Here is a 53,044-nt window from a genome sequence, read left to right as displayed (position 1 = left end):
TTTTTCTCGCCGACTTACTTAGCCCTCTTCTGTCACTCTCCGAAAACATTTGCCATTTCTGAATTCTAGAGCTTTTGTATAGCAAGCGATCGCGCGATTCTTTTCTAATAACAAATACAAGACTCATTTTTTCTAATAGTATATATAGCTTGTATTGATTGCCTCATAAGGCTTATAGCGATCGCCCTCCCGGTAAGTGACAGAAGAGGGTTAGTGCTGTATGTTGATGTCTCGGCCATGCCCAATAACAATATTTTGATTGCCAGATTGGGTTATCTTCTTTTGATTGACTTCAATCGCTCTTTCCTGCTCAGGATTCAACTCACCAGGCTCAGATTCAATGTCAGGTTCACTCTCAAATGGCAGTCCCTTCGGTTCAAACTCACCACCTGCATAGTATGCCAGGATAAAGTTGTCAGCTTTCTCAAAGTTCAAAATAGGATGCTGAGGATGCTTGCAATTCTTTGTTCGTCTAGGCACTACCTCACGAGCGTGCAGAGCTAAATTTACTACCCGCACATAACCATCCTTTTGCGAAGCTCCTTTACCTGCAAGTGCTTCAATCAATGCCAGTGTAAATTCACTGTAGGGTCTTCCTTTGAGTATGATAGATCTTTCATCAGCTTGGGAAGAAGCAATCACTACTCGTCCTTTCCCTTCACCAAACAAAGCTTGAGCCTCTGGGGGAAGTGGTGCTTTTTCCACTTCATAACCCAAGCTTTTCGTATCTGCCAATCCCCCAGCATGGCAACAATCCAGCAAGACCAAAAGCTTTTTGGCTGGAATTGCCCGTAGTTTGTCAGCAAACTCTTCACCACTAATTGCAGTTTTGTATAATTTATTTTTGTCATATCCAAAGCACATCAGGAAATACTTTTCTCCCGTCGTACTAACTACCTGATAGCCATGCCCAGAAAAGTAGACGATTACCGTAGAATCAGGTTTAGCAGATTGAGCTAATCGGTCTAGAGCGGCCAGAACGTCCTCTCGCTTTGCTTGTTCTTTTGTCAATACATGTACCTGCTCAGGGGGATAAGCACAGCGTTCTGGGTCTTTCAGAATATCAGCTATACCTACAGCATCCTTTACGGTAATAGGTAAGTCACCGCCAACTCCAACAATACAGGCGTGACCTTGGCTAAAAAGTTGATTCACTGCATTAAACTCCAAATTTTTCGACTGTAAATTAAGCGATCGCCTGAGCCAAAATCCCAAAATTGGGTTAAAAACATCATTTATTTTCTAGTACAAACGTTCATCTAGAAATGGCTAAACTTAGTCCTTATGTACTTGACAAATATACTAAAATACGATGGTGAAATAAAGGCAAAGTACAACTTGACATAAATAGATGTCTTACAATAGATGCTCAAGTTGTAAAAGGAAAAATCGCGCTTGTAAGTCAAAGTCTTTAGTGGAATTTCATAATATACCTCAATCAATGTTTGCACTGATATTTTTGATAACCTTCTAGGTACTTCAAATAATTTTTAGCAGATTCCGTAAAAATATCTATAAAAAATTCTATGTTTCAACTGAGACCAAATTTCACAAATTATGTGCATTGTCAACCAGAAGAATTATAAATAATACTTATTAAAAAATAATTGAGTCAAAATTCTCTGTAAAACTGATAAATAGACTTCTTACCAATTACATAGTAAAGTAAATTCACATAAGTAAGTAGACATGATTAAATGTAAGACGTCATTGCGAGGAAGAACGAAGCAATCTCAGTCTTTGCGATTGGTACTCTTCGAAAACGCCAAGGGCGAATGTTCCTCTCTACGAGACGCACTTTCGTTCGTAATGACAGAACATTTGTATTTATTTACACCTATCTACTTAATGTTTTATTCATAATCTAAATTTGTTCTAAATTTACTATCTGTCTTAACTATGAATAGAATTTATATGAAAATTATTAATGTATTCTTTATTACCATAGCTATTTTCATAGAATCTTCTGCCTTTGCTCAAGCAGAGGTCGTAATTACCCCCAAAACAATCACACTCAATACAACTAGGGGAGAGAAAATAACTCGGATAGTCGCACTGCGTACAAATGAGAAAATTAGCAATTTAAAAGCAGTGGCTCTAGATTCTTTTAGTGCAGACAACAGTGTGGTTTTACCAGCAGCAGCAATCCGAATCCCTTCACCTCCTACTCCAGTCAATACCCAAGAACTGATTAGCTTTCCAGTCGAGTTTAATTTGCAATCCGTTCCTAGTGGAGAATTTACCGGTGAAATCGTCCTGCTTTATGAGCAGGCTGAAAAAGTCATTCCAGTCATTGTTAGGGTTAAAGATTCATGGCCTTTACCTCTGATTACACTGCTACTCGGAACAGCAATTGGTATGGCGGTTTCTGCTTACAGTAGCCAAGGTAAGTTAAGTGATGAGGTTGCTGTTCGTCTGGAAAATTTACGTACTCAAATTGATCCAGATCGGGCAAAGGCGCACTCATTTTGGTCACGAGCTGATATGCATCTGACTATCGCTAAACAAGCACACGATGCAAAACAAATTGTTGATGCTCAATCAGCTCTTAATGATGCGAAAGCGGTTTGGAACAAGTGGCTACAACAACGTCCTAACTGGCTTATCCAGTTTGACTATTGTCAGACACTCCTTAAACGCCTTGAGAAAGATGATTTAAAAAGCACATCTACTCTTTATGTTCAAGCAATTGATCGGGAGCTAAAAGAGACTTTGAACAACGCTGTAGATATTGCAACACCAGAAGAGTTACGGCAACGCCTCGATAAAATATCCGAAAAACTTAATACCTACATTCGATTGAACACACAGTTAAATAAGCTAGAAGGTCTGACAAATTTTTTCAAAAGCGAAGAAGACGACGAATGGAACGATAAAGCAGAAAATTTAGCTTCTTTAAACAACGAACAACACGACAAATGGAACGATACAGCAGAATATTTAAAGCAACGATTGAGTATGTTACTGCCTTCTCAAGATGCTGAAGTGCAAGAGTTACAAACCGATATTAATAAAGATATTGAAAACTTGAGAAAGTTGGGTGCCAAGGCTGATGAGGCGACATCTAAGGGTATGGATGATGGGAACACTGAACCTAATCTAGTTCTCCCAGCTCCATCATTATGGTATTCAGATGTTCATATCTGGAGGAAAATTGCTAGCCTATGGCAAACTGCTAAAGGTCGCTTAAAGCTGTTTTATATCTCCAGTTTTTTGATCTCCTTCAGTGTCCTTGCAGGTGGTGGTTTTAATCAATTGTATTGGACTAAACCAACATTTGGAGCTAATGGTTGGGGAGATTATTTCACTTTGCTCGCTTTAGGATTTGGTGCAGAGGCTACTCGGAATGTTGTGACACAAGTAGCCAGTAAAGCAGATAAATCAGCTTCATGATATGACCTGAGAAAATTCTGGGTATTGTCAAGTTTAAGAAAAAGGTAGGCAATAAAAAGTTCTAAAATTTTGTAACAAAATTGACTCAAAAAGGAGCAATATTGAATATGCAGTTGCGTAACGTAGTTGAACAGTTGGGTGAGGTCAATGTAGAGCGACAAAGCAATGGTGAATTAAAAGTAACCGCTACTTTTCTGTTAGTTCCTGATGTAGAGTTTGATGGTATGGGCTTGGCTTTAGATGCTTCTGCTTCTATGAAGAAGATGTATGGTATTAGCGGTCTTGTGAATAATACGCTATTCAATCAAGCAACCAGTGTAAAAAATCAGGTACAACCAGTAACAAGAACAATAGTAGATTTCCTGTCCAATTATTCTCGCACGTCTAAGGTGAGTTTAGTCTACTGGGCCTGTAGTCCAGATGGTTCTCAAATTGAAGAAATCGGTGAATTTGACAAACAAGATATTCAAAATATTTCGCTGCGTGGACCAAATCCTGAAAAGTTTTCAATGGGAATGCAAACAAAATTGTTGCCTCCTCTAAAGTATTTTGTAGACAAATTTCAGTCTTCGGCAAAACGAGGAGTTAAACATCCTGCTGCGATTTGTGTATTCATTACAGATGGCAAAATAGATGATTTAGAAGAAGTAAAGAAATACTCTTTTCACTTGGCTCAAGAGATTTCCCAAAACCAGAAGCCTTTCATCAAAATGTTCTTGTTGGGTGTTGGAGAAGACATTGATGAAGCGCAAATGACAGAACTTGACAACTTGTTCGATGAAAATGATCTGCGGGATTATAAGGGACAACGGATTGACCTTTGGGATCACCAGCGTGCTGGGGACATGAAGCAAGCCGAGCAAGTTTTCAAGGAAATGGTGTCTGAAGATGTGATTGTGATTGATTCTTCTTGTCGCATTGTAAATCAATCAGGAACTGTGTGCCACAACTATTCGGATGGAGTTCCTGCTCTGCTCCAATTTATGCTTCCCCCCAATTCAACGGAATTCACGCTAGAGTTTCAAAACGCTAAAGTTACTCAGGATATTTCTGAGGCACTGAGTCAGCTTTAGTTACAACTGGAAGAACTGGATGATGTAGATACTCAAACCAATATCGATATTTGGTACTACAAAATTGCCGAGGAGATGCAGGAAATAGTAGGAATATTCTCATAACTAGTAGATGAAAATCAAATTGTCACTGCCACAAATGCTACTATTTATAGTTCTAATGGGAACGTTTTCAAGAAATTTTATGATGTTTTGCCAGCAAATATTTCAATTTCTCTAGCTTTGACTTCTGAATGGTTTGAATTGGATGTCTAGGGTCAGTGTATCCGTCAACCTGTGGTTCGTTCTTCAAAAACATCCCCCCATACCCCCACCGCGCCACAATTATTTATGATTCAGGCAAAGGAATTCGTAGAAGCTGCTCGCAATCTTGGCTTTGAATGGTACACTGGCGTACCCTGTTCTTTTCTCACACCTTTTATTAACTACGTCATTAATGACGTTCAACTTAGATATATCTCCGCAGCCAATGAGGGAGATGCTGTAGCGATCGCAGCTGGAGCCGCAATTGCTAGTAAACCTGCTGTGGTGATGATGCAAAACTCTGGTTTGGGGAATGCAGTTAACCCGTTAACCTCCCTCACTTATATCTTTCGGATTCCACTGCTGCTGATTTGTACTTTAAGAGGCGATCGCCTATTGCAAGATGAACCGCAACATGAATTAATGGGGCAAATTACAGATAAATTGCTGGAAACAATGACTGTACCTTGGGAATTTTTTCCCACAGATGCAGCAGAAATAGAACCCGTTCTGCAAAGAGCCACAGCCTACATGCAACAAGAGCGCCGACCTTATGCTCTAATTATGCGTAAAGGAGCGATATCTTCGATGGGCTACGCCAACGCACCCCATGCACTCACTCGTTCTTCTATCCCCGAACGAGAAAATAGTAGTAGCGCTCATATTCAGCAAAGTTTTTTTCGGGATAACAAAGAACAACGCATTTCTCGCAGCGAAGCATTGGCTCGAATTGTGGAACTCATTGATCCAAAAAACACTGTAATAATTGCCACTACCGGATACACGGGACGCGAACTCTTTGCTAGTAAAGACAGCGCCAATCATCTTTATATGGTCGGCTCGATGGGCTGCGCTTCCTCAATGGGATTGGGACTATCCTTAGCACGTCCAGACCTCAAGGTAGTAGTAATTGATGGCGATGGGGCAGCACTGATGCGAATGGGTAATTTTGCTACCATCGGCACTTATGGCGGTGCTAACTTAACCCATATTCTTTTAGATAATGAAGCCCACGATTCCACAGGCGCACAAGCCACCGTTTCTGCGGGTATCTCCTTTGCCAAAATTGCAGAAGCGTGCGGTTATGGTGTGACATTAGCCGGAGACGACCCTTCGCTTTTAGATGCCTTATTTACCGCAGATGCTAACAATAGACCTAAATTCGCTCATTTAAAAATCCGTCCCGGAACTTTAGAAAAGCTACCCAGACCCAACCTTACCCCGGAAGCAGTTTTACAACGCTTTATGAAACACATTGGTAATTCGTAATTCGTAATTCGTAATTTGTAATTAATAAATTCAAAGTACAAACTCTTTATTTATTAATGCCCAATGCCCTATGCCCCATGCCCCATGCCCAACGACAAAATGATTTTACTAAATCCCGGCCCCGTTAATTTGAGCGATCGCGTCAGAAATGCCCTGTTGCGTCCCGATTTGTGTCATCGTGAAGTGGAGTTTTCCCAACTTCAAAGCAGAATCCGTGAACAACTACTTCAAGTTTATGGTCTTAGCGATCGCTGGGCAGCAGTTCTCCTCACGGGTTCTGGAACCGCCGCGATGGAAGCGATGATCAGCAGTCTAGTACCGACAGACGGGAAGTTGCTGGTAATTGAAAACGGTGTGTATGGCGAACGACTATCCAAAATCGCCAAAATCCACGGCATTGATTACATCACACTTTCCCATCCTTGGGATGCCGAAATCGATATCAACGCTTTAATCAACCTTTTAGATCAAAACGCCGACATCACCCACCTTGCGATCGTCCATCACGAAACTACTACCGGTCGCCTAAATAATTTGGCGGAACTTGCGCCAATTTGCCAAGAACGCCGCATCAAACTATTAGTAGATGCAGTCAGCAGTTTTGGTGCTGAAGAATTAAATTTTGCAGATTGGGGAATCACCGCTTGCGCTGCGACAGCTAATAAATGTCTGCATGGTGTCCCTGGAGTATCCTTTGTCATCCTGCAACGGGATGCACTGCCATCAGTAGACACAATCCCCCGCACCTTATATTTAGATTTAGCAACTTATTACCAGCAACAAGACCGAGGTGGCACACCTTTTACGCAATCAATACAGACATTTTATGCCTTAACAGAAGCTTTGCAAGAAATGGCAGAAGCAGGGGGTTGGCGTGTCAGACATAACCATTACAACCAACTTGCCGGCTTAGTTAGAGATGGGTTAGCCTCAATGGGAATTAAACCTCTACTTCCTCTTGGTAGTTCATCCGTTGTCTTGAATGCCTACTACTTGCCAGACGGTTTCAGGTATGAAGAATTTCACGACCAACTAAAAGCACAGGACTATATCATTTATTCTGGACAGGGAAATTTAGCTCAATCTATCTTTCGAGTATCGACAATGGGAGCTATTACCCACACTGACATGGAACGCTTTATTGGTGTTGTTAAACAAATTATCAAACAGAATTCAGGAGTCAGGAGCCAGAATTCAGAATTGAATTCTGTGCGACTGGTGGATGAATAAACGGGTTTAAAACCCCAGACGCTCCTGCGTCGCTAACGCTGCGCTATCGTCTGCACGGTGCCTACAATTGGTTGGGGTCTGAATCCCCATCCAATTGATTCTGACTCCTGAATTCTGACTTCTGAATTCTTCTTCAATGATCATTCCTAATATTCTCTCGTTCCCATGTTATTCATGGGAACGAGAGAACGAATCTCTAGATGATTTGCGCCTTCTACCCAATACGCTTGGGTTAAGGTTACTGATGTAGATAATTTGTCTTTGAAGACGCGATGAATCGCCGTCTCTACAAGTGTTTTGGGCTTATCTGAACTGTATTGCGCGATAAATCGCGTCTCTGCATGAGGGTTTGGCTTGATCAGAGGCAGAGCATGGGAACGAGAAACGAATTACGTTAGCGAGTCCGCGTACTCTGTAAGAGTTGCAAGCTACGCTTTTAGCATCTCGTAGAGAGCGTCATTACGAATTACGAATTACGAATTACGAATTATTTTAACAGGGCATCAAAGCATTTAATCTCCCCAACACTGCCATATCTTCTGCATCTAACTCCGACGGAATGCCACTGCGAATCAATTCCGAAAAGTCTTCATTGGGAATCATCACAGTCAACGTGTACAAGCGAGTAGAACCAGTGTTTTTAATCAAATGAGTACCAGTAGGAGGCACTAATAAACTATCTCCAGCCTTGATCGTGGCACTTTTGCCGTCACACATGGCGATCGCTTCCCCTTTGAGGACAAAAAACATTTCCACCGCCCACTGATGGCGATTTGGCGGTGTTTGTCCACCAACATCAAAAATTTCTATGCAGCAAGTCAAGGAAGTATTAGCATTTATCGAATCGAAAATAATTGCTAATCGATTAGAGTCGTTGGGACTGATGCGATATACCTGGTAATCTTTGAGAGATTTGATAACCGGAATTACACAACTAGTAGCGTACATTTATTTATCCCCTCTGAAATTATAGATGGGTATGAAAATTTCTAAAATCCAAGTCTTGAATCACAAAATTTTAGATTTTAAATTTTGGATTTTGGATTGAGCGCTCACACCAAAGTCCAAAATTTAAAAAAGTCTGAGAGCAAGCGAATTGAAATGCGAGAAAAAATCTAAAATTCTTGATCTAAGAAAGAGCATTCATACATAGAATTAATCCAAAATCTAAAATCTAAAATCCAAAATTGATTCACTCTTCACCCTTTTGCAGCGCTGTGAAAATTGCTTGCGAGTCAGCGACAAAACCAAAGCATTGTTTGATGTTGTACAATGTCGCTAGCCAACAATATTCAGGAGAAGTTGTAGCAGTGCAGTCTTTAACTAATATGCAATCATATCCTAAGAAATTGGCATCACATAACGTGGTTAGCACACATTGATCGGCATTAACACCAGCAAAAAATAATGTTGTCTTTCCCAGATTTCGCAAAATACTATCTAATGGGGTATCCCAAAACCCACTCATGCGGTATTTTTCCACACGAATATCTTCGGGAAGTTGTTCTAGTTCGTCTACTACTGCTGCGGCCCAACTACCTGCCATGAGTACTCTAGCACCATTGCTTGGCAGTGGATCACCTAATCCCACACCTCCCCCTGTGGGGTTATAAACATGACGCGAACTAGCACTAATATTGAGCAAGTCGGGACGATTCCCCCAATTTAACCAAATTACCGGCACACCAGCCTCACGCAATTCTGGAAGTAAGTTGTTCAAAGGTTTAATAGGCTGACGCGCTGGAGTTACGTCCACGCCGATATGCGCTAACCAGCCATCAAGGTGACAGAAGTCGTTTTGCATATCAATGACGAGGATAGCAGCTTTTGCCAAGTCTAGGCGCAGGGTTTTAGTTTCTGTTGATAAAATAACGGGTTGTGGGGTCTTTTGAGGACGAGTGATATCTGCGATCGCATCATTCACTGTCCACGCATTTGGTGCAACTCCCAATGTCCGTAATGGTAAATTCATAAAATTGCAATACCCAACACCAGTTCCTATTTTGTAACTTGAAATTCAGTTGAAAATACAATTACTTAATCAAGGTTAAATATGCTAAATTTCACCATCCAGAATGTTTTGATTGCCGTCAGTGATGATTATGCAACGGTAGATGTACAGGTTGTAGATAATAAAATTGCCGCCATTGCCCCTAATCTACAAGTAATCGGCACACCTATAGATGGCAAAAATAAGCTATTGTTACCTGGATTTTTCAACGCCCACACCCACTCATCAGAGATGTGGCAGCGAGGAATCATGTCAATGTTCCCTTTAGAATTATGGTTGGCGGAATTGTATGATTTTGCCCCCCTCGATCCCGAAGAGGTTTATCTCAGCGCCTTGGGGACTGCGGTGGAAACCTTACTTTCCGGCGGTACGAGTGTGGTAGATCACCTGGTGTTAATTCCCGGACTTGAGTTAGAAACGATCGCCATTGCAACTCGCGCTTACAGAGAAGTGGGAATTCGTGCCTTTATCGCCCCCTTAATTCAAGATGAATCTCTCACCGCAGGTATGCCATCCGGGGAATCAACCCAAACTCATGAGCCTTATTTTCGCTCAACTGTGGCAACATTGGAAATTATTGAAGAGGCGGTAAGACAGTTTCATCGCCCAGATGAGGGTGTAAATATTTTAGTTGCGCCAACGGGAATTCAATTGTGTACTGATGCTTTATTTCAGGGATGTACTGAGTTAAGCGATCGCTACAATCTTTGTCGTCACTCCCATTTACTTGAAACCAGGGCACAGGAAAAACTCGCTCAAGAAAAGTACGGTTGTACTGCTGTGGAACATTTGAAACGAATCGGGTTTTTGAGCAATAAAACTTCACTTGCCCATTGTGTTTGGTTAAATGATACTGATATCGCCACCCTCGCCGAAACTCAATCTACAGTTGTTCATAATCCCTTAAGTAATCTGCGTTTAGGTAGTGGCATTGCCCCGATTTTAAAATATCGCCAAGCTGGAGTAAATGTAACTTTTGGTTGTGATGGTGCTTCTAGTAATGACTCACAAGATTTGCTAGAAGCTATCAAAATTGGTTCTATTTTACATAATATTACAGACTCAGATTATCAGCACTGGATTACACCCAGACAAGCAGTAGAAATGGCATCTTTGGGAGGCGCAAAGGGTCTGAATATAGCAGATAAACTTGGTTCCCTAACTGTGGGGAAACAAGCAGATTTGGTACTTTATAACCTCACCAATTTATCATTATTACCCCGTACAGATCCTATTGGTTTGCTAGTTTTAGGTCGTCCTAGTAATGTTGTAGATAGTGCTTGGGTGAATGGTAAGCAAATTGTTGCTGATGGGAAAGTGACAACAATTAACGTTGATGAATTGCGACAAGAATTATTTAACCGCAGTCAATGGGAAACAAAGCGTAAGTCTGAAACCGTCGCACAAATTGAAGCACATTATCGCACGGTTATGGGTTTGTGAAATATAAATCAATTGAGTGATTAGTTTACTGAAAAAGATTAGGTAACAAATAGGTAGCCCCAGTATATAAGAGGTAAAAGGCAAAACCGAAAAACAAGGTATTCAAAACGGTGGCTACATAGCCTAAGCACATCAATATGCCGTCAGATTCGATAGTTGCAACTGCTAAGAGTAACATTCCCACAGCAGGAATAGGATTGGTAGCAGGAGGATATGGCGACATTAGTAATATTGCCAACCAAGTAAGACATATCCCATTAAACCGCCAAGTTAATGGATTTTCGGCAATCTTCTGAAAACGCGGACGGGAGATTTTTTCTAAGACTTTGGTCACACGTTGTAAATTTTTCAGCAGTGTTTGAGCAAACCAATTAGGGAATTTAAGGCTGGCAATTTTTTTCGGCAGCCACGGTGTACGCCTCCCCAAAGCCATCTGTCCTGACATCAACAAGCAAGCTATACCAAGGGGAGTGCTTAATCCCGGTGGCGTGGGGATCAAAAATGGTAACACCAACAATGCAATCACTAAGCTAAAACCTCGTTCTGAGGTTTCTGAAATCACGTCACCCAGAGTCAGAGGTTTTTCAGCTAAATGTTGCAATAATGACTTTATATCTTGAGAAAATCTTAGGGTCATAACGCTTCAGGTAATGGGTGTTGATCAAATAATTCATCAAACTTTACTGTAATCCAGACCCATAGTTTTGTGTCTGCATATTTTAGCATCAGTATTGAAGATTAATTCTTTTGAAATTCCAATCCTAATCTAGAACCATCAGTACTAATATCATGTCCGGCTAAAGACTTATCATTTAAAGCGCAGGGGCAGGGAACAGGGGGAAAGAGGCTTTTGGGATTGTTGCACAAATACGGTAATCATAAGTGATTCACCGGACTTGATATAAGGAAGCGATCGCTATTCACCCTATAAGAGCGGTCAAAAATCCGTGTTTGCTCCTGTTGGGCAATGCCAGAATTCTGATTTACAGCATCAAAACTCTAGTAATTGGCTACAAAACCACAAAAAAATGCAGATTTTGTGTATGCTCTGTGACTAAGTGCCTTAGCAATACCTTTCCAGGAGTCAACATGGAACGCGCCATCTCTGCGTTGGGAATCTTAGTTTTTATCGGTATATCCTACGCCTTCTCTATTAATCGTCGTGCGGTGCATTGGCGTATAGTGGCATGGGGTTTAGGATTAGAGTTTGCATTTGCGCTAGTGATTCTTAAAACTCCTTGGGGTTTGACTGTGTTTAAATCTCTGGGAGATGTTGTCAGCCAATTTTTAGCATTTTCTGATGTTGGTGCAAAATTTGTCTTTGGAGAAAATTTTAAAGATCATTTCTTTGCTTTTCAAGTGCTGCCGACAATTATCTTTTTCTCTGCTTTCATCAGCGTCTTGTATTACTACGGCATTTTGCAGATGGTGGTAAAGGTGATGGCGTGGGTAATGATGAAAACAATGAAAACATCGGGTTCTGAATCTTTATCCTGTGCAGGTAATATCTTCTTGGGCCCAACAGAATCAGTGTTGATGGTTAAGCCTTATGTAGCCAATATGACGCAATCAGAACTCCATGCCGTGATGACTGGTGGTTTTGCCACAATTGCCGGTGGAGTACTAGGGGCATATCTTTCCTTTGGCATCCCAACAGAACACCTGATTGCTGCTTTCTTTATGACTGCTCCCATGTCATTGGTGGTATCAAAATTACTTTACCCAGAAACAGAAGTTTCAGAGACGCTTGGTAAAGCAAAAGTAGATGTAGAAACGAATTATGTAAATGTCATTGATGCTGCTACTACTGGAGCAATTGACGGTGTGAAGCTAGCAGTTAACGTTGGGGTGATGATTATCGCCTTTTTGGGATTATTGGCTGCTCTCAATGCACTTTTGGGATGGTTGGGATCATTTGTAGGCTTACAGCAACTCTCACTACAGTGGATTTTATCTTTTGTTATGGCTCCCGTGGCGTGGCTAATGGGCGTACCTTGGGCTGATTGTCGGCAAGTTGGGGCATTATTAGGTACAAAGACAATTTTGAATGAGTTTATTGCTTTTTTAGATTTGAAGGCACTAATTGAGAGTGGTAAAATCTCCCAACGTGCAGTAACTATTGCGACTTATGCCTTATGTAATTTTGCGAATATTGGTTCAATTGGCATTACCATTGGTGGCATTGCCGCGATCGCACCAAATCGCCAGCATGACTTAGCTCGCATGGGTGTAAGGTCAATGATTGGCGGATTGCTAGCGGGTTTTATCACCGCTTGTGTTGCTGGGATGTTGATTTGACAAAGTTAGAGAGACGGGATAAATCGCCGACTCCAACTGTCTTTAATTTTGAAGTAATGAGTAATAAGTAATAAGTAATGGGTATTACTCATTACTCATTTATTTATTGACAGACTACTACTCATCTGTAGAGTAGAACTGTTGGGCATAAAAACGGGCATACCGTCCTTCTTGAGACAACAGGGAGGTGTGAGTACCAGCTTCAACCACCTCTCCTTGTTCGATGACGAGAATGCAGTCAGCCCGACGAACGCTGCTCAAGCGATGGGCGATAATAAACACGGTACGGTTTTGCATCACTCGTTCTAGTGCTTCTTGAACTAGTGCTTCTGATTCAGAATCTAGGGCAGAGGTAGCTTCATCAAGGATGAGAATTCGAGGATCGTTAGCAACTGCTCTAGCGATCGCTAATCTTTGGCGTTGTCCTCCTGATAGGTTAACTCCCCGCTCTCCCACCCAGGTATGATAACCCTGAGAAAACTGGGTGATAAACGAGTGAGCGTTGGCAATCTTGGCTGCTTCTTGAATCGCTGATATATCTAATTTTTCCTGACCGTAACCGATATTTTCAGCGATCGTTCCCGAAAAAAGAGTAACATCTTGGGGAACAATGCCAATTTGATGGCGCAGGCTGGTGAGTGTGACATCACGGATATCAATATCATCAACCAGAATTTGACCCCTCTGAGGGTCATAAAAGCGAAGTAAAAGGTTAATTAACGTCGATTTACCTGCTCCAGAAGAACCAACCAAGGCAATGACATCACCAGGAGAAGCGTTCAAGCAGAGATCCTTTAGCACTGGCTGATCGGGATTGTAGGCGAAATCGACATGACGATACTCTACCTTGCCCATAACTCTTGGCATTGCCTGAGCATTCGATTTTTCGCTGATACTAGGCTCCTTCGCCATCAGTTCAAAGATGCGTTCAACGGAAGCTTCAGTCTGTTTGTACTCGTTGTAATTGCTAATCATCAGATCGATTGGCTGAATCAGTAAAGCCACAGCAGCTAAGAAACTGATAAACCCTTGAGCAGTCAGCTGATTCTGAGAAATCTGCCATCCTCCCAATAAAAACAGCAGCATAATACTAACTGCTTCCAAGAAACCAACAACGGGAAACTGAATGGATTTGAGTTGTAGAGCGCGATATTTAGCTTGGCGATTGATTTCTGCTTCTTTGTTGAATCGCTTCACCTCATATTCTTGGGCTGCAAAAGCTTGAACGACGCGAATCCCACTAAATACCTCAGTTAGCATCGCCGACAAATTGGAAACCTGATTTTGGCTCTGGCGAGATAGCACGAGTAATCGCTGACCAAATTGCCCGATCAACCAAGCCATTAAAGGAGCCAAAATCAAACCCGCAAGAGTGAGCGGCCAATTCAGGTAGAGCATGTAAATGGGAATTGCAATTAACTGCAAAAAATTGGAAAGAAACTGATGGGATAACTTGTCTACAATCTCGCCGACGCGATCAATATCTTCTGTCAGACGATAAGTCAAGTCTCCTGTCTGTGTGGTTTCAAAGTAATCTAATCCAAGTTTGTGCAGGTGAGCATAAACCCGCTTACGCAAGTTTAAAACCATGTTCAGGGCAGCAGCAATCATAAAGACATTCTGCCCGTATTGACAAAGCCCTCGAACCAAAAATACCACAGTGGCTAGTCCGAGCCAGTAGGCAATCTGGTTAACATTTCCCTGGCCAAGATAAAAAGCGACCTGACCTGCTAAATAGGGCACTGCTAGGGTGAATAACACAAATCCTAGAATACAAGCCAATCCCCGAATTAACAGCGGCCATTGGGGCCAGAGATAAGGCAACAGTTGCCAGTAACTAGAGCGGACTTTCATAGGTAAGTAAGAATTCAGGAGTTAGGAGTCAGGAGTCAGAATTCAGAATTCAGAATTCAGATGCATTACGGCGTTAGCCTACCACACCATGCTACCGAACCGTGCTGACTCCTGAATTCTGACGAAATTTCTACTCAAGTTTCTCCTAAAGAGTTTAGTAGAAAGCGGGCAATTCTCTCAGATGCGCCAGGTGGGCCAAATCGCTCAGGGCCATTTACTTTGCACTTAGCGAGGTAGTCTGAATCTTGTAAAGTTTCAACTACTCGTTTTGCTGCTTGCTTGAGAATCTCAGGGGTTGCTGGCTTAGTGCCGATAGTTTGGGCAGAAATGCCCAACAGCCGCGTTTGCGCTTCTGCAAATTGATAGGTAAATTGCGGGCCCTCTCCGGGAATCTGGATGATCGGTTTGCCGATCGCTACAGCTAAATCCACTGCCAACCCTGCCATGCCAATGACGAGGGTAGAGTAATACAAGATATCACTGAAGGCATCTGAGTAACATCTCACTTCTACAAGCGGTGATTCCTCAGCAGAACTTCCGGGAGGAGAATAGGTGAGTATGCCTTGATTCAGTTCCCAACCTTGGCTTTTAGCAATGTCGTCTAATTGTTCCATCAAATTTGGTACCAAGGCGGCGCGAAACTGGAATCCTGACTCAGGCATCACCTTGGCAATTTCTACCACCAGTTGCAACTGCAAACAGAAATTTCGTGCGGCTTCCGGCATCCGCGATCCTGGTAAAAGTGCGATCGCAGGAACGTCCGGTTTCAGGTACAAGTCTTTGCCAACGGGGACGAGGCGATCTAAAGCCGGAATACCACCAAACTGAGCTTTAGCTATACCTTGCCGCTGGAGATCAGAAGCCGTATAGGTATCTCTGGTAAAAACTGTCAGACATCGAGAAGAATTGAGATCGTGCCACAGCAGCGGATTAATACGCAATTGCCCTTCATAGATGGCAGAAAGACAAGAGATAAACGAAACGAAAGGACGTTTTGTTAAGTAGGCAAATGTCTGGGAGACAAAATCCCCAGTAGCCATAATTAAATCGCAGTTGGGAGCATACTGTAACACCGCTTGTAACTGTCTCCACGTTAACCCAATCAATCCCGATTGAAAATCTTTGAGTAAATAGAGGCGCTTCATGTAAAAGAATCCCCCAGAGGGCATCGTTTGTGTGGGCCCAATAATGGGAATGTTCAAGCTGCGGTAAGCTTTTCCTTCCCCCACAATCGGCATTGCCGCCATCTCAATAGAAGGAGACAATTGGCGCAAGGTCTGAATAACGTGAGAGGTGTGGTTGTCCTCTCCGTGGCCGTTACTGATAAACAAGATTCGCTTAGAAGGCATCTTGGGGTCTTGGATAGGTCTAAAATGTTTGTTTGGTGAGATTTTTAACCTACATTGGGTGAGTAGGCAAAGAGATTGATAGTATTTTTACTCTTGAGAGTTTGTAATTTTATAGACAAATCTACAAAGTTCCTTTTTCAGATGTTAACCGCAATGGAATTACTGCTAATCCCTGTTTTTGCAGACGCTAATCTATCAGAGAATACAGTATTAGGAGTACAAGCGCTATGGGTGAATGGCACTAAGTTAAGCTGAAAGGTAAGCGGCGTAGGGATTGCAGAGGGGCAGGGGAGCAGAGGGGCAGAGGGGAATTTCTAAATATATGAACGCAATGCCTAAAATTTCTTCTTTCTCCCATGCTCCTCTGCTCCCCTGCTGCCTCAACGATTTTCCCTTTTCTTAGTGCCATTCCGCTATAGGTAAATTGATCTTGGCGGCATTACGAGGATAGCACCGAATCGACAGCATGACTTGGCTTACATAGGTGTAAGAGGTAAATATTTGATTCAGCAAGTCCGATAATTTATATCAGAAGTAAACTTAGAAAATTTATGCCAAAAATTCATATTTATGTACAGCGGGGAGATATTGCAAAAGTCGCACGCCAAATAGCTAATGGCGTTGATATTGATTGCCTAGATGAGTATTCCCAGCAAACACCATTAATGTGTGCAGTTAGTAGTGCTAATGCAGGTGTTGATATGATTCGCTTCCTCTTGGAACATGGCGCGAATGTGAATGCTGTTGAACAAGAATCTGAAAATACCGTACTTGGGTTGGCTGTGCAGTCAGGAAATCTAGATAAAATCCAATTGATTCTGAATTCTGGAGCGGATATTAACTATCAAAGCCCAAATGGATATGATGTCTTAATCAATGCTATGCATGGTCGAGATATCTTGCAGGATCAAAACTTAATATCAACTTTGAATTTTCTCATCTCTAGAGGTGCTGCTGTCAATGGCATGAGTAGCTATGGTGAATCTGCAATCAAAATAGCTGCTCATATTGGGAGATTTGATGCTGTCAAATTATTATTGAACGCGGGTGCTAACCCAGAGCAACTGGGATGGACAGAATTAATGCACGCTATAGTTTTTGAGAGCTTAGAGCGAGTAAAGTTATTGATAGAGCAAGGAGCAGATCAAGATGTGCGTGATTGTTGGCATAGAACTCCTTGGTTATTGAGTATTCAAATGGGCGAATTACCTAAAGCCAAATTACTCCTAGCTGCGGGAGCAAATCACAACGATGTGGGAAACTGCGGAAAAACGCCATTAATGTATGCGATAGAAAATAATAGGCTCGAAGTCCTACAGTGGCTAATTGCTGAGGGATTTGATATTGAAGCCACTGATGATTTTGGTAGCACTGCTTTAATAATCGCAGCAGAGCATGGTGCTACTGAGTGCGTCAGAATTTTACTAGAAGCTGGCGCAAACCCCAGCATAATCAATCATTGCAATGACAAAGCCATTAAGATAGCGACAAACAAGGAAATTGTCAGAATGTTAATTGCGGCTGGTGAAGATGTGAGCGATATTAACGATGATATGCGGCGATCGCTCACCGGAATTGCCAACAGCAAATTCTACCTATCAGAATTATCACCAAAGCAATATTTTGCTGGTAAACATCCGCGCTTTGGCAAAACCAATCCAGAATTGATGCAAATACCTTTTTGGCAGGTGATGATTTATGAAGGTTGTTCTGCTTATAGCGCACAAAATACTTTTAAAGATACAGAAAATCGGCAATATAAAGTATGGTGCTACGATCGATTTGGCAGAACTATTACACAATTACCCGATGGCAGAATTGTAGAAATTGCTGGTGAACATGAAGACTACTATGACTCTAATTTTTGTATATATAACGATGTTGTAGTTTTTCAAGGTGATGGTAATTTTCAGATTTTTGGTTACCCCCAACATGTTTTTCCGCCAACTGATTTTCATTCAGCTACATTAGTTGGAGAATACATATATATTATTGGTAGTTTAGGATACTCCGGTACAAGAGTCTACAATGAAACCCCAGTTTATAGATTACATATCCACACATTTGAAATAGAAAAATTAGAAACAACTGGTGAGAAGCCAGGATGGATAAGTAGACACAAAGCTAACTACAAAGAGCCAGATAAAATGTATCTTACTGGTGGTAAATTGTGTGTAGCTAGTAATGATAAATCAGAAGATTATATAGATAATTCTGTGGATTATATCTTAAATTTAATCAACTTAACTTGGAGCCGAGCTACTGTTTAATACCAATTCAATTAATGATTACAACACATCCTTGGGTAAAGACGCGATGAATCGCGTCTCTACAAATGGTCTATTTGTCGCATTCTTTTTTCAAATTGATATAAATATGAAAAACTCTACCCACAATGGAATGGGAGCATCTCCGGCTCCGCTCCTGAATTCTGACTTCTGACTTCTTCTTCAACAGCGTTTCTTGAGCAACTGAGGTACACTCAAATTTTTGTTTTACAGAGTTAGTTGCTTTGAAAATGTACTTCAACAGTCCGGGAACAACTATATTCAAATTCAATTTTTTTTTAGATACTCAGGTGGCACATGATCTACTAACCAAACACCATTAGCAGAACAATAGAAGATGTAACCCGACTGATGCATTGCCGCAGTATTTACAGCAAAAACCACTGGTTTTCCATGTCTTGCACCAACAATCTGTGCTGTTTCTATATCCTTTGATAAATGGACATGATGCCGTGACATTTTGCAAAGTCCTGTTTGCAGAATTGACTCTACAGATTTGCATCCCGTGCCGTGATAAAGCTCATCTGGGGGAACAACAGGTTCCAATTGTAAATCTACTTTTACACTATGTCCTTGGTTTGCACGAATAAGATTACCTGTAGAATCAAAAGAAAAGCGTTGTTTCTCGTTGAATTCAACTACTACCTGTAATTCCTGACGGGTGAGTGGAAAATTGTTTCTAGCACAAGCACTAAGTAGTTCATCAACAGCAACCCAACCACCGGGAGCAAGTTTAATTCCAATTGCATCCGGTGTGTGTCGCAGATATTTGCTGAGATATTTGCTGATTTTGACGAGGCGAGAATCACTCATTTAATTGTGGTTGGCATATTTATACTACAAATATATGCTTTTATAATACATCAAATTTTTATTGATGGTAAATTGACAGAATTTGTCTTCCCATCATGGCTAATGCTACTCCAATCATGACAATGAGTGTCACCTTTCCACCAGGAACCAGTGGTTGATTTATGCTATCTAAGTTTTCTTGTTCTTGACGTTGCTTCCAACTCATTAATGCCGGCATAATTCCACCGAGAACTGAGATACTAAATGTTCCAGTGTAATCTAAGGCAGTAAAAAAGATGCTGGGATTAAGCGTTCCGAGAGTCATCGGAGGGAAAAGAACCAGCGAATAGAGGGGGAGGCGTCTAGAAAGTCCACCTTGTGCAAGGAGAAAAATATCTTTGAACAAATCTAGCAATCCATACACAAATCCAATAAATGATGTTGCGATCGCAAATTCTGAAAAAATGGATACTAGCACTCCTAACCATTCCCCCGCACCACCTGCTCGGAGAATTTGCAGTGGATCAAAAACACTTGTACCATCAGATGTGCTATTTAGCATATCGGGACTGACGCTTCCTAAAATTACGGCATTCCACGCCAAGAACATAATTAGAGGAATTACAGAACCAATAAAGATGGACTGGCGAATTTTGCCAGCATCCCCTTCGAGTTGTGTCACAACTAGCGGCACAACGTTTTGAAAAAATAGCGCCACAGACATTACTGAAATGGCACTACCAAGGGCACTCCAGTCCTGAAATACTAGTTGAGTACTCTGAATGTGCCCTCCTGCCAGAAATAATAGTCCTAAGAAGGAAACAATGACAATTCCGACAAAGGCGCTGTTTAATTTCTCAATAAACTTTTCTCGCCCAAGATACATAATCCCACCAAATAAGAGCGTAAAAGTCGTTGTGCCCACCCACATAGGCAATATTTGCACACCCCAGACTTTTGCCGCCGCAGATCCTAAAATCTCTCCACCCTTGGTGACGTATGCTACCAAGAGAGCATAGTGCATGAATAAATATGCGCTGCCTGCAATTCGCGCTCCCAGCTTACCAAGGATTTTCTCAACAATTCCCAAAAAACCTATACTCGGACGCCCTTCGGTTCGCATTATGTTTAAAGTAACTTCTGCAACCAATAACCCTGAAACTAAAGCGTAGAGCCAAACAGCAATTAGTCCAGATGTAGACGGCACAATACCAGACGGCAGCGTAACGGCTGGTAGGGCGAGAATCCCAGCCCCAACGGTGGTTCCCGCAATCAATGCAGTACTTCCCAATACACTACCCGGTTGATGATTGAGTTTTTTTCCATCAAATTCGAGATGAGAAAACAACCGAGTGACTTGCTCTGAATCTTGGAGAACAGTCTTTATGGGAACCATACTGAATATCCGTACCTAAACCAAACAAACAATATTAACATGTGGAAATATTCTTCGCAAAAACCCTGCTTTTTATGGTTTTTCAGCTAAATTTTTGTGATCAATCAGCGTAGGCGTAGCCCGTCGTAGACATCGCTAATTTATTATCAACACAAATTTTGGAGTTCAAATGTCACTTCTAGTACTTTATTAATTAATTAGATTACGCAGTCGGGAACATTGTCCCCATAACAAATGTGGTTTAAATAAATGTAAATGAAAACTTGTCTAAGGGGAGGAAGAATCTAACGATCGTCTTCGCTCACAAAATTGAATAATTTAATTTCTGGAAGTCCCTAAATACTTTATCTATAGCTAGACTAGACGATCGCAACCTGAAGAAATTATTAGGACTTAAACAAAAATGGCAACTTTAACTATTCGTTTACCAGACGATAAGCATAATAGATTGAAAGAACTTGCTCAAGCCAAAGGCATCAGTGTCAATAAATTGATTGAAGAACTTTCTACCATAGCTCTGGCAGAATTTGATGCCCATACAAGATTTAAAGCAATGGCTGCAACTGGCAACTCAGAAGAAGGTTTAAGAATACTGGCTAAACTTGATGCTCTGACATAATAGAGCTTGTAGGGCGATTATGAAAACACTAACCGGAGCCGATCGCCCACATCCACCCCATCACCAAAAGTGCGAAGTGGAATAGCCCGTCGTAGACATCGCCAAGTTTAAGAATTGTCCTGTGGATCTGGCGCTTTCCCAGTGGTTAGATACTTTAAAATTAAAACAACATACTTTCAGGAGATTAGCCCAATGACATATATCTCCCAAAAAACCCTCACTAAAGAAGATTTTCTCTGCCAATATCAAGATAACTCCCAATATGAATTAGCAGACGGAGAAATAATTGACATGGAACCCACTGGCCCCCACGAAACGGTGAGTGGGAAAGTTGCAACCCAAATTGGTATACACCTTGTTGCAGAACAACTTCCCTGGGTTATTCCTCGCACTTGTTTAATTTACCCCTTCGCGGATGCAGCTACAGCTCGTCGTCCTGATGTTGTGGTTCTTGATGAAACCGTTCTCGACCGTGAACCCCTTTGGGAACGAGAACCCGTAATTACGCTGGGACGCTCAATTAAACTGGTGGTTGAAGTTGTTAGTACTAACTGGGAAACTGACTATGCACGCAAAGTTGAAGAGTATGCAATTTTAGGCATTCCCGAATATTGGATTGTAGATTATCGAGGATTGGGTGGAGTCGCATTTATTGGTAAACCTAAACAACCTACCTTCACTGTCTGTCAACTAGTTGAAGACACTTATACTCAACAGCAATATCGATTAAATCAATTAATAAAATCACCGCTTTTGCCCCGTCTTCAACTTCGCTTAGATGATACTCTTCCTCGTTGAATATATTAATACGGTCAATTGGGAATTTAACTTTTCAATCCAATCCCACAGAAAACAATTTACCAACTTGCGCCAAATCTACATTTCCACCGCTGATGATCACACCAATTTTCGCCTCTGGTGCTGTCACTACACCTTCGAGTAAAGCTGCTGCGGCGAGGACTCCAGTGGGTTCAACGACAATTTTCAGACGTTCCCATAAGAAAAACATGGTGCGAAGAATCGCTTCTTCCGATACCGTCACCATATCATCGACGTAATGCAACACTAAGGGAAAAGTAATTTGACCAAGGCTAGGAGTCCGCGCACCATCGGCGATGGTATTAGGATTCTTGACAGTTTGCAGGGTTTTGGTGTGAAAGGAGCGGGTAGCATCGTCGGCAAGGGCTGGTTCTACTCCGATGACTTTACAATTGGGTAAAAGTGACTTGGTTGCGATCGCACATCCTGAAAGTAATCCACCACCACCACAACAAACTAATAATAAGTCCAATTCACCAACTTCTTGAATTAGTTCTAAAGCTGTTGTTCCTTGTCCAGCGACTACATGAGGATGATCGTAAGGAGGAATGAGTGTCAAAGAGCGCCCATCTGCTAATTTTTGGGCTAATTCTTCTCGGTTTGTTTCTTGGCGATTGTATAAAATTATCTCTGCACCATAACCACGAGTAGCAGTTTGTTTAACAATGGGTGCATCATCAGGCATGACAATGGTGGTGGGAATATTTAGGATTTTTCCAGCTAAGGCGATCGCTTGGGCATGATTTCCTGATGAATAGGTGATAACGCCTGTTTGTTTTTGGGCTTGCGATAGTTGCGTTAAAGCGTTGTACGCACCTCGAAATTTAAATGCCCCCGTGCGTTGAAAGTTTTCGCACTTAAAGAATACTTGGCTATTGGTGCGATCGTTAACAATTGTAGAAGTTAGCACAGGCGTGCGGTGGGCAATTCCCAAAATTCGCTCTTGTGCTGCTTGCACGTCAGTTATAGTAACAGAATTATGCTGTGGCATTGATGATGAGATTAAATATTTTTGCTCTTGTTTATATAGATACAGATTTTTATATTTGCGCCTAATATGCTTAATCGAAGCATACTCAATTTCAGGTGGATAGCATCATTTATTGTCCGCATAAGAATAGCTACAGCAAACATTATATATTGCTGTAGCTAAATTTATGAAGCTTAAATTAATTATCACGTTAGGAATTTTCGTAACATGAATAAAACATCTGAAAGTCGGCAAAAAAAAACTGCTCTAATTACAGGGGCGGCTAGTGGAATAGGCTATCAATTAACCCAGATTTTTGCTCGTCATAGTTACAATCTTGTGTTAGTCGATAAGAATGAAGAAAAGCTTAACGAAATTATAAATGAATTCCCGCAAAAGTTTGGCATTTTTGTGAAAATTCTTACCAAGGATTTATCTATACCAACATCGCCAGAAGAAATTTTCACAGAACTACAGCAAGCATCGATCAAGATTGATGTGCTGGTTAACAATGCTGGCTTTGGTACTTATGGAGCATTTAGTGAAACAGACCTCAACCTTGAACTAAAAATGCTACAGGTAAATATGGTCAGCCTGACCCATTTAACTAAGTTATTCCTCAAGGATATGGTCGAGCAAGACTATGGAAAAATATTGAATGTTGCCTCAGCAGCCGCTTTTCAACCAGGGCCTCTAATGGCAGTTTATTTTGCTACAAAAGCTTATGTTTTATCATTTTCCGAAGCGATCGCTAATGAATTAGAGGGCACAGGTGTCAGCGTGACTGTTCTTTGTCCGGGGCCAACAGCATCAGAATTTCAACAAACTGCTGCAATGGAAGATTCCAAGATTGCAAACGTTAACAGAATGATGGATACGGCAACCGTTGCGAATATTGGTTATCGGGGCTTAATGAAAAATAAAATTGTTGTTGTTCCTGGGATGAGAAATAAGCTATTGACTGAAAGCGTAAGATTTACGCCCAGAAATTTAGTAACAAAGGTCGTGAGAAGTATGCACGAACTCAAAAAAAATAGGTAGTCTGATACTCTATAATATTTTCAATTAAATCACGGTAATCCCTTTTCTAAAAGCAACGAAGCTGAGTAAAGAGGGGAGGCATAGTGAGTAAATGACAGGGTTAAATGCCCTGTTTTCTAGTATTTAGATGATATCCTAGTGACTCTAAATTTCACTCTTCTAAAATGTTTCAATATCTGCCATAAGATAGCTGCTTTTTTGGATATATATATGCTGTGAAAGTTGGGCAGAAGTAGCTGGATATAAAAACATCACTATAGTAAGATGTGTACTCACTATCTCAACCGTTATTATATTTATTAAAGATAAATCCCAGATGTAAAGAGGTAAATAATGGCAATTAAATTAAAAGTTACAAATATTAAAGGTGATGACTGTGCCAAGAATATAACTAAATCTATTCAGACTATGGAATCTGATGCCAAAATAGATGTGGACGTTAATGCAAAAACTGTAACTGTAGAAGCTGCGGCTTCTGAAGAGTCAATTAAACAGATAGTTCAATCTGCTGGTTATACTATCGAGGGCTATTAATTACGAAGAAAGGCAGAGGGCAGGAGGCAGAAGGCAGGAGGAAGAAAATATATTTTTTGCCTTCTGCCAAACGGGTTTAAAGCCCCTAAGTTTATTTATGAATAAAGATAAAAAATGTATATTGCTTAGTTATATATTCGCCCGGAAAACGGGCGGAATATTATTAATTACTCTACTTGATAAAGCATATTTTCCTCTTCTGACACGCTTGAAATATTTGGATTTATGCGAAATTATAAGCTGTAATAGATACATATCAAGACTGTAGTATTTTGAAAGTATTGCCGTTGCTTTGTTTGCTCTGACAAAATTGTTAAATTTTCTGGTAATCTTTTTCAAGAACGAATTAACATCGGGTCATAGATTTGACATTCTTGAACCCCATAACTGCCTAGAATTAAGCTAGCGTGTTCAAGCTCATTGTCTGTGCCACTAACGATGAGTATGTAATTGCCTTGCTCAATTTGCTCGTTGTAAAAGCGTGCCCAATCATCTGGTATTCCGAGCCTCATAGCGTCAAAACGCTCACTTACATTAACGTCTGTTGACCCAATCAATTGAGAAAAGTCTTTGCAAATTAAGGAAATCTGGTTTGCTGGAAAACCGGCGGTATACATATCGTTAATTGCCGCTTCAGCATTATCTAAGCTATTAAAGTAAGCGACAGCATATTTAGGTAAAATTCCGCTTTTATTAGGAATGGCAGGTGCAGAAGTTGTCGTGGTTAGATAATTTGTAGTTTTATGCTCATTGTTGAAATATTCATAAATGCCAAACTCTTCTATACCCCAACGTTGTAGGATTGCTTCTACTTTAGGAATTTCAGCAGGTGTACAATCCACGATTATGAAATAGTGTCCATGTTCTACTCGCTCGTTATATGCTTTAGCTTGTTCTTCCGATATTCCCCAACCAACTAATGCACCAGCAAAAGTTCCAGTAGCAGCACCAATACTTGCCCCGACAAGGGTTGTAACTAAAGCAGTTGCCGCTGCACCAGCTAGCATTATTGGCCCAACTCCAGGGATTGCTAAAGTACCAAGACCTACTAATAAACCAGTTAACCCACCAACAGCGCCCCCTGAAAGCCCTCCTACTGTTGCGCCTTCGTCAGCTTTATCACCAGTGCGCTCTTTAATTTCATCATTGGCAACCTCATGATTGCGGTCTGCATTCTGTACAACTACAGATACTTTCTCCATCAATAAGCCAGAATCTCTCAATTCATGTAGTGCCTGTTCTGCGTCTCGACGATGAGTAAATACGCCTACAGCACGTTGATATTCACTTAAAACCATTATTACTCCTTGGTAGCAGGGGAAAATTAATTTCCTATAAATCTAGTTTTTCATTATCTGTAATCTTAAGTACAACTTTATTTAGCTCAAAACCATCCTAAGTAATAAAATTCATTACAAACCCCGCCCTCAGCATTAGCAGAGCGGGGTAGTTGATGAAAACCCGATCAACAGATTCTTTAAACGAAAGAATCCGTTGATCGGGTTTAGCCGGTTGCAAAAAATCGGTCAAGATTACGCTCTATCTACTTTGATAGTTCTGGTGTGAAGAGAATGCGGCTGTCATTAATGCGATCAAATGTAGGTGTAGACCAGCGATCGACTACTTTGCCTAGAATTGACATTTCTTGAACTAAGCGGTCAAATTTATCAGGGGTGAGAGATTGAGGCCCATCGGATAAAGCTTTTGCGGGATTGGGGTGAACTTCAATCATTAAGGCATCTGTACCAGCTGCGATCGCAGCCATTGCCATCGATGGAACATATTCAGACCTACCCGTACCATGACTAGGATCAATCATAATCGGTAAATGGGTTAGCGATCGCAATACCGGAAGCACTGATAAATCTAAAGTATTCCGGGCATATTTACCATCAAAGGTTCTGATTCCCCGCTCACAAAGAATTACATTTGGGTTTCCAGATGCCAAAATATATTCTGCTGCCATCAACCACTCGTCAATTGTCGCAGACATCCCCCGCTTGAGTAGCACTGGTTTATCTTGAGCGCCTACCTTTTTCAACAGCGAGAAGTTATGCATATTCCGCGCTCCGATTTGGATTATGTCAGCTGTTCTCGCCACTGCTGATAAATCCGCAGCATCCATCAATTCTGTGACAATACCCAAACCAGTAGCTTCCCGCGCTGCTGCTAATAAATCTAAAGCGCTTTCACCATAACCTTGAAAGGCATAAGGTGAAGTGCGGGGTTTGTAGGCTCCGCCACGGAGAAACTTTGCTCCGGCTGCCTTCACCCGCTTTGCTGTTTCGACAATCATCGCTTCATTTTCAACGGAACAAGGCCCAGCTACCACTACGATCGGGTGATGTTCGCCAAAATAGACATCACCGTTAGGTGTAGGTACAACAACTTCGCTGGCTTCTCCATGTCGGAATTCTCGACTTACCCGTTTGAAAGGTTGTTGCACTCGTAATACTTGCTCAATCCAAGGGCTGAATTCTTGAACCTGTAATTTATCGATGCTAGTGGTATCACCAATTAGCCCCAGTACAACTTTATGAGTGCCAACGCTTTTTTCTACGGTGACTTTCCAAGTTTCACTCAGTTCTTGGCTGATGCGAGTGATTTCCTCAACAGGTGTACCGCTTTTAAGTATGATAATCATCTGTTTTTCCTTGTGTAAGTAAGTTATTGGGTGTAATACAGTCCGTTCGTAGGACACAGCAATACTCTTTGGTGTCAACTTAAGCTCAAACGCTTATCCCACAGGCATTTTACCCCACCCTAACCCTCCCCTTGGAAAGGGGAGGGAACAAGATTTTCCGGTTTCCCCCCTTTACAAGGGGGGATTAAGGGGGGTAATTCGACTTGTGTGTACACTGAAACGAAGAGAGGTTTGTCTAATGCAAAAATTCCGCAAGTTGTTCTAGTTTTGTCCAAGCTGCGCCGCTTTGCAGAATTTCCTTCGCAAGAGTAATACCTTTAACACAACCGGCTAAAACATCCGTTTCTCCATGAATGGCTTCACCAACTTGGAGCGCTAGGGCTGTATTTAAAGCGACTACATCTTGCTGCGCTTGAGTACCTTTACCTTGGAGAACTGCCTTCAAGATTTCGGCATTTTCTTCGACATCTCCACCGCGTAACGCCGCAGTGGGAGCAAAACTCAAACCAAGTTCTTGAGGATTGAGCGTTAGAGAACGGACTTTTTTATCTTGGAGTACAGCTAAGTCAGTGACATCTGCTAAACCAGCTTCATCTAAACGTTCCCGTCCGTGGAGGGCGATCGCTTGTTGGCATCCTAATTGCGATAAAGCTTGAACAATCTCCTCTAGTAAAAGTGGATCGTTCACACCAATAATTTGCCCCGTTGGCCGCATGGGATTTACTAGCGGGCCAAGCAAGTTAAAGACAGTCCGCACCTTCAAAGTTTTTCGCAAAGTTGCGATCGCTTTCAGTGCAGGATGCCAACCTGGAGCAAACAAAAAGGTGATTCCAACTTCACCTACTGCGGCTTGTACTTTTTCAGGAGTGGCGTTGAGATTTATCCCCAAAGCTTCCAGCACATCAGCGGAACCAGTCTTGCTAGATGCCGAACGATTGCCATGTTTGGCAACTTTTACCCCGGCGGCGGCGGCGACAAAAGCGACAGCAGTGGAAATGTTAAAGGTTGAAGCACCATCTCCACCAGTTCCACAGGTGTCAATTAGAGGGATTGGGGACTGGGTACACTTCGACAAGCTCAGTGCATCGCTGGGTACTGGGGATTGGGATTGTAAGACCCTGGCCATGCCCACTAATTCTTCTGCGGATACACCTTTGGCTTGGATTGCGGCTAAAATTGCTCCTGATAGGACATGGGGAATGGCATCTGTGAGCCAACCTTGCATCAAATCTGTAGCTTGGGAAACCGTCAACGATTGCCGATTCAGCAATTGTTGTAATAACGCTGGCCAGTTGTAAAACTCAGGAGTAACGGGGATTTCAGGTGGAATTTGAGTTAAAGCGATCATAATTAGTCATTGGTCATTGGACTAGTTCTGAATGGAGAATAAGTTTGTAGTAAGGACTTTAGTCCTGAATTTTTAAGCACTAAAGTGCTTACTAGAAACTCTGAACCATTAAGGAATAAGGACTTTGGCGACGGTTTGCACATCTTTGTCACCTCTACCGGAGCAATTGATGACAATGCGGGGACTACCTTTTAACTGAGGACAAAGGGTTTCGAGATATGCGATCGCATGAGCAGTTTCCAAAGCTGGGATAATTCCTTCTAGTTGCGAAAGTCTTTGGAATGCATCTAACGCCTGTTTATCGGTGACGCTGTAATATTCGGCGCGACCAAGATCCTTTAAATAACTATGCTCAGGCCCTACACCGGGATAGTCTAACCCGGCGCTAATTGAATGGGCTTCGATGACTTGACCATCATCATCTTGCAGTAAATAGCTCATTGCACCATGCAATACACCTATTTTTCCTTTTGTCAAGGTAGCAGCGTGTTTTTCTGTATCTACACCTTCACCCGCCGCTTCGACTCCAATTAGACGCACTGAAGGTTCATGGACAAATTCATTGAATAAGCCGATCGCATTGGAACCTCCACCCACGCAAGCCAGTAGAATATCTGGTAATCCTCCCCATTTCTCCTGGGATTGAGCGCGAGTTTCTACACCAATTACCGCGTGGAAGTCACGGACAATCATTGGGTAAGGATGAGGCCCGGCAACAGAACCAAGGATGTAATGCGTTGTTTCCACATTTGTCACCCAATCCCGAATTGCTTCGGAAGTTGCATCCTTGAGAGTTCCCGTACCCGCTTCTACTGGACGAACTTCTGCACCCATTAATTTCATGCGGAAGACATTCAGCGATTGGCGTTCCATATCGTGGATGCCCATGTAAATCACGCATTTCAAACCAAAACGCGCACATACGGTTGCAGTCGCTACACCGTGTTGACCTGCACCCGTCTCGGCAATAATCCGTTGCTTACCCATGCGTTTAGCTAGTAATACCTGAGCTAAAGCATTATTAATTTTGTGAGCGCCTGTATGATTTAAATCCTCACGCTTCAAATAAATTTGTGGTCCAGTGCCATCTGGTCTAGCGTAGTTTGTTGTCAGGCGTTCCGCAAAATATAATGGGCTGGGTCGTCCTACATAGTCACGGAGTAAGTTTTGCAGTTCTGCTTGGAAACTCGGCTCGTTGCGATATTGATGGAAGGCTGCTTCTAACTCACTTAATGCAGGCATTAAGGTTTCGGGGACGTACTTACCGCCAAATCTGCCAAATCTGCCTAAAGAATCTGGTTGAACGGTTGCAGTTTTGATGTCTTGTATGCTTACCACTGGTTAAAATCCTTTTATGTTGAAATATATTTTTGAATTTCCTGTGTATTCTCTGTGCCTCTGCGGTTCGTGATTTTTTATCGAACCACAGAGACGCAGAGGACGCAGAGAGAAGAGAGAGGTTTTTTACTTTGCGGAACCAACTTGTTGCAGGGATACTGGGGTAATTGCTGCTTTGAGTTCCTGACAAAATTCTTCTACGGCTTGCAATCTCTCAGTTGGGCTAACTTCAGCTAAACGTTTGACGAAGGCACTACCAACAATCACTGCATCTGCTCCCCATTCCATGACTTGATGCGCTTGTTCTGGTGCTGAGATGCCAAAACCAACGCCGATGGGTTTATCGGTGACGCTTCGTAAGTCGGTAATTAAGTCTTGTACACGGTCTTGGATTTGAGCGCGGATACCTGTAACTCCGGTGACGCTTACAAGATAGATGAAACCTTGAGATTGACGAGCGATCGCTAAAATCCTATCTTTAGAACTAGTAGGAGCTACAAGTAAAATTACCTCAATTCCAAAAGATGCAGCAGTCTGAATTAATTCTTCTGCCTCTTCTAAGGGTAAGTCTGGCACTACCAACCCGCGCACTCCAGCCGCAGCAATTTTGAGCAAAAATGTCTTAATACCCCGGTGCAAAATGGGATTGTAATAAGTAAATAGAATTATCGGCGCTTTCAGTGTAGGAGTTACAGCTTCTAACATCTCTAGCACTTGCTCTAATTTCGTGCCTTTTTGCAAAGCGCGGGTTGCGGCTGCTTGAATTACAGGCCCATCTGCGAGAGGATCGGAGTAGGGAATGCCCAACTCGATAAAGTCAGCACCGTTGCGATCTAAGATACGTAAAGCTTCGGCAGTGGTTTCTAAGTTAGGATCGCCTGCTGTGATAAAGGGGATTAAAGCACACTGTTGGCGATCGCGTAAAGTCTGAAAATGAGCGGAGATAGAAGTCATGCAGAAAAATAGTTAATGATTGGTTAATACTTCTGGAATAATCAACATTTAGCAATTAGCGATACCCACGCTAAATTTTTTGTTAATGAGTCTTTGATACTCGTGAACGAGTCTTTTAGCTCCGTTAACGAGTCTTTTATCTTCGTGAACGAGTCTTTTAGCTCCGTTAACGAGTCTTTGATACTCGTGAATGAGTCTTTTAGCTTCGTTAACGAGTCTTTTATCTCCGTGAATGAGTCTTTTAGCTCCGTTAACGAGTCTTTGATACTCGTGAATGAGGCTTTTATCTCCGTTAATGAGTCTTTTATCTCCATTAATGAGTCTTTTAGCTCCGTTAACGAGTATCAGAGCTTCATTTTTTAGGTTTACCTTAGCACTCAGCACTCAAAAGACTACGCACAGCTTGTTCTACATCGCTTTGTTTAACTAAAGACTCTCCAACCAAAACCGCACGGACACCAGCTTCAGCAACAAAAGATAAATCAGCAGGTGTATACAATCCAGACTCACTAACGACGGTGATATCTAAACTTTGCAAATATTGCTGGCGCTGTGTTAAAAGTTGCTGTGTTATTCCTAAATCAACGGTAAAATCTTCTAAATTGCGATTGTTGATTCCTACTAAATGTAAATCGTCAAGCTTAAGCACCCTATCCAGTTCAGCTAAAGTATGGACTTCTACCAGTGCATTCATGCCCAAATAGTGAATTAGTCGCAAAAAGCTTTGAAGTTCTTGGTCTGATAATATAGCTGCAATCAACAAAACGGCATCTGCGCCTGCTGTCCGTGCTAAATAAATTTGATAGGGGTCAATGATGAACTCCTTGCACAGTAGGGGTAATGCAACTTGTTGACGGATACCACGCAGATTATCAAAACTGCCCTGAAAAAACTTATGATCAGTGAGGACTGATAGACAAGCTGCGCCACCTCGTTCATAAGCTTTAGCGATCGCTACAGGGTCAAAATCTGCCCGAATAATGCCACGGCTAGGTGATGCCTTTTTTACCTCAGCAATTAAGCTAGGTTGCTGAGGATTTTGTTGTAAAGCAGTCAAGAAATTTCTGACAGTTGGAGCCGCAATTAATTGCTGTTGCAAATCAGTTAAAGAAAATTCCTGCTGCATCTGTGCAACTTCTTGCCTTTTATGCAATACAATCTCTTCAAGAATATGGCGAGAAGTCGTAACTTGGTTAATCATAAAATGCTTGAGTGAATGGGAAAATAATTAATTATTCTCGTTCCTAGATGGAATCTGGGAATGCATACAATACGGTTTAGAGACGCGATAAATATACAAGACGCGATAAATCGCCGTCTCTACAAGTATTGGGAATGCATGGGAACGAGGCACTTTTGACAAATGACTAATGACCAATGACTAATGACTCTTCGATGTGTGTATATGCCCGCACCACATTTTTAATGATTTCCAGACCGACTTCTCCGGCTAAAGTCATAATTGATTCTGGATGAAACTGAACGGCGGCGATGGGAAGTGTCTGATGTTCAATGCCCATAATTACGTCGTCATCAGAAATCGCTGTCACCTTCAGTTCTTTTGGCAAATGCTGCGGTAGGGCAAATAATGAGTGATATCTACCGACTGTGAAGGATTCCGGTAAATTTTTGAAGGTGACAGAATCGGAATCAGTAACGAAAATCCGTGAAGATTTACCATGTTGAGGATAGTTGAGAACTCCCAATTCTCCACCAAAAGCTTCAACGATACTTTGCAGTCCTAGACAAACTCCGAAAATAGGAATTTGGCGATAAAGAAGGGCGCCGATAGTTTCCGAAACTCCAAAATCACTTGGTCTACCAGGGCCGGGAGATAATACAACTAAGTCAGGGCGTTCTTTGTCGAATAGTGAATCAGAAAAACCGTGACGTAATGTAGTGACGCTTGCACCAGTTTGGCGAATGTAATTAGCTAATGTATGAACAAATGAGTCTTCATAATCTATTAGTAAGATACGTTTGCCAGTTGCCGCCCTTGGGAGGATTTTAGCTAATTTTAAGGAACTGGATTCATCAATTTTCTGACTCGTTTGCTTAACACGGCGAATCGTTTCAAATAAAGCAGCAGCTTTGGTAATTGTTTCTTGTTCTTCTGCTTGGGGTATGGAGTCATAAAGGACAGTCGCACCAACTCGCACTTCGGCGATGCAGTCTTTTAATCGAATTGTCCGCAGAATTAATCCAGTATTCAAATTGCCATTGAAATTTAAATAGCCGACTGCTCCACCATACCAACGGCGGGCGCTACGTTCATGCTGTTCAATAAAATCTATGGCGGCTTTTTTGGGTGCGCCGGTGACTGTAACCGCCCAAGTGTGGGAAAGAAAGGCATCTAAAGCATCAAATTGCGATCGCAATATACCTTCAACATGATCCACTGTATGAATTAAATGGCTGTATAATTCAATTTGGCGACGACCAATCACTTGTACTGAACCAGGTTCGCAGATTCGGGATTTGTCATTGCGATCGACATCAGTACACATCGTCAACTCAGCTTCATCTTTGTGGGAGTTGAGTAAATGACGAATTTGCACCGCATCGTCAAGAGCATCTAATCCCCGGCTAATAGTGCCACTAATGGGACAAGTTTCTACCCGCTTCCCTTCAACTCGCACAAACATTTCTGGAGATGCGCCAATTAGATATTCTCCACCTAAATTAAAAATAAACCCATAAGGACTGGGATTTATATCTTTTAAAGTTTCAAATAGTTTGCTGGGTTCATCTTCATAGCCTTCAAAAAAGTTTTGACTAGGAACAACTTCAAATAAATCGCCTCGGCGGAAATAATCGAGTGCAGCCTCAACTTTTTTGGCATACTCGCCTACTTTATGATCAGCAGTTTGATTCGGGAGAAGATGTTTTCCGCGATAATCAACAGACTCACCTGTTCGAGGCAAATTCTTCGTGTTGCCATGCGCTGTTTTAAAATCATATTGGAGACGAAATGCCCGTTGCTGATAATAGTCAACAACAATCAATTCATCTGGTAGATAAAGTACTAAATCACGCTGATCTGTAGGACGTTCCAAAAGTTGGGTAATTGGTTCAAACTGAAAAACTAAGTCATAACCAAACGCACCATATAATCCTAAATGCTCGTCTTCTTGACTAGAAAAAGTGTGTAGAATTTCGCGGACGACAGTAAATGCTGAAGGTTGCTTACTGCGTTCTTCTTCAGTAAATAATCTTTTTGTAGATTTAACAAAGCCAACAATATTGTTATTATCTAGAGTAACTTTCTCAAGTTGTATTGAGTTAGATAAGCACTCTAAAAGTAATGGTAGAAGTACTTGACCACGTTCATTTAACGCTATCAAATTAAAAGCATTTTCCTGTGTAGTCAATTCCAGTGGTGGATTGACAAATCCAATCGCCCATCTTTTGTATCTGCCTGGATATTCGTAGCTGCTTCTTAGTAAGCCTCCCCGCTGAGAATTTAAGTGAAACAGAATATCTTCAAGGGCAGTATCCATTTTCACTTCGGTGATGTAGCGAGAAACAGTTACACCGCCAAGGGTTTTATAAGAACGAGAATCAAAAATCATAGGTAATTTCTCACTAATTGTCATTTGTCATTTGTCATTGGTCATTATTAGTAGTTGTTTGTAGATATGACGATGCTATCTGAGTTGTGAAGATTAAATAATCGCCTTATACCAATTTAATGTGAAGTTGCATATATCTTGATCCCCCTAAATCCCCCTTAAAAAGGGGGACTTCGATGGATGTTTTTCCGGTTCCCCCCTTAATAAGGGGGGCTAGGGGGGATCGAATTCTATGCAGCTTCATAAAAAATTGGTATTATCTACTAAAGTCTTTGCCAACGCGAAGTGTATCGTAGAGAAAAAAGAATATTTATGAATGCTATGAATAACTAACTTAGATTGATATCAATCTAAATCAACCTATTTTAATCTGCGGATGATTTGTAAAAAATGGAACTAAAAACTTTTTGCTTCTTATTTAAGAGTACTAGATATCAAGCAGATAATACATTGAATAATTTTTCGATTGGGTGTCAATTTATTCGCTTTTTATACTGCTTATCTAGTACTTTTCCGAATAACGCTGTTTGAAATTCTTCGCCTCCCTCAAAAGTAGTAGATCATCTCATTTAACCTCTGCATTCCTCTGCGTTTAAAATCCAATCCTAAAATTCCCTCAACAACGATATTGCTTCCCTATACAACAACAAATTCACCTCATGAACCTCAATTCCTTTCCCAATCTCTTGTAACAACATTAAAGTCAATTCTCCCCCCAAGTGTTCGCGGAATTCAGTTAAACCCCGGAACAAACAATCAGGATGTTCCAATTGTGATAAATTCTGGGCTAGTTCTGGCACATACAACATGAAACCCAACGCCGATAAAGTATTTAATATTCGTTGCCATTCTGAGCAATCAAGCAATCCTAATAAATAAGAATAGGTGCTATCCAAAGCAATACCGATCGCAACTGCTTCGCCATGACGCAAGCGATAATTAGTCAAATGCTCCAGTTTATGAGCCGCCCAATGTCCAAAATCCAGGGGACGAGACGAACCCATTTCAAAAGCATCGCCGCTATTGGCAATATGTTCTAGGTGCAACTGGGCGCAACGATAGATAACCTGTTGCATGGTATCCATGTCTCGCCGCGCCAGGGCTGCGCTGTGAGAGTAAATATAATCAAAAAAGTTAGAATCCTTAATCAGCGCCACTTTGACGGCTTCTGCAATCCCAGAACGCCAATCGCGATCGTCTAGAGTTGTCAAAAAGGCAGAATCATTTATAACAGCATAAGGTGGCGCAAATGTGCCAAGAAAGTTCTTTTTACCAAAGGCATTGATGCCGTTTTTTACCCCAACCCCAGAATCATTTTGTGCTAATACCGTTGTCGGAATGCGAATCAGGCGAATTCCTCGGTGAGCAGTTGCAGCAGCGTATCCTACCAAATCCAACATCGCCCCGCCTCCGATCGCTAATATGTAGGAGTGGCGACATAATCCGGCGGCTTCAATCTGTTGGTGGATTTGCTCTACGAAAGTGCGATCGTTTTTGGCAGCTTCTCCTCCCGAAATTATCATGGGTTCAGCTGCGATCGCTAGCACCTCTGCATAAAACTTGGTATACGCGACTAATTGCTTCACCAATTCCGGTTGAAACTGTAATATTCCTGCGTCTACCACTGCAACTAATTTCTTCGGCTTTGTCTCCCCATCTGCTGTAACCACTTGCGCTAGCGTCGGGTTTTTCAACTCAAATAAATTTTGAGTGAAATAAACCTCGTAGTTAAAAGTAACCGCAACCCGTTGATGAATTAATCTACTTTTTTGCTTGATGTCAACTATCATATTTTTACAGGTATATCTAGAAGTGCAGCACGATTCAAAGTTTCGAGGAACACCTCTACCGAGTGAGAACCATTTACCTTGACTTGATTATTCATGATGAAAAACGGCACGCTGTTAATGCCATTTAACCGAGCAAATGTTGATTCAGCAACAACTGCATCACTCACAGCATGATTATTTAATTGCAACTTTAATTCGCCAGCATCCATCTGATATGCTGTACCGATGGCAACAATAACGTTAATATCTCCGAGGTTCAAACCGTCTTCAAAGTAAGCTTTATAAATAGCTTCTACAACATTGTTTTTTATGCTTGTGGGTGCAAGTGCAATCAGTTGATGAGAAAGCTTAGTATTGACAGCCAAACGAACTTTTTCAAAATCTAGCTTAACTCCAGCCGCCTCACCTGCGCGTTGCGTATAATCAAACATCTGTTGCAATTCTTCCGCTTTCATGCCTTTTCTATTTTGCATAAAGCTACGAAATTCATAACCTTCAGCAGGAACGGTATTATCCAAAAGAAAAGGATGCCATCGGATATGCACTTCTTGTTCTTGCCATTGTGCTAGTGCATCAAACAGATGTTTTTTCCCAATTCTGCACCAAGGGCAAACGGTATCGTGAAAGATATCTATCAGCATATTTTTTGTTACTCAAATGCTAATATTTGTGTGCATCTGTGGTTTTACAAGAAAGAATTCAGGAATCAGGAACCAGAATGGGCTAAACCTTAGCTATCTGCTAACAGAATTTAATTCTGTGCTACTGGTGGATAAATAAATTGGTTCAAGTTTCCTGCGCTCTTAATTCTGACTCCTGTTAGCGGTAGCGGGGCGTTTAGCCCATTCTGATTTCTGAATTCTTCTTCAAAATCTCGTTGCAAAGCTGTTGTATTTAAAGGCTGTAAAAAAGTGTTAATTTTTTCTTCCAAAAAGCTTTGGGTATTTTCAAATTCTTTAATTAACGCGTCTCTATCTTTCCTTGCCACCAGTTTCGCTAATCGGCTGTAAGTATTAGCTAAAAAACTAATAGCATTACATCTTTCTTCGGTAGCCAGCATAATATCAACACACAAATTAGGATTTTGAGAAAACAAACGTTTAACAATATCAATTTCTTGACGATAGTTAGGAGTTGACATTGTTAAACTCTGCTCTATGTCCACTCTTGTTTGTGCTAAGAAAACGCCCAGACTAAATCTACAAAAATGCTGCGTTGCTTGAATAATCACCATCATTTTATCGTGTTCTTCAGGCGTGCAAAAAACTAATTCACTACCTTTACTTTTAAGAAAGTCTAATAACCATTGAAATGAATCATCGTTCCGACCTGGACACACTACCACTTTTTGTCCCAAAAACGATTTTATATTTGGCCCAAACATTGGATGTAAACCCATGACTGGGCCAGAATGATGTTCGAGCATTGCCTGAGTTGGCTGAGTCTTAATACTCGTGATGTCACAGAAAGCTGTAGTTGGATTAAGATATTTTGCTGCCCGCTTGATAACATCAACCGTATGTTCAATGGGAACGCTGACTAATACTAATTCTGCCTGACTTAACAGTTTTTCTGCATATTCCCAATCTTCATGTTCGAGAATGCTAACATTATGACCTACTAGCGAAAGCTGCTCTTGGAATAATCTTCCCATCCTACCGCGTCCACCGATGATGGTAATTTGTCGGGGGCTGACATGATTTGTGGCAGATTTAGGAATCAGAGTAGCGTGACAACTCTTCAGCACAGCAACCCAAATAGACTCAGGAATACCAGCTTGAGCGAGTAGGGGAGCGACATTAGCCAGTTGTTCATCTAAAGAAGGTTGTTCTGATGCTGCTAATAATGATATGCGATCGCTAAGTAAGGCGATTAAGCTTTGATCGGTTTTTTTCAGATGCTCAGAATAAGAGGATTTCAAAGGCATTTTTCCTATCCCCAATTTTCAAATATCAAACCGCTTCGCGGAGTCATTTGTCATTTGTCATTGGGCTTTGAGATACCACGCTCATAAGGGGCGAGGTATGTAGCAAAAACCCTTTATCAACAAGTGATTCCTTGGAACTCATTTCGGGTAATATATCCAGAGTCGGTGTTTTTTTTGCGATCGCATCATAAAATAACTCTTCATACCGATCTAGTGCTTGCTCAAAGGAATAGTTTTCTACCGCAAACTTTCTTCCTTTACGTCCTAATTGCGCTGCTAATTCCGGTTGATTATATAAATCCAGCACCGCCGCAGCCAAAGCATCTGCTGACTCTGGCTCAACGATAACGCCGCCGCCACTTTCTTTGATAGCTTTCGCAGCAGTCCCAGTAGCGGGAACTGAACCCACAATTGGGCGGCCACTAGCTAACAACAGTGGGATTTTAGAAGGCATATTGAAGGAAATCACATTGCACTTTTGCACAATCAACCCCACATCTGCGGCTGCTAACATTTGCGGTAGTTTTTCTCGCGCTTGCAACGGTAGCAGCAAAACGTTATCTGCACCACAAGCAAGACAATGTTTCTGCAACCTTTCGAGGGCTTGGGATTCACCGGCTATAACAAAGACAATTTTTTTGAGATGACGCAACCGAACTGCTGCTTCTATTACTGTTTCTAAACCTTGCGTCAGAGCAATATTGCCTGAATAAAGCACTACAAATCTACCATCGAGTTGATGAGTAGTTCTCCAAGAGTTATTCTCCTTCGGTAAAGGGCGAATAAAATTTAAATTTACCCAATTGGGAATGCAAGCAATTTTATTAGCAGGTACACCTTTATTGATTAAATTATCTACAAAGCCATCGGCAATTACGCTAATAGTATGTGCAGTTCGGTAGGCAAATTTTTCTAAAGCTTCCAGAGCTTTAATCATCAACTTATTCTTAATTAGCCCAACACGCACAGCAGCTTCCGGGAGAATATCTTGCACATTCAGCACTACTGGGCAATTGTATAGCCAACCTATCAAAGTTGCAGGTAAACAAACTAGTAGCGGCGGTACTGTTAAGAGAATTACATCAGGTCGTTCGCCCTTGAGGGCTTGTGGCAAACTTGTAAAAACAAAGCTCAACTCTAGCAGTAGCCGGTCTAGGAGGTTAGGTTTAGACTTAATTCGCAGGTAGCTACGCTGAATTTTGACACCGTTTTTCTGTTCAGTAACGTATAACTTACCCCGATATCCGTCGTAAATCTGACGCTGAGGATAGTTAGGCATACCTGTAATTACCCGCACTTGATGCCCCCGCTTCACTAGCCCTTCTGCTAGTTCAGTCATCAAAGGTGCAATACCAATTGGTTCTGGATGATAATTGTATGAATAAATCAGAATGTGCATGAAATGTTAATGTCCTGGAAGCACCTTGATTTTGTAATTCGTAATTCGTAATTCGTAATTCGTAATTCGTAATTACAATTAGCCAGTAGCGAAGCGTAACGCACCTAAATTATGGAGATGGTGCGTTAGCCAAGGGCATAACGCACCCTACGAAACTACAAAACTCTTTAATTACGAATTAGTAATTCTTTAAATTAAAGGCTGGCTTTTGTTGTCCACGTTTCCGCAATGTGATAGTAGCAGCCCCAAGTCCGAGCAATGCTAAACCCAATGCTGAACTAGGCTCCGGTACTTGCTTTCTGCCTTCTACGTTTAAAACTTGGACGCGACCTTGAAAGAAATCGCCCACATACAGCTTGTCATCTTTGAGGGTTGTGCCACCCGTCCAGTTAAATCTGCCGGGAGTGAGGTCGAGGGGGTTGCCAAAAGGAGGGCCAGTGAATGCTGGAGGCGGTACAGGATTACCTGATGCATCGCGGGCATTTTCACCGAAGGAAGTCAAGAAGTTACCGTTTTTATCAAACACCTGAACGCGGCTGTTGATAGAATCAGCTACATAAATATTCTCTTCTTCGTCCACTTCGATGCCAATTGGCTGAAGAAACTGTCCCAGTTCGCTACCTACTGAACCAAATGCCAACAAAGGATTACCATTTGGATCAAGTACTTGAACGCGGTTGTTATACTGGTCAGCTACAAAGATATTTCCACTAACTGGAGAAATTCTGACACCTGCTACACCTTGGAATTCCCCAGGTGCAGTGCCTCTGGTACCACCAATGACACCAAGTTGCTGTCCGTCTGATGTATATTTAAGAATCCTTTCGCCGTTAAAATCACCAACGTACACGTTGCCATCTTTGTCAAATGTCAAACCAGATGGCCCAAAGAATAATCTACCCTCTACCAAAGGGGTAAATGCTCCATTTGCAAAGGATCTAATAAAGTTACCCTGAGAATCGAATTGATTGATGCGGTTGTTGTAAACATCACCCGAATACAGATCCCCTGTTACTGGATTAAAGTCTACAGTTGTTGGCTCGTCAAACTGTCCGGGCCCTGTGCCGCCGGAGCCAATTGCTCCAATATACTGACCGCTAGGATTAAATATTTCAATTTTGTTACCGAGGTCGTAGTTAGGAGTACCATCTGCGGGGTTAATACCGCGTCCGTTAGCTATGAGGGTATTCCCTTGGCTATCCACCGCTATCCCTTGGGGAACAAAAAGTTCTCCAGGGCCGAAGCCGGGGCTACCAATACTTCTGTCGTAAGTTAATGTTACAGCTTTGGCTTGAGCCGCTGTTGCTAACACGGTGAATCCAGTACCGAGAATAGCAAGTGACAAATTTTTGACTAATCCCATGAGTTTGAAGTCCTGGTTGTATGAGTGTATACTCTTTCCTAGACTAATTTTGTTCCCAGTCCTAGTTGGGGAACTCTAAAATTCGGGCTGCTGCCTCTTGTTTGAAATGCAACTTTCTGTGTGAGGCAGCAGCCTATTCTGTAAGCTATGCCTGACAGAGTAGGCTGGTAATAAGGAATTAGACTATCTCTGCTTTGGCTAGCAACTCTTCACCCAACTTGTTTTGGCGTTTGCGCTTGGCGATCGCACCAGTTGCGCCTACACTAGCAAGTGCTAATAATCCCAAGATTGAGGTAGGTTCGGGGACTCTTTCTGTAACGACATCATCCACGCGAACTACCGAACCTAGTTCGGGGCCAACACCGCGCTTGGTGATGTATATCTTCCCGTCAGGGCCAATATCGATTCCAGCAGATGATTCCAGCCCTTCACCGGCAGCCACCAATGTTGTCCGAGTTAAATCTGGAGCAACTTGAATCAGAGAACCGGGAAGGAATCGCAAGTCACCCTGCAACTGAGATTCGTCGCCGAATTGTAAGACTAGCAAATTGCCTTCTTCATCAAAGGTTAAGTCTGTGATTTGCGTAAACCCATCCAGAAAAACCTCTGGGTTGCCATCTTCGCCAATGCGGAAAATCCGCGATTCACCTTCTGGATATGGAAAACCTGAATATTCGGCAACATATAAGGCTCCATCGGGGCCGATTGTGCCACCTGTAGGTACTGATTGAATTGCGATGTTTCCTCCTGGAAGTACCTCTACTAAACCTGGAGGTAGTTCTTGTCCTGGTGGAAGGGGTGGTAATGATGAGGCACTAAGGACTTTTTTGGGAATTGCGATCGCCTGAAAGTCACTTCCATCAAGTTTGACTTTGTAGGCGGTGTTTCCACCCCCGTCAACGACATAAGCAGTATCACCACTAACGGTCAAATCAAAGGGGTTGGTAACTACGTCCCCACCGTCTGGATTATTAGTAATTTCATACTTGCCGAAGTCGAAAATACTTTCTAGTTCTCCGGTGTTCAAATCAGCTTTGAAAAGTTGTGCTAAAAGCGGGGTATTCAGTACTTTATCGGGTGTGGATGGCGGGAAAGTAACAAGTTGCTGCTCTGGGATCGGGAAATTAGCACCAAGGTTAAGTGATTCTAAATCACGATTTCCTGGATAACCAGCAAACCCGGTTAAAAGATAAGCATTCCCTTGAGAGTCGAATTGTATATCTTGAATACCAGCGCCTTGGTTGCCACTGGGTTGCTCTGCTATAGATTGAAAGTTATTGAATAGACGCTGTGGCTGACCGCCTGGTGTCACTTTGACCAGCGATCCACTATTACCAGCACAGATCGGCTGAAAGAGTGTACTCGGAGATGGTTGGCAATTTCCGTTTCCGCCGATACCTGGCTCTGCTACGTAGAGAGTGCCATCGGGGCCAAAGCTAACAGCCCGTGCATTACTGATTCCATCGACAATTGTCGTTAGGGTTGCAGCTTGTACAGATGGTGTTCCGCAAATAGCAGCAAAACAAAATGTTAGAGATGTCAGAGCAAATGATTTGAGTTTCATACCTTTGGAGATTGAGAATTAAATAAGTGGAAAACTTTATGGTTATTAAAAGATGACTAATCCCAGTCTTTGAGGAACTTAGGATTGGTTTGAAACTCTTTACTTGAGCGCCACAACTCCATTTGTGGGAGGTTTAGTAGCTTCTCTTTTTGTGCAGCCAAGCAACGCCGAAAGCAGCGATCGCAAATACGCCGAAAGCAGAACTGGGTTCAGGAATAGATTTGGTATTCTCAATTCTGATCACTTGTCCAAGTCCTGGGCGATCGCTCCGGTTGGTGACGTATACTGCACCATCAGCACCAATAGTCAAGGCGCTAGGTGACTCTAATCCATTGCCACTCAGAAGAGTTGTGCGTGTCCCATCGGCAGCTATTTTGATCACAGAACCATCAAAATCACCCTTCCAGGCTGACTGATTGGCGTACTGCAAAGCATATAAATTGCCTTCAGTATCAAATTCCAAGTCTGTGAGTTGGGTAAAACCATCGGCGAAAACTGATGATTTACCATCAGCACCGACTCGATAGATTTTTGCCCCACCTTCAGGGAAGGGAAAACCAGTAAATTGGCTGACGTAATAAGCGCCATCAGGGCCTTTGGTAACACTTGAGGGTACTGGTTGGGTTGCAAACTGCAATGCCGTAGGCGATCGCACCTCTTCACCTTGAGATGGAACCTGTGCAGGTTCATTGGATGGTGTACCAGAGGGTGGAAAGACTGGATTAGTCAGTATGTCTTGGGGAAACGCAACTATAGATTGCAAATTCCCGCCACCAGTATTAACACTGAGTAGGTCGTTTGCACCTGCATCAACTGCAACTAACTTATTGCCATCGATGACAAAACCCAAGGGATTGCTACCGACATCACCACCATCGGGATTGTTGGCGAGTTCATAGTTAGCTAAATCGGCAACACTCGTCCAGGAATTGGTATTAAAATCGGGAGCGATGATTTTACCGAGGTCAGTGTAACCTAAATTGCGATCGCGAAATGCTGGATTCGCCCCATACCCAATCAGAACATAAGGTTTACCTTTAGCATCAAACTGGATGTCACGAGGCCCACCGGCTCCAGTACCATCCGGTAATGCTAAGGAAGGAAGTCCTGTAAGTATGCGTTCGGTTTTACCATTCTCAATTTTGGTAACTGCGCCACTAGTGCCATAGCATAAAGAGTCACCTTGACCACTTGCTGGTGGAACACAACCGCCACTTCCCCCGATTCCCGCCTCTGTGACATAGAGATTACCATCAGGACTAAAGCTTAGTCCTCCGGCATTATATAGACCATCGGCGATTACGGAAAACGATGCAGCAGAAGCAGCTTTCATTCCCGAAAAAGCGGCAACACAAAAAGTTAGAAAGGTAATAGTAAGTTGTTTTAATTTCATGTGTTGCAGAGAATTGAGGTAGGAATTTTAAACGCAGAGGGACGCTGTAGACGCTTTTGCGGCTTGCCGCAGGCTGGGAAGCGCAGAGGAACGCTGAGGTTTTAGTTAGTAACTAATGATTCTTGAATTTTTGGGAGATAGCTCATTCCTCGGTCAAATGATTTGAGGTTGCCGGCTTTGGCTTCGAGCAAACGTTTGATGTTCATGCTTTCAGCGCCATAGTCTTCAATTTGAAGTTTGCCGTGGGTGACGGTTCTATCTGTTTTCCAGAATGTGATTCTATGCAGGATAAAACCAGAAGCTTCGGGGTCAGCGAAAGCGTAGGCAGTTGGGATAAGTAACGCTACAGAACGCTGATAATAGTCGTACTCTGGATAAAAATATTCTTGTTCAAGCAAGTAGTATTTACTCAAACTATGAACTCGCACAGAAACTTTTACTTTCTGGTCATATTCATCTTTGAATTCACCTGATTCAGAAGTAATATCACCATTCGGTCGCAATAAATGCGCCCATTCGTCTATGTTTCGTAAGTCTTTTAAGTATTCAATGCCGATTTCAATAGGGGCATCAACATAAATGGTGTCTGTATCGATAAAGTGGCTTCCTTTGGCTGCTGTAGTCAGACCGGCTTTGCGTTCCAAGTTACCTTTGAGAGAACGACATTCAGAAGTGTGTACTGTATGAATTCCCTGCATAATCATCTGAGTCTGCCGTTTGGGATCGACAAAGCTCAACCAGTGAAAGTACACACCCTTTTCATCTGTTCCCGGCTCGATGTAGTCGGTGGGAAACAGTAAAACCGGGTAAACCTGAAAATATTTTTGATACTCTAATCCACAGTGCCACTCAATGCCGTAGAAAAGTGGATTTTCTAGTTTCTTAACATGATAATAGAGATTTTTGTGATAACCAGACGCAGTTCCCAACCAGGTATCTTCATCAATCTGCTCTTGCATCCGGCTATAAAGTGTCCATTCGTCTAAGTTCTTTAAACTACAAAGATATTCAAAAGCGCTCTCTGGTGAAGTCGCAATGTAAGCTGATGTTGCAAAGGTATTTTTTTCCACTTCTCACTCCTGAAGATAATAATAATTAAGCTGCGATCGCTTTAGTTTTGTTCCGCTTACCATTCTTGATCCGGTCTTCTGCTAAACGTTTGGCAGCATCGTTGGTAGTAACTCCCTGCGCTTTAGCAATATCAAAAATTGCTAATAGAGTGTCATAGATGTTATGCACTTGCTTGAAAGCTTTTTCTTCGTCATAACCAATCATTTCGTTGTAAACATTAATTAATCCTCCAGCATTAATTACATAATCAGGGCTGTAAAGAATCCCTTTTTTAGTAAGCATTTGACTATGTAGTTGCTCATTCTCCAATTGATTGTTAGCTGCGCCAGCAATAATTGAAGCTTGTAAAAAAGGAATTGTATGACTATTAAGAATTCCTCCTAAAGCGCAAGGAGCAAAGATATCTACATCCAGAGAGTAAATTTCAGTTGGTTCTACAACAGTTGCACCAAAAAGCCGTTTTGCTTCTTCCGTTTTTGCTGGATCTACATCGCTCACAAAAAGCTTGACATCATGTTCATGTAAGTGCCGACAAAGATTTTTACCGACGTTTCCTAAGCCTTGAACTGCAACTTTCATCCCATCAAGTCTTTTGCTCTGCCAACGAGATTCAACAGCGGCTTTAATTCCGAGAAAAACTCCTAGTGATGTTATGGGAGCAGGCCCACCAGATTTTTCTGATACCCCAACAACGTGTTTTGTTTCTTGACTGATTGTCCGCACATCGTCAGGAGTAATATTGACATCTTGTCCGGTGATAAAACGTCCATTCAGACTATCAACAAAACGTCCATAAGCTCTCAACAGATCATCTGTTTTATTTTCAGGATTAGCGATAATGACTGCCTTTCCCCCACCAGCCGGAATATTTGCACAGGCAGCTTTATAAGTCATTCCCCGACTGAGACGAAGCGCATCTTTTAAAGCTGCTTCTTCGTTGAGATAAGGCATCAGTCTTGTAGCTCCCATCGCTGGGCCTAAGCTCGTATCATGGATGGCAATAATTGCCTTAATTTCGGGGTTTTTACCATGACAAAATAGAACTTGTTCGTGACCCATTTCTCTAACAGTTTCAAATAGCAGCATCTTGACCTCTTGATATTGTTTGGGATTGGTTAGAGAAAGTAATGACCATTACAAAATGTAAAGATGTAGACACAAAAACACTGGCGAAGATTAAGATTAGATGAAGTTAAGAAAGACTTGGTACTTTGCGTAAAATCGTGGCGAATTGAAAGTGGAAATTTAAACGCAAAGGGATGCAGAGGTAAACGCAGAGGGACGCAGAGAATTTGCTACGAATTAGTAGAGTTAAGATTAGTTATTTCTGACTTTTCGTCCTTCTCTAAGGGGTGGCGGTTCGTACTTATTCGATTACCAACTTTCCAAATCAAACCATTGGAAATGAAACTTGCTTGGCTGCACTTTTTGCCGAGCTTGATTTCACTCCTTGTGCTGCCAAACTCTTATTACGTCCACCAGAAGGTGCTGGGCGATCGGCGTCAATCACTACATCGATTAGAAAAGGAACGCTTGATGCGATCGCTTGTTCTAATGCCGCTTCAATATCCGACTCTCTAACAACCACGATCGCTTCTGCTCCCATCCCACGAGCAATCATGGCGAAGTTTGTCGGTGGGAGTGTTGCATCTGCACCCTTTAATCCCAAGATTTTCATCCCTTGATGGCACATGTTGTAACGCGCATCGTTGAGTACAATCCAGATGGCGGGGATTTTGTATTTCACGGCTGTGCTGATTTCGTTATTCATCAGCATTGCTCCATCACCAACAATCCCTACAGCTTTGCTATTGTTCGCCAGCGCTGCACCCAACACTCCGGTGACGGCGTGACCCATTGCGCCGACTCCGGTGCTGACTCGGTAACGGTTTGCTTCGGCAAATTGGAGTAGATGGGTTGACCAAGTAAAGGAGTTACCACACTCCGCCATGACTATCGCATTGCTACCTTCAACAATGATCTTTTGAATTGCTGCCATCAATACTTCTGGCCGCACTGGATAGTCTACGTCTGATGCCGGTTCAATTGCTTTGTGTTCTGGACGAGGTAACGACAAAGTTGTGGAATGAGGAGCATCTGGTAATTGCTGCAACAACTCTTCCACAAAAGCTTTGATGTCAGACCGAACCCCGAAAGTTTCAACGTGTGGATATGCAACACCTGGTACTTCGGGATCAATATCTACATGGACAAAACCTCCTTTGGGAACCAGCGCCGAACTCCAGAAGGAAGTCGGTTCACCAAGACGGGTTCCTAATACAAGTGTGCGTAGTGGAGGTTGTTCTTCCATATAAGTTAAGACGGAAGCATGACCGCCTAAACCTGTGACACCCACAAATTGCGGATGATCTTCGGGGAAGATACCTTTACCACGAGGTGAGCAGATAACGGCGGCTCCGGTTTTTTCAGCGAGTTGGAGGATTTCGGCTGCTGCGTCACGCGCACCGAAACCAACCCAGATAGCAAAGGGGCCGGATGATAATAACTCTACCGATTTGGCGATCGCTTCTTTGGAAGCAGTCATCGGAAAGGGAGAAATATCTAGTTGAGGTAAGGCTATATCCTCAACTAAACTTGTCTGCACAGCGGTGGGAATGCTCAAATGGGCGACAAATCCGCCTGGTTGTGCCATAGCCAGGGCCAGTTTACGAAAAACCTGCGGTAATTGAGCCGCAGATTCAATTGTGATTGCATAGTTGAATAACGCTCCTGGGGTAAAAATTCCCCCACTGGGCAATGTATAAGTGCTGGTTTCTTGAATAGCCCAACGTCCACGCTGCGGTGCTGAGGTGCAAGCTGACAACAAAATTACCTTTGCACCTTCCCCACGAGCCGCAAATAATCCGGTCAGTGCGTTGGTGATCCCCGGCCCGGCTGTGGTAAAAACTACAGTGGGGCGATTATTGGCAAAATAAGCTTCGGTAGCTGCAAATGCTGCTCCGGCTTCATGGCGGAAGTTCAACACTTCTATATTGCTATTGGATAGCGCCCCCCAAAGGCTGGCCATTGCCCCACCGGCGACACCAAAAGCGTAGCCTACTCCCAAATTTTCTAACATCTGAGCGATCGCATCGGCAACTGAAAGCGTTGGGGGTGTTTCGTCATTTAAAAAAGGCTGAATTCCCCCATTTTTCTCCGATTCATCAAGCTGACGGGAGTCAGATACAGATTCTACATATCTATTTGCTGGAAATTCCTTGTATGGTTCGGTAGTGATGAGAGGAGAGTTTGAACCAGTATAGTTTTGACTCATTAGTTTCACTTAATTACATAAAGTTACACAAAGGCTTTTCAGTTTACAATCACAGCGCTAGAAATCTAGAAATATCTAATACAAACAACTCTGTTGTTTCTTACAGCTATGACCTAACTTGGTCGCTAGTAGAAATGGTTGATCGCTGCTGATTGATGCTTGTGAGCGCGGTACCAAAAAATTTTTACCGAAAGCAGACAACAGTCGGGGTTGTGCTTCTTGTGACCAGAATAAGGCAGAGAAAGACTGTTGTGCAATCAAAAATCTTTTGATAGGGGTGTCAAATTTTTCGCTTCTGTGGTGATGAGTACAGTACAAAAGGTAGGTTTGCGGCGAAAAACTAAATCATGTAAGGGTGTATAAACTAGCAACTAACCTGAATTCAACCATGTCTCAGAATCTTTACAAAGCTTAATATAGCTAGCTTTAATCGCACCTATCTACTTGCTAAATTGCCTGGGGAGGTTCTTGACTTGTGATGCTTCTTATGATTAAAACCTAATCTGCAATGAAAAATCTTTTGATGTGGGTGTCAATTCTTTTGCTTTTATCGTGATTGCGACATCCCCAAATTAGTCACTCTGAAGATTGATCTTTTGCGTAGGTGTAGCCCACCGTAGGCATCGCATAAGCAGCACATTACTAAATTTACAATAGTAAATTTTTTGATTTGGTTGTCAATTCTTTTGCTTTAGAACTTACACAACTTTTTATCTGAATTAAAGCATGAGTTGAACTACACCAGTTTGGTGGTTTTCATATTGCCACCAAAAACTCTTTGAGTCAATTATTTGTAACGATAAATACATCGTTTTTTAACTTTTGATATTTCCTTAGAGAGACGAATAAACGTTGAGTATGCATTGTCTAAGAAGTATTTTTTATTGCTATTGAAACAAGTTATATACTTAGTATACTAATGCAGTGTTTCTTTATGACAAAACAAACACAACGCTATACGTAAAAATATACGTATATTTTTAATACAAATGTACTTCTTCCGACAGATGACTAAGCATATTCTTCTATAGTTAAATCCCTGAAAGAGTAAGTTAAGATAAATTAAGAAAATAAATTGATGAGTGAAATTTGTTCATTTCAGCCAAGCACTGCAAATTCATTTATGTTGAAAATAAAACGACTTTACAGTATTACAGCACCGTGGGAATCTACCTACTATCTCAACTAACCAGACAAGTTGCTTAGAGCAACTGGTTAAAGATAGGCAAACTTCCCCCGTGTTGTACTAGTAGTTCGCCAAAGTCCTTGGCGAGCGAAAAATTAAAGGATAATTTCTTATCCTTTAACTTTTCCCCAGTCCAAATGCAGTAATTCTAGGTTGATAAACTACTAATTACCTCTGTAGAGGGCTAGTTTAAATTTAAAATATCTTTCCTACTGATAGATTAAGAGTTTTGACCTCTTAATCTATCAGATTTCTTGACTAATCTAGATTTGATTTGTCTAGGTTTTGTGCTGCTATAAAAAGTTGCTTAAGTCCAAAATAAAATTTTTAGCATTTTAGTTTTTTTAGGAAAATTTGATTTAACAATTTGCATTTTGTTGGTATGATAAGTTTTGTTAAGGCAATTAGTAAGATTTTTTAATTTACTAACTAATTTTATTTTCTAACAGCCGAAGAGTGCACCAAAGATTTTAGTAAGTTATGACTATTAACTCATTAATGGCTACAGTGCTGATTGATTACCAGGAGGAAGTAGGAATATGAATTCTGGCGAATATACACTAGCTAGATCAAACAATCAATGGGCACTACAACCTGAAGTAGAAATGAAGTTTGCTCACTTCCTAATAAATCACTCTGTAGATGCTGCCTTCTGTTTAGGAGCAAACGCGCAGTTTCTTTACGTCAACGATGCCACTTGTCTGATGACTGGGTATTCCCGTGAGGAATTACTTTCCATGAGGCTGCATGATATAGATGTAGACTTTTCTCTGCACAATTGGTCAGATATTTGCTCACAGGGTTCTCTTACCTTTAAATCTCGCTATCGGACAAAAGGGGGCCGGATATTTTTAGTAGAAATATCCATGAGCTATGTAAAACAACAAGATATGGAATTTGGCTGTGCTTTTGCTCGTGAGAAAAATGACGAAATAGTAGAACTGAGCGTGCAAAAGTGGACTGATGAATTAAGGGATGCCAAAGACAATTTGCAACAGGAATTTTCTCAACTCAAAGCAAAAGAAGTAGAACTAGAAGCATCTCTTTCGTTACTTCGTTCTACTCTCGAATCTACTGCCATTGGTATTGTTGCAGTTAATTTTGAGGGAGATATTCTGAGCTTGAATCAGAGATTTGTAGAGATGTGGCAGATTCCAGAGTCTCTAATACTATCTAAGAAATGCCCTCGATGCAAAGCCTTTTTTGAGAATAAACTTAAAGATCCACAAGCTTTTAGTCGGCTGATTTGGGAAGTATCTAGCCAATCTGATTTCGAGAGCTACGACATTCTAGAGTTGAAAGATGGAAGAGTTTTTGCACACTATTCTAAACCTCAGTTGCTTGAGGGCAAAATTATTGGGAGAGTGTGGAGTATTTGGGATATTACTGAATCGAAACAGACTGAAGAAGCATTACGATTAAACGCAACTAGATTTCGGACTTTAGCAGAAACAACAGATACTAGCACTTTTCTGATTCAAGGCACGCGACTTTGCTATATAAATCCGGCAGTAGAGCAACTCACTGGCTATACAAAAGAGGAACTGCTAACAGGTTTTGATCTTCGCCGACTGATTAAGAGCAAAAAAAGCAGGCAGATACGTAAGCAGAGTGAAGCAGGTAATTTTGAATACCAGGAAATGAGTATTCTGACAAAAAACGGCACAGAGCGCTGGCTAGCCTGCGCGGTTGCCAAGCTTGATGGAGGGCTAGATTTTGGTGGAAAACCAGTAGAAATGATTGCAGGCATCGATATTACTGATTATAAATATGCAGAATTAGGTCTTAACCAAGCTTTAGAACAAGCCAAACAACTTAGCGAACTTAGAGCGCGTTTCCTTTCTACGGTTTGCCATCAATTCCGAACTCCACTGAATATTGTTTCATTTTCTAATAGTTTATTAAAGGAAGAAGTAGATAAACGTACACAAAAGAAAATCCAACCACTACTAGATCATATTCAAAAAGCCACTGAACAACTGAGCTTGATGTTGGATGATATTTTGTTCTTCTCTAAAGCAGAAGCAGAAAAATTAAACTTTGAACCAAAACCTGTTGACTTAGTTCAGTTTTGTGATGATTTGGTTGCACAAATGCAGATGACTGTTAACCAAAATCCAATCATTTGCATAAGTCCAGATAACTCTCTAACAGCCAATATAGATAAAAAGTTGTTAGAGCCTATTTTGAAGAATTTGCTCGATAATGCCATCAAGTATTCTTCCTCGAAAATGGCAATTGAATTGAAATTTTATTGTCAAAACGAAAAATTAGTTTTTCAGGTAAAGGATATGGGTATCGGTATTTCAGCAATAGATCAACAACGAATATTTGAACCATTTTATCGTGGTAGTAATATTGATCATATACCTGGTACTGGACTAGGGCTATCGATTCTTAAAACTCTTGTAGATTTACATCACGGTCAAGTCTTTGTGGAAAGTGAAGTTGGTGTTGGGACTACGTTTACTGTGATGCTGCCATTAATGAAATTAGCAACTGGTTACGAGTTATGAGTGTTGAAATGAAGATAGTTGTTAATTGACAACTTAACAATCATAACTCTCGGAACGAGATAGTTCATTTCATCTCTATTTAGATACCCACTAAAGGGTCTAGTAATCAGCTTTTGTAAAAAGTTATGGTAATAAAAAATGATGTACGAATCGTCAAAGAAAATTCTCGTCATTGAAGATGATACCGTTACCCGCGATCTTTATTTAAAGGGTCTTGAGGCTAAAGGTTTTGATATGATAGGTGCTGATAACGGTCGTGTTGGTATCCAACATGCACAAAAGAGTACACCCGACTTAGTGATTTGCGATATCACAATGCCTGATATGGATGGTTATAGCGTTTTAACTACGCTACGCCAAGATCCTGTTACAGCAATTATTCCTTTCATTTTTCTAACTGGTAGTAGTACCAGATCAGATGTTCGCAAAGCTATGGAATTGGGAGCAGATGACTATCTTACCAAACCCTCGACACTAGAAGAACTGCTCAGAGCGATCGCTATTCGCTTGGAAAAGCAAGCTAATCTGCAATACTGGTGTGCAATGAAATTCGAGAAAGCTCCAAAATCAGTATTTACAGATGATACTACAGCGATCGCTGGAGGTGTTGCTGTAGCCTCTGATCAAGAAGCCCCTGATAGAGAAGCCAACATTCCTTCTAAGTCAATCTTTCCCTCCATTCCCCAATTAAAAGAGGTTTTTGACTTTATCGAAGCCCATTATCATCAAGGAATTACTTTATGTGATGTCGCTCTTGCTGTTGGTTACTCACCTGCTTACTTAACGAACCGAGTCGCACGGCAGACAGGAGAGACTGTAAACTGCTGGATTGTCAAACGCCGAATGGCGGGAGCGCGTTTTTTACTCCAAAATAATAATCAGACAGTCGAGAAGATAGCGAAAGCATTGGGCTATCAAGATGTGTCTCATTTCTCCCGTCAATTTCGCCAACATCACGGTTTACCTCCCCAAGCTTGGCGCAAACAGCATCAGCTTGTATTGCAAGAACAGGTGCAACTCTGGTGAAAGTAGATTTACAAAAAAGGCAGAAGGCAGGAGGCAGGAGGCAGGAGGCAGGAGGGA

39 protein-coding genes are annotated in these 53,044 nt (G+C 41.8%); 13 read left to right on the top strand and 26 right to left on the bottom strand.

Annotation, left to right across the window (positions count from 1 at the left end; all coding sequences use genetic code 11):
- Positions 1-210 precede the first annotated feature (210 nt).
- Positions 211-1,155, bottom strand: a complete 945-nt coding sequence (locus RRG12_RS17795) for a caspase family protein (RefSeq protein WP_069072704.1) — start codon at positions 1,153-1,155, stop codon at positions 211-213.
- 759 nt (positions 1,156-1,914) lie between these two features.
- Here RRG12_RS17795 and RRG12_RS17790 point away from each other — a divergent pair.
- The 4 genes from RRG12_RS17790 (at position 1,915) to RRG12_RS17775 (ending at position 7,208) form a co-directional block, all read left to right on the top strand.
- Positions 1,915-3,393 (top strand): hypothetical protein, encoded by a 1,479-nt coding sequence (locus tag RRG12_RS17790; protein WP_069072705.1) that lies wholly within the window; start codon positions 1,915-1,917, stop codon positions 3,391-3,393.
- Positions 3,394-3,500: 107 nt separating this feature from the next.
- A complete protein-coding gene (locus tag RRG12_RS17785) occupies positions 3,501-4,466 on the top strand; it encodes a vWA domain-containing protein (protein ID WP_420760195.1) in 966 nt (321 codons plus the stop codon).
- A 330-nt stretch (positions 4,467-4,796) separates the two neighbouring features.
- On the top strand, positions 4,797-5,978 hold the full coding sequence (gene aepY, locus RRG12_RS17780; protein ID WP_420760194.1) for a phosphonopyruvate decarboxylase: 1,182 nt from the start codon (positions 4,797-4,799) through the stop codon (positions 5,976-5,978).
- A gap of 84 nt (positions 5,979-6,062) precedes the next feature.
- On the top strand, positions 6,063-7,208 hold the full coding sequence (locus RRG12_RS17775; protein WP_420760193.1) for a 2-aminoethylphosphonate aminotransferase: 1,146 nt from the start codon (positions 6,063-6,065) through the stop codon (positions 7,206-7,208).
- A 492-nt stretch (positions 7,209-7,700) separates the two neighbouring features.
- Here RRG12_RS17775 and RRG12_RS17770 read toward each other — a convergent pair whose 3' ends face one another.
- Together RRG12_RS17770 and RRG12_RS17765 are read right to left on the bottom strand one after the other, a co-directional pair.
- Complete coding sequence (locus RRG12_RS17770) at positions 7,701-8,156, bottom strand: cupin domain-containing protein (RefSeq protein ID WP_069072708.1); 456 nt, start codon at positions 8,154-8,156, stop codon at positions 7,701-7,703.
- A 244-nt stretch (positions 8,157-8,400) separates the two neighbouring features.
- On the bottom strand, positions 8,401-9,180 hold the full coding sequence (locus RRG12_RS17765; protein ID WP_420760192.1) for a cysteine hydrolase family protein: 780 nt from the start codon (positions 9,178-9,180) through the stop codon (positions 8,401-8,403).
- Between the two features lie 81 nt (positions 9,181-9,261).
- Here RRG12_RS17765 and RRG12_RS17760 point away from each other — a divergent pair, with 81 nt between their 5' ends.
- The gene (locus tag RRG12_RS17760) at positions 9,262-10,662 is read left to right on the top strand and encodes an amidohydrolase (RefSeq protein WP_420760191.1); all 1,401 of its coding nucleotides are present in this window, start codon (positions 9,262-9,264) and stop codon (positions 10,660-10,662) included.
- 25 nt (positions 10,663-10,687) lie between these two features.
- On the opposite strand, the gene RRG12_RS17755 is transcribed toward RRG12_RS17760, so the two are convergent.
- A complete protein-coding gene (locus RRG12_RS17755; RefSeq protein ID WP_420760190.1) occupies positions 10,688-11,299 on the bottom strand; it encodes an exopolysaccharide biosynthesis protein in 612 nt (203 codons plus the stop codon).
- A 452-nt stretch (positions 11,300-11,751) separates the two neighbouring features.
- Here RRG12_RS17755 and RRG12_RS17750 point away from each other — a divergent pair, with 452 nt between their 5' ends.
- The gene (locus RRG12_RS17750; protein ID WP_420760189.1) at positions 11,752-12,960 is read left to right on the top strand and encodes a NupC/NupG family nucleoside CNT transporter; all 1,209 of its coding nucleotides are present in this window, start codon (positions 11,752-11,754) and stop codon (positions 12,958-12,960) included.
- A 117-nt stretch (positions 12,961-13,077) separates the two neighbouring features.
- On the opposite strand, the gene RRG12_RS17745 is transcribed toward RRG12_RS17750, so the two are convergent.
- Complete coding sequence (locus RRG12_RS17745) at positions 13,078-14,814, bottom strand: ABC transporter ATP-binding protein (protein ID WP_420760188.1); 1,737 nt, start codon at positions 14,812-14,814, stop codon at positions 13,078-13,080.
- Positions 14,815-14,948: 134 nt separating this feature from the next.
- A complete protein-coding gene (locus RRG12_RS17740; protein ID WP_420760187.1) occupies positions 14,949-16,163 on the bottom strand; it encodes a lipid-A-disaccharide synthase-related protein in 1,215 nt (404 codons plus the stop codon).
- 551 nt (positions 16,164-16,714) lie between these two features.
- Between RRG12_RS17740 and RRG12_RS17735 the strand changes: the two genes are divergently transcribed.
- The gene (locus tag RRG12_RS17735) at positions 16,715-18,433 is read left to right on the top strand and encodes an ankyrin repeat domain-containing protein (RefSeq protein WP_420760186.1); all 1,719 of its coding nucleotides are present in this window, start codon (positions 16,715-16,717) and stop codon (positions 18,431-18,433) included.
- A 285-nt stretch (positions 18,434-18,718) separates the two neighbouring features.
- Here the strand turns inward: RRG12_RS17735 and RRG12_RS17730 are convergent, their stop codons facing one another.
- Together RRG12_RS17730 and RRG12_RS17725 are read right to left on the bottom strand one after the other, a co-directional pair.
- A complete protein-coding gene (locus RRG12_RS17730) occupies positions 18,719-19,264 on the bottom strand; it encodes an RNA 2'-phosphotransferase (RefSeq protein ID WP_420760185.1) in 546 nt (181 codons plus the stop codon).
- 58 nt (positions 19,265-19,322) lie between these two features.
- A complete protein-coding gene (locus tag RRG12_RS17725) occupies positions 19,323-20,639 on the bottom strand; it encodes an amino acid permease (protein ID WP_420760184.1) in 1,317 nt (438 codons plus the stop codon).
- 403 nt (positions 20,640-21,042) lie between these two features.
- Here RRG12_RS17725 and RRG12_RS17720 point away from each other — a divergent pair, with 403 nt between their 5' ends.
- Positions 21,043-21,258, top strand: coding sequence for a toxin-antitoxin system HicB family antitoxin (locus RRG12_RS17720; RefSeq protein ID WP_069068845.1), 216 nt, complete (start codon positions 21,043-21,045; stop codon positions 21,256-21,258).
- 192 nt (positions 21,259-21,450) lie between these two features.
- Positions 21,451-22,056 (top strand): Uma2 family endonuclease, encoded by a 606-nt coding sequence (locus RRG12_RS17715; protein ID WP_420760183.1) that lies wholly within the window; start codon positions 21,451-21,453, stop codon positions 22,054-22,056.
- A gap of 34 nt (positions 22,057-22,090) precedes the next feature.
- Here the strand turns inward: RRG12_RS17715 and RRG12_RS17710 are convergent, their stop codons facing one another.
- Complete coding sequence (locus RRG12_RS17710) at positions 22,091-23,068, bottom strand: threo-3-hydroxy-L-aspartate ammonia-lyase (protein WP_420760182.1); 978 nt, start codon at positions 23,066-23,068, stop codon at positions 22,091-22,093.
- Positions 23,069-23,275: 207 nt separating this feature from the next.
- On the opposite strand from RRG12_RS17710, the gene RRG12_RS17705 reads away from it, so the two are divergent.
- Together RRG12_RS17705 and RRG12_RS17700 are read left to right on the top strand one after the other, a co-directional pair.
- Positions 23,276-24,088, top strand: a complete 813-nt coding sequence (locus RRG12_RS17705) for an SDR family NAD(P)-dependent oxidoreductase (RefSeq protein ID WP_069068848.1) — start codon at positions 23,276-23,278, stop codon at positions 24,086-24,088.
- A 333-nt stretch (positions 24,089-24,421) separates the two neighbouring features.
- Positions 24,422-24,622, top strand: a complete 201-nt coding sequence (locus RRG12_RS17700) for a heavy-metal-associated domain-containing protein (RefSeq protein WP_069068849.1) — start codon at positions 24,422-24,424, stop codon at positions 24,620-24,622.
- A gap of 335 nt (positions 24,623-24,957) precedes the next feature.
- Here the strand turns inward: RRG12_RS17700 and RRG12_RS17695 are convergent, their stop codons facing one another.
- The 17 genes from RRG12_RS17695 to scyA form a co-directional block, all read right to left on the bottom strand.
- Positions 24,958-25,920, bottom strand: coding sequence for a hypothetical protein (locus RRG12_RS17695; protein WP_069068850.1), 963 nt, complete (start codon positions 25,918-25,920; stop codon positions 24,958-24,960).
- Between the two features lie 245 nt (positions 25,921-26,165).
- Positions 26,166-27,266 (bottom strand): 3-deoxy-7-phosphoheptulonate synthase, encoded by a 1,101-nt coding sequence (gene aroF / locus RRG12_RS17690; protein WP_420760181.1) that lies wholly within the window; start codon positions 27,264-27,266, stop codon positions 26,166-26,168.
- A gap of 235 nt (positions 27,267-27,501) precedes the next feature.
- On the bottom strand, positions 27,502-28,614 hold the full coding sequence (gene trpD, locus RRG12_RS17685) for an anthranilate phosphoribosyltransferase (RefSeq protein WP_420760180.1): 1,113 nt from the start codon (positions 28,612-28,614) through the stop codon (positions 27,502-27,504).
- A gap of 108 nt (positions 28,615-28,722) precedes the next feature.
- Positions 28,723-29,952 carry a tryptophan synthase subunit beta gene (trpB, locus tag RRG12_RS17680; protein WP_420760179.1) on the bottom strand — a complete coding sequence of 410 codons (1,230 nt, stop codon included), beginning with the start codon at positions 29,950-29,952 and terminating at the stop codon, positions 28,723-28,725.
- A gap of 126 nt (positions 29,953-30,078) precedes the next feature.
- Positions 30,079-30,906 (bottom strand): tryptophan synthase subunit alpha, encoded by an 828-nt coding sequence (gene trpA, locus RRG12_RS17675; protein WP_420760178.1) that lies wholly within the window; start codon positions 30,904-30,906, stop codon positions 30,079-30,081.
- Positions 30,907-31,276: 370 nt separating this feature from the next.
- Positions 31,277-32,107 (bottom strand): indole-3-glycerol phosphate synthase TrpC, encoded by an 831-nt coding sequence (gene trpC, locus RRG12_RS17670; RefSeq protein ID WP_420760177.1) that lies wholly within the window; start codon positions 32,105-32,107, stop codon positions 31,277-31,279.
- Positions 32,108-32,273: 166 nt separating this feature from the next.
- Positions 32,274-34,478, bottom strand: a complete 2,205-nt coding sequence (locus RRG12_RS17665; RefSeq protein WP_420760197.1) for an anthranilate synthase — start codon at positions 34,476-34,478, stop codon at positions 32,274-32,276.
- Positions 34,479-35,083: 605 nt separating this feature from the next.
- Positions 35,084-36,268: a 3-dehydroquinate synthase gene (locus RRG12_RS17660; RefSeq protein WP_420760176.1), complete on the bottom strand. Its 1,185-nt coding sequence runs from the start codon at positions 36,266-36,268 to the stop codon at positions 35,084-35,086.
- A complete protein-coding gene (locus RRG12_RS17655; protein ID WP_420760175.1) occupies positions 36,265-36,909 on the bottom strand; it encodes a DsbA family oxidoreductase in 645 nt (214 codons plus the stop codon). Before RRG12_RS17655 ends, RRG12_RS17660 begins: the two co-directional genes overlap by 4 nt.
- Positions 36,910-37,019: 110 nt before the next feature.
- Positions 37,020-38,195 carry a bifunctional chorismate mutase/prephenate dehydrogenase gene (gene tyrA, locus RRG12_RS17650; RefSeq protein WP_420760174.1) on the bottom strand — a complete coding sequence of 392 codons (1,176 nt, stop codon included), beginning with the start codon at positions 38,193-38,195 and terminating at the stop codon, positions 37,020-37,022.
- 43 nt (positions 38,196-38,238) lie between these two features.
- A complete protein-coding gene (locus tag RRG12_RS17645; protein WP_420760173.1) occupies positions 38,239-39,594 on the bottom strand; it encodes a glycosyltransferase family 4 protein in 1,356 nt (451 codons plus the stop codon).
- 178 nt (positions 39,595-39,772) lie between these two features.
- Entirely contained in the window at positions 39,773-40,957 is a 1,185-nt protein-coding gene (gene scyF, locus RRG12_RS17640) for a scytonemin biosynthesis PEP-CTERM protein ScyF (protein WP_069068860.1), read from the bottom strand.
- A gap of 178 nt (positions 40,958-41,135) precedes the next feature.
- On the bottom strand, positions 41,136-42,521 hold the full coding sequence (locus RRG12_RS17635; RefSeq protein ID WP_069068861.1) for a ScyD/ScyE family protein: 1,386 nt from the start codon (positions 42,519-42,521) through the stop codon (positions 41,136-41,138).
- A gap of 133 nt (positions 42,522-42,654) precedes the next feature.
- Positions 42,655-43,914 (bottom strand): ScyD/ScyE family protein, encoded by a 1,260-nt coding sequence (locus tag RRG12_RS17630; RefSeq protein ID WP_420760172.1) that lies wholly within the window; start codon positions 43,912-43,914, stop codon positions 42,655-42,657.
- Between the two features lie 101 nt (positions 43,915-44,015).
- Positions 44,016-44,984, bottom strand: a complete 969-nt coding sequence (scyC, locus tag RRG12_RS17625) for a scytonemin biosynthesis cyclase/decarboxylase ScyC (protein ID WP_420760171.1) — start codon at positions 44,982-44,984, stop codon at positions 44,016-44,018.
- Positions 44,985-45,009: 25 nt separating this feature from the next.
- Positions 45,010-46,071: a tryptophan dehydrogenase ScyB gene (gene scyB, locus RRG12_RS17620; RefSeq protein WP_420760170.1), complete on the bottom strand. Its 1,062-nt coding sequence runs from the start codon at positions 46,069-46,071 to the stop codon at positions 45,010-45,012.
- Between the two features lie 304 nt (positions 46,072-46,375).
- On the bottom strand, positions 46,376-48,259 hold the full coding sequence (scyA, locus tag RRG12_RS17615) for a scytonemin biosynthesis protein ScyA (RefSeq protein ID WP_420760169.1): 1,884 nt from the start codon (positions 48,257-48,259) through the stop codon (positions 46,376-46,378).
- Positions 48,260-49,984: 1,725 nt separating this feature from the next.
- Between scyA and RRG12_RS17610 the strand changes: the two genes are divergently transcribed.
- Together RRG12_RS17610 and RRG12_RS17605 are read left to right on the top strand one after the other, a co-directional pair.
- Entirely contained in the window at positions 49,985-51,961 is a 1,977-nt protein-coding gene (locus tag RRG12_RS17610; RefSeq protein ID WP_420760168.1) for a scytonemin biosynthesis sensor histidine kinase, read from the top strand.
- Positions 51,962-52,099: 138 nt separating this feature from the next.
- Positions 52,100-52,987 (top strand): response regulator, encoded by an 888-nt coding sequence (locus tag RRG12_RS17605; RefSeq protein WP_069068868.1) that lies wholly within the window; start codon positions 52,100-52,102, stop codon positions 52,985-52,987.
- Positions 52,988-53,044 lie beyond the last annotated feature (57 nt).

The organism is Nostoc sp. CALU 546 (assembly GCF_048836525.1).
The sequence above is the reverse complement of the archived record's forward strand: the minus strand, read 5'-3'. Positions and strand labels throughout refer to the sequence as shown.

What these genes read in the sequence shown, in the direction of transcription:
- RRG12_RS17790 (WP_069072705.1), top strand. Translation starts at nt 1,915, where the DNA reads ATGAAAATTATTAATGTATTCTTTATTACCATAGCTATTTTCATAGAA.
- RRG12_RS17785 (WP_420760195.1), top strand. Translation starts at nt 3,501, where the DNA reads ATGCAGTTGCGTAACGTAGTTGAACAGTTGGGTGAGGTCAATGTAGAG.
- aepY (WP_420760194.1), top strand. Translation starts at nt 4,797, where the DNA reads ATGATTCAGGCAAAGGAATTCGTAGAAGCTGCTCGCAATCTTGGCTTT.
- RRG12_RS17775 (WP_420760193.1), top strand. Translation starts at nt 6,063, where the DNA reads ATGCCCAACGACAAAATGATTTTACTAAATCCCGGCCCCGTTAATTTG.
- RRG12_RS17770 (WP_069072708.1), bottom strand. Translation starts at nt 8,156, where the DNA reads ATGTACGCTACTAGTTGTGTAATTCCGGTTATCAAATCTCTCAAAGAT.
- RRG12_RS17765 (WP_420760192.1), bottom strand. Translation starts at nt 9,180, where the DNA reads ATGAATTTACCATTACGGACATTGGGAGTTGCACCAAATGCGTGGACA.
- RRG12_RS17760 (WP_420760191.1), top strand. Translation starts at nt 9,262, where the DNA reads ATGCTAAATTTCACCATCCAGAATGTTTTGATTGCCGTCAGTGATGAT.
- RRG12_RS17755 (WP_420760190.1), bottom strand. Translation starts at nt 11,299, where the DNA reads ATGACCCTAAGATTTTCTCAAGATATAAAGTCATTATTGCAACATTTA.
- RRG12_RS17750 (WP_420760189.1), top strand. Translation starts at nt 11,752, where the DNA reads ATGGAACGCGCCATCTCTGCGTTGGGAATCTTAGTTTTTATCGGTATA.
- RRG12_RS17745 (WP_420760188.1), bottom strand. Translation starts at nt 14,814, where the DNA reads ATGAAAGTCCGCTCTAGTTACTGGCAACTGTTGCCTTATCTCTGGCCC.
- RRG12_RS17740 (WP_420760187.1), bottom strand. Translation starts at nt 16,163, where the DNA reads ATGCCTTCTAAGCGAATCTTGTTTATCAGTAACGGCCACGGAGAGGAC.
- RRG12_RS17735 (WP_420760186.1), top strand. Translation starts at nt 16,715, where the DNA reads ATGCCAAAAATTCATATTTATGTACAGCGGGGAGATATTGCAAAAGTC.
- RRG12_RS17730 (WP_420760185.1), bottom strand. Translation starts at nt 19,264, where the DNA reads ATGAGTGATTCTCGCCTCGTCAAAATCAGCAAATATCTCAGCAAATAT.
- RRG12_RS17725 (WP_420760184.1), bottom strand. Translation starts at nt 20,639, where the DNA reads ATGGTTCCCATAAAGACTGTTCTCCAAGATTCAGAGCAAGTCACTCGG.
- RRG12_RS17720 (WP_069068845.1), top strand. Translation starts at nt 21,043, where the DNA reads ATGGCAACTTTAACTATTCGTTTACCAGACGATAAGCATAATAGATTG.
- RRG12_RS17715 (WP_420760183.1), top strand. Translation starts at nt 21,451, where the DNA reads ATGACATATATCTCCCAAAAAACCCTCACTAAAGAAGATTTTCTCTGC.
- RRG12_RS17710 (WP_420760182.1), bottom strand. Translation starts at nt 23,068, where the DNA reads ATGCCACAGCATAATTCTGTTACTATAACTGACGTGCAAGCAGCACAA.
- RRG12_RS17705 (WP_069068848.1), top strand. Translation starts at nt 23,276, where the DNA reads ATGAATAAAACATCTGAAAGTCGGCAAAAAAAAACTGCTCTAATTACA.
- RRG12_RS17700 (WP_069068849.1), top strand. Translation starts at nt 24,422, where the DNA reads ATGGCAATTAAATTAAAAGTTACAAATATTAAAGGTGATGACTGTGCC.
- RRG12_RS17695 (WP_069068850.1), bottom strand. Translation starts at nt 25,920, where the DNA reads ATGGTTTTAAGTGAATATCAACGTGCTGTAGGCGTATTTACTCATCGT.
- aroF (WP_420760181.1), bottom strand. Translation starts at nt 27,266, where the DNA reads ATGATTATCATACTTAAAAGCGGTACACCTGTTGAGGAAATCACTCGC.
- trpD (WP_420760180.1), bottom strand. Translation starts at nt 28,614, where the DNA reads ATGATCGCTTTAACTCAAATTCCACCTGAAATCCCCGTTACTCCTGAG.
- trpA (WP_420760178.1), bottom strand. Translation starts at nt 30,906, where the DNA reads ATGACTTCTATCTCCGCTCATTTTCAGACTTTACGCGATCGCCAACAG.
- trpC (WP_420760177.1), bottom strand. Translation starts at nt 32,107, where the DNA reads ATGATTAACCAAGTTACGACTTCTCGCCATATTCTTGAAGAGATTGTA.
- RRG12_RS17665 (WP_420760197.1), bottom strand. Translation starts at nt 34,478, where the DNA reads ATGATTTTTGATTCTCGTTCTTATAAAACCCTTGGCGGTGTAACTGTT.
- RRG12_RS17660 (WP_420760176.1), bottom strand. Translation starts at nt 36,268, where the DNA reads ATGATAGTTGACATCAAGCAAAAAAGTAGATTAATTCATCAACGGGTT.
- RRG12_RS17655 (WP_420760175.1), bottom strand. Translation starts at nt 36,909, where the DNA reads ATGCTGATAGATATCTTTCACGATACCGTTTGCCCTTGGTGCAGAATT.
- tyrA (WP_420760174.1), bottom strand. Translation starts at nt 38,195, where the DNA reads ATGCCTTTGAAATCCTCTTATTCTGAGCATCTGAAAAAAACCGATCAA.
- RRG12_RS17645 (WP_420760173.1), bottom strand. Translation starts at nt 39,594, where the DNA reads ATGCACATTCTGATTTATTCATACAATTATCATCCAGAACCAATTGGT.
- scyF (WP_069068860.1), bottom strand. Translation starts at nt 40,957, where the DNA reads ATGGGATTAGTCAAAAATTTGTCACTTGCTATTCTCGGTACTGGATTC.
- RRG12_RS17635 (WP_069068861.1), bottom strand. Translation starts at nt 42,521, where the DNA reads ATGAAACTCAAATCATTTGCTCTGACATCTCTAACATTTTGTTTTGCT.
- RRG12_RS17630 (WP_420760172.1), bottom strand. Translation starts at nt 43,914, where the DNA reads ATGAAATTAAAACAACTTACTATTACCTTTCTAACTTTTTGTGTTGCC.
- scyB (WP_420760170.1), bottom strand. Translation starts at nt 46,071, where the DNA reads ATGCTGCTATTTGAAACTGTTAGAGAAATGGGTCACGAACAAGTTCTA.
- scyA (WP_420760169.1), bottom strand. Translation starts at nt 48,259, where the DNA reads ATGAGTCAAAACTATACTGGTTCAAACTCTCCTCTCATCACTACCGAA.
- RRG12_RS17610 (WP_420760168.1), top strand. Translation starts at nt 49,985, where the DNA reads ATGAATTCTGGCGAATATACACTAGCTAGATCAAACAATCAATGGGCA.
- RRG12_RS17605 (WP_069068868.1), top strand. Translation starts at nt 52,100, where the DNA reads ATGATGTACGAATCGTCAAAGAAAATTCTCGTCATTGAAGATGATACC.